The sequence below is a fragment of the Haloimpatiens lingqiaonensis genome (genome assembly GCF_901447495.1).
GTDB classification, from domain to species: domain Bacteria; phylum Bacillota; class Clostridia; order Clostridiales; family Clostridiaceae; genus Haloimpatiens; species Haloimpatiens lingqiaonensis.
Genome location: NZ_CABDWS010000012.1, coordinates 1 through 51,633, shown reverse-complemented (window position 1 = coordinate 51,633; position 51,633 = coordinate 1). Strand labels below are relative to the sequence as shown.

General features: G+C 30.7%; 45 protein-coding genes, 5 tRNA genes and 1 riboswitch. Of the genes, 46 read left to right on the top strand and 4 right to left on the bottom strand.

Annotated features, from left to right (window positions below):
• Positions 1-377: hypothetical protein (locus FGK85_RS04060; protein WP_207670516.1), on the top strand; the 377-nt coding region annotated here is incomplete at its 5' end.
• Between the two features lie 173 nt (positions 378-550).
• A complete protein-coding gene (rho, locus tag FGK85_RS04055; protein WP_138203959.1) occupies positions 551-1,987 on the top strand; it encodes a transcription termination factor Rho in 1,437 nt (478 codons plus the stop codon).
• Between the two features lie 21 nt (positions 1,988-2,008).
• Here the strand turns inward: rho and rpmE are convergent, their stop codons facing one another.
• On the bottom strand, positions 2,009-2,221 hold the full coding sequence (gene rpmE, locus FGK85_RS04050; protein WP_138203957.1) for a 50S ribosomal protein L31: 213 nt from the start codon (positions 2,219-2,221) through the stop codon (positions 2,009-2,011).
• Positions 2,222-2,558: 337 nt separating this feature from the next.
• On the opposite strand from rpmE, the gene FGK85_RS04045 reads away from it, so the two are divergent.
• The 28 genes from FGK85_RS04045 (at position 2,559) to mreB (ending at position 28,914) form a co-directional block, all read left to right on the top strand.
• A complete protein-coding gene (locus FGK85_RS04045; protein WP_138203955.1) occupies positions 2,559-3,176 on the top strand; it encodes a thymidine kinase in 618 nt (205 codons plus the stop codon).
• A gap of 23 nt (positions 3,177-3,199) precedes the next feature.
• Positions 3,200-4,108: a DUF1385 domain-containing protein gene (locus FGK85_RS04040; RefSeq protein ID WP_138203953.1), complete on the top strand. Its 909-nt coding sequence runs from the start codon at positions 3,200-3,202 to the stop codon at positions 4,106-4,108.
• A gap of 152 nt (positions 4,109-4,260) precedes the next feature.
• Positions 4,261-5,109: a peptide chain release factor N(5)-glutamine methyltransferase gene (prmC, locus tag FGK85_RS04035; RefSeq protein ID WP_138203965.1), complete on the top strand. Its 849-nt coding sequence runs from the start codon at positions 4,261-4,263 to the stop codon at positions 5,107-5,109.
• Between the two features lie 68 nt (positions 5,110-5,177).
• Complete coding sequence (prfA, locus tag FGK85_RS04030) at positions 5,178-6,248, top strand: peptide chain release factor 1 (protein ID WP_138203951.1); 1,071 nt, start codon at positions 5,178-5,180, stop codon at positions 6,246-6,248.
• 28 nt (positions 6,249-6,276) lie between these two features.
• A complete protein-coding gene (locus tag FGK85_RS04025; protein ID WP_138203949.1) occupies positions 6,277-6,861 on the top strand; it encodes a hypothetical protein in 585 nt (194 codons plus the stop codon).
• Between the two features lie 50 nt (positions 6,862-6,911).
• Positions 6,912-7,637: a ZIP family metal transporter gene (locus FGK85_RS04020; RefSeq protein ID WP_138203947.1), complete on the top strand. Its 726-nt coding sequence runs from the start codon at positions 6,912-6,914 to the stop codon at positions 7,635-7,637.
• Between the two features lie 79 nt (positions 7,638-7,716).
• Entirely contained in the window at positions 7,717-8,760 is a 1,044-nt protein-coding gene (locus FGK85_RS04015) for an L-threonylcarbamoyladenylate synthase (RefSeq protein ID WP_138203945.1), read from the top strand.
• Positions 8,761-8,784: 24 nt separating this feature from the next.
• The gene (locus FGK85_RS04010; RefSeq protein ID WP_138203943.1) at positions 8,785-9,240 is read left to right on the top strand and encodes a low molecular weight protein arginine phosphatase; all 456 of its coding nucleotides are present in this window, start codon (positions 8,785-8,787) and stop codon (positions 9,238-9,240) included.
• A gap of 59 nt (positions 9,241-9,299) precedes the next feature.
• The gene (gene rpiB, locus FGK85_RS04005; protein WP_138203941.1) at positions 9,300-9,749 is read left to right on the top strand and encodes a ribose 5-phosphate isomerase B; all 450 of its coding nucleotides are present in this window, start codon (positions 9,300-9,302) and stop codon (positions 9,747-9,749) included.
• 29 nt (positions 9,750-9,778) lie between these two features.
• Complete coding sequence (gene upp, locus FGK85_RS04000; RefSeq protein WP_138203939.1) at positions 9,779-10,408, top strand: uracil phosphoribosyltransferase; 630 nt, start codon at positions 9,779-9,781, stop codon at positions 10,406-10,408.
• Between the two features lie 362 nt (positions 10,409-10,770).
• Positions 10,771-11,259, top strand: coding sequence for a deoxycytidylate deaminase (locus FGK85_RS03995; protein WP_138203937.1), 489 nt, complete (start codon positions 10,771-10,773; stop codon positions 11,257-11,259).
• 28 nt (positions 11,260-11,287) lie between these two features.
• Positions 11,288-12,313: a glycosyltransferase family 4 protein gene (locus tag FGK85_RS03990; RefSeq protein WP_138203935.1), complete on the top strand. Its 1,026-nt coding sequence runs from the start codon at positions 11,288-11,290 to the stop codon at positions 12,311-12,313.
• Positions 12,314-12,343: 30 nt separating this feature from the next.
• On the top strand, positions 12,344-13,498 hold the full coding sequence (gene wecB / locus FGK85_RS03985) for a non-hydrolyzing UDP-N-acetylglucosamine 2-epimerase (protein WP_138203933.1): 1,155 nt from the start codon (positions 12,344-12,346) through the stop codon (positions 13,496-13,498).
• Positions 13,499-13,629: 131 nt separating this feature from the next.
• Positions 13,630-14,805: an acetyl-CoA C-acetyltransferase gene (locus FGK85_RS03980; RefSeq protein ID WP_138203932.1), complete on the top strand. Its 1,176-nt coding sequence runs from the start codon at positions 13,630-13,632 to the stop codon at positions 14,803-14,805.
• A 918-nt stretch (positions 14,806-15,723) separates the two neighbouring features.
• Entirely contained in the window at positions 15,724-16,371 is a 648-nt protein-coding gene (locus tag FGK85_RS03975; protein ID WP_138203930.1) for a F0F1 ATP synthase subunit A, read from the top strand.
• A gap of 73 nt (positions 16,372-16,444) precedes the next feature.
• A complete protein-coding gene (atpE, locus tag FGK85_RS03970) occupies positions 16,445-16,687 on the top strand; it encodes an ATP synthase F0 subunit C (RefSeq protein WP_035294001.1) in 243 nt (80 codons plus the stop codon).
• A gap of 46 nt (positions 16,688-16,733) precedes the next feature.
• Positions 16,734-17,219 carry a F0F1 ATP synthase subunit B gene (locus FGK85_RS03965; RefSeq protein WP_138203928.1) on the top strand — a complete coding sequence of 162 codons (486 nt, stop codon included), beginning with the start codon at positions 16,734-16,736 and terminating at the stop codon, positions 17,217-17,219.
• Positions 17,220-17,222: 3 nt separating this feature from the next.
• Positions 17,223-17,756, top strand: coding sequence for a F0F1 ATP synthase subunit delta (locus FGK85_RS03960; RefSeq protein WP_138203926.1), 534 nt, complete (start codon positions 17,223-17,225; stop codon positions 17,754-17,756).
• A gap of 17 nt (positions 17,757-17,773) precedes the next feature.
• Positions 17,774-19,288, top strand: a complete 1,515-nt coding sequence (atpA, locus tag FGK85_RS03955) for a F0F1 ATP synthase subunit alpha (RefSeq protein ID WP_138203924.1) — start codon at positions 17,774-17,776, stop codon at positions 19,286-19,288.
• A gap of 21 nt (positions 19,289-19,309) precedes the next feature.
• Positions 19,310-20,176, top strand: coding sequence for an ATP synthase F1 subunit gamma (atpG, locus tag FGK85_RS03950; RefSeq protein WP_138203922.1), 867 nt, complete (start codon positions 19,310-19,312; stop codon positions 20,174-20,176).
• Positions 20,177-20,197: 21 nt separating this feature from the next.
• On the top strand, positions 20,198-21,595 hold the full coding sequence (atpD, locus tag FGK85_RS03945; RefSeq protein ID WP_138203920.1) for a F0F1 ATP synthase subunit beta: 1,398 nt from the start codon (positions 20,198-20,200) through the stop codon (positions 21,593-21,595).
• Positions 21,596-21,610: 15 nt separating this feature from the next.
• Positions 21,611-22,015 (top strand): F0F1 ATP synthase subunit epsilon, encoded by a 405-nt coding sequence (locus tag FGK85_RS03940; protein WP_138203918.1) that lies wholly within the window; start codon positions 21,611-21,613, stop codon positions 22,013-22,015.
• A 219-nt stretch (positions 22,016-22,234) separates the two neighbouring features.
• The gene (locus tag FGK85_RS03935; protein WP_138203916.1) at positions 22,235-22,945 is read left to right on the top strand and encodes a YwmB family TATA-box binding protein; all 711 of its coding nucleotides are present in this window, start codon (positions 22,235-22,237) and stop codon (positions 22,943-22,945) included.
• Positions 22,946-22,965: 20 nt separating this feature from the next.
• The gene (gene murA, locus FGK85_RS03930) at positions 22,966-24,219 is read left to right on the top strand and encodes a UDP-N-acetylglucosamine 1-carboxyvinyltransferase (RefSeq protein WP_138203914.1); all 1,254 of its coding nucleotides are present in this window, start codon (positions 22,966-22,968) and stop codon (positions 24,217-24,219) included.
• Positions 24,220-24,679: 460 nt separating this feature from the next.
• Positions 24,680-25,786, top strand: a complete 1,107-nt coding sequence (gene spoIID / locus FGK85_RS03925; RefSeq protein ID WP_243122797.1) for a stage II sporulation protein D — start codon at positions 24,680-24,682, stop codon at positions 25,784-25,786.
• An 836-nt stretch (positions 25,787-26,622) separates the two neighbouring features.
• Entirely contained in the window at positions 26,623-27,372 is a 750-nt protein-coding gene (locus FGK85_RS03920; protein WP_138203912.1) for a M23 family metallopeptidase, read from the top strand.
• Positions 27,373-27,498: 126 nt separating this feature from the next.
• A complete protein-coding gene (spoIIID, locus tag FGK85_RS03915) occupies positions 27,499-27,753 on the top strand; it encodes a sporulation transcriptional regulator SpoIIID (protein WP_138203910.1) in 255 nt (84 codons plus the stop codon).
• Positions 27,754-27,882: 129 nt separating this feature from the next.
• Positions 27,883-28,914, top strand: coding sequence for a rod shape-determining protein (gene mreB / locus FGK85_RS03910; RefSeq protein ID WP_138203908.1), 1,032 nt, complete (start codon positions 27,883-27,885; stop codon positions 28,912-28,914).
• A gap of 195 nt (positions 28,915-29,109) precedes the next feature.
• On the opposite strand, the gene yyaC is transcribed toward mreB, so the two are convergent.
• On the bottom strand, positions 29,110-29,649 hold the full coding sequence (gene yyaC / locus FGK85_RS03905) for a spore protease YyaC (RefSeq protein WP_171011322.1): 540 nt from the start codon (positions 29,647-29,649) through the stop codon (positions 29,110-29,112).
• A 362-nt stretch (positions 29,650-30,011) separates the two neighbouring features.
• On the opposite strand from yyaC, the gene FGK85_RS03900 reads away from it, so the two are divergent.
• The 12 genes from FGK85_RS03900 (at position 30,012) to prfB (ending at position 41,224) form a co-directional block, all read left to right on the top strand.
• Positions 30,012-30,087 (top strand) — tRNA-Thr (locus FGK85_RS03900).
• Between the two features lie 5 nt (positions 30,088-30,092).
• Positions 30,093-30,177 (top strand) — tRNA-Tyr (locus FGK85_RS03895).
• A gap of 20 nt (positions 30,178-30,197) precedes the next feature.
• Positions 30,198-30,273, top strand: a tRNA-Val gene (locus tag FGK85_RS03890).
• Between the two features lie 6 nt (positions 30,274-30,279).
• Positions 30,280-30,355: transfer RNA gene (locus tag FGK85_RS03885), tRNA-Thr, on the top strand.
• A 5-nt stretch (positions 30,356-30,360) separates the two neighbouring features.
• A tRNA-Tyr gene (locus tag FGK85_RS03880) sits at positions 30,361-30,445 on the top strand.
• A gap of 277 nt (positions 30,446-30,722) precedes the next feature.
• A riboswitch (SAM riboswitch) is annotated at positions 30,723-30,836 on the top strand.
• Positions 30,837-30,915: 79 nt separating this feature from the next.
• On the top strand, positions 30,916-32,091 hold the full coding sequence (gene metK / locus FGK85_RS03875; protein ID WP_138203903.1) for a methionine adenosyltransferase: 1,176 nt from the start codon (positions 30,916-30,918) through the stop codon (positions 32,089-32,091).
• A 155-nt stretch (positions 32,092-32,246) separates the two neighbouring features.
• Positions 32,247-34,454 (top strand): SF1B family DNA helicase RecD2, encoded by a 2,208-nt coding sequence (recD2, locus tag FGK85_RS03870; RefSeq protein ID WP_138203901.1) that lies wholly within the window; start codon positions 32,247-32,249, stop codon positions 34,452-34,454.
• A gap of 28 nt (positions 34,455-34,482) precedes the next feature.
• Positions 34,483-35,505 carry a hypothetical protein gene (locus FGK85_RS03865; protein WP_138203899.1) on the top strand — a complete coding sequence of 341 codons (1,023 nt, stop codon included), beginning with the start codon at positions 34,483-34,485 and terminating at the stop codon, positions 35,503-35,505.
• Positions 35,478-36,158 (top strand): ComF family protein, encoded by a 681-nt coding sequence (locus FGK85_RS03860; RefSeq protein WP_138203897.1) that lies wholly within the window; start codon positions 35,478-35,480, stop codon positions 36,156-36,158. The genes FGK85_RS03865 and FGK85_RS03860 overlap by 28 nt, the downstream gene beginning before the upstream one ends.
• A gap of 482 nt (positions 36,159-36,640) precedes the next feature.
• A complete protein-coding gene (gene hpf, locus FGK85_RS03855; protein WP_138203896.1) occupies positions 36,641-37,177 on the top strand; it encodes a ribosome hibernation-promoting factor, HPF/YfiA family in 537 nt (178 codons plus the stop codon).
• A 191-nt stretch (positions 37,178-37,368) separates the two neighbouring features.
• Positions 37,369-39,903 carry a preprotein translocase subunit SecA gene (gene secA / locus FGK85_RS03850; RefSeq protein WP_138203894.1) on the top strand — a complete coding sequence of 845 codons (2,535 nt, stop codon included), beginning with the start codon at positions 37,369-37,371 and terminating at the stop codon, positions 39,901-39,903.
• Positions 39,904-40,122: 219 nt separating this feature from the next.
• Positions 40,123-41,224 (top strand): peptide chain release factor 2 gene (prfB, locus tag FGK85_RS03845; protein WP_138203891.1). Its coding sequence is split into 2 segments (ribosomal slippage): positions 40,123-40,200 and positions 40,202-41,224, totalling 1,101 coding nucleotides; the frame shifts between segments, so codons are not numbered across the junction.
• A 218-nt stretch (positions 41,225-41,442) separates the two neighbouring features.
• On the opposite strand, the gene FGK85_RS03840 is transcribed toward prfB, so the two are convergent.
• On the bottom strand, positions 41,443-42,807 hold the full coding sequence (locus tag FGK85_RS03840; protein ID WP_138203889.1) for a M28 family metallopeptidase: 1,365 nt from the start codon (positions 42,805-42,807) through the stop codon (positions 41,443-41,445).
• Positions 42,808-42,970: 163 nt separating this feature from the next.
• Between FGK85_RS03840 and FGK85_RS03835 the strand changes: the two genes are divergently transcribed.
• Complete coding sequence (locus FGK85_RS03835; RefSeq protein WP_138203887.1) at positions 42,971-45,127, top strand: Tex family protein; 2,157 nt, start codon at positions 42,971-42,973, stop codon at positions 45,125-45,127.
• A 194-nt stretch (positions 45,128-45,321) separates the two neighbouring features.
• Here FGK85_RS03835 and FGK85_RS03830 read toward each other — a convergent pair whose 3' ends face one another.
• Positions 45,322-46,167 carry a YitT family protein gene (locus FGK85_RS03830; protein ID WP_138203886.1) on the bottom strand — a complete coding sequence of 282 codons (846 nt, stop codon included), beginning with the start codon at positions 46,165-46,167 and terminating at the stop codon, positions 45,322-45,324.
• A 472-nt stretch (positions 46,168-46,639) separates the two neighbouring features.
• Here FGK85_RS03830 and pckA point away from each other — a divergent pair, with 472 nt between their 5' ends.
• The 3 genes from pckA (at position 46,640) to FGK85_RS03815 (ending at position 50,602) form a co-directional block, all read left to right on the top strand.
• Complete coding sequence (gene pckA, locus FGK85_RS03825; RefSeq protein WP_138203884.1) at positions 46,640-48,214, top strand: phosphoenolpyruvate carboxykinase (ATP); 1,575 nt, start codon at positions 46,640-46,642, stop codon at positions 48,212-48,214.
• Between the two features lie 88 nt (positions 48,215-48,302).
• On the top strand, positions 48,303-49,451 hold the full coding sequence (locus tag FGK85_RS03820) for a transglutaminase domain-containing protein (RefSeq protein WP_138203882.1): 1,149 nt from the start codon (positions 48,303-48,305) through the stop codon (positions 49,449-49,451).
• Positions 49,452-49,783: 332 nt separating this feature from the next.
• Positions 49,784-50,602, top strand: a complete 819-nt coding sequence (locus tag FGK85_RS03815; RefSeq protein WP_138203880.1) for an undecaprenyl-diphosphate phosphatase — start codon at positions 49,784-49,786, stop codon at positions 50,600-50,602.
• The last annotated feature ends 1,031 nt before the right edge of the window (positions 50,603-51,633 follow it).

Genomic DNA, 51,633 nt, shown 5'->3' with positions numbered 1-51,633 from the left:
GAATTCATATATTAAAGGGAGGTGGCTATATGTTATTAAGAACCAATATAGTTATAGCTTTAAAAGATGCATTCAATAAGTATACTATAGAAGAAACGAATGTTTTTAAAATAAAACAAATTAATAATAAAATCACCCCTTTGAAAGTTTCCATTAAAAACAAAGAATTTATTTTTAAAGTTAATTGTCCTTTGTGCAATAGAACCCATGTCTATAGATATAATATCAATTCATTTGTAAATAGAGAAATGTTAATAGGTGGTTGTGAGACATTAAATACTCCATTATTTTTTATAGGTGAAGAAAAATCTGTGATGAAAAGAATAGATAGGTATGAACAAATAAAAAATCAATTAGACATGATTACTATTAAATAGTAGTTATGTTTGGTTTGAATAAATTTTATAAAACAGTAAATAATAATAAATATGCTAATTTTTTTATGGATTTTATTTATTATATAAGTTATAATAGATAAGCGTCGCATTTCATGAATATTCTTCTATGATTCCCAAAACACTTTGTACAATTTATATAAGGAGATGGTTTTTTGTCAGGGATAGATTTTGAAAATATGACCTTAGCTCAGTTGAGAGAAACGGCTAAAGAGATGGGTGTTAAAAGTATTTCCAAGTACAAAAAGGCTGAGCTTATTGAGGAAATAAATAAGTTATCACCAGTGTGCATAAACAAAAACGGAAAAGTTTTAGTGGAAAAAATTACACCTAAAGAACCTGCAGTTTTAAATAAGGAAAGAGAAGAAAATATAGATAAAGTTAATAAGGAAGATTCCAGTGATAATAAAATAAAAGGTCAAGGGATAGAAGAAAATTCTGAGAATGAAAAAATTAAAATGATAAAGGAATCTGATACAGCTAAAGGGGTATTGGAAATAAATGAAAATAATAGTTACGGATTTTTAAGAGGAAAAAATTATTTAACCAGTTCGGAGGATGTTTATGTATCACCATCTCAAATAAGAAAGTTTAATTTGAAAACTGGGGATGAGGTAGAGGGAAAGGTAAGAACACCAAAGGATGGAGAAAAATTTAAAGCTTTGCTATATGTTCAGCAAATCAATGGCGAAAATCCTCAGAAAGCTATTAATAGAAAAAAATTCGAAACTTTAGTGCCTATTTACCCAAGAGAAAGAGTAAAATTAGAAATAAATCAAAATGACTTATCTTCTAGAATTATGGATATAATCTCTCCTATTGGAAAAGGACAAAGAGGTATAATTGTAGCTCCACCTAAAGCGGGAAAAACAACTCTTTTAAAGAAAATTGCCCATAGCATAGAAATAAATCACCCAGAAGTGAAGTTAATAGTGGTATTAATTGATGAAAGACCTGAGGAAGTTACAGATATGCAAAGGTCTATTAAAGGAGAAGTTATATATTCAACTTTTGATGAGGAACCAGATCACCACACTAAAGTAGCTTATATGGTTTTAGAAAGAGCAAAAAGAATGGTGGAACAAGGTCAAGATGTAGTGATACTTTTAGACAGTATAACTAGACTTGCAAGAGCATATAACCTTACTATAAACCCAACAGGAAGAACCCTATCAGGTGGACTAGATCCAGGTGCATTATTAATGCCTAAAAAATTCTTTGGAGCAGCTAGAAATATTGAAGAAGGCGGAAGTCTTACTATATTAGCTACAGCATTAGTTGAAACAGGAAGCAGAATGGATGATATGATTTATGAAGAATTTAAGGGAACTGGAAATATGGAAGTTCACTTAGATAGAAAGCTTCAAGAAAGAAGAATTTTCCCTGCTATAGATATATATAAATCAGGAACTAGGAGAGAGGATTTATTATTGTCCAAAGAGGAACAAGAGGTAGCATTTAATATAAGAAAGTTTATGTACAAAACTGGCAATGGAGATGCAGTTACCGAGGATTTAATAAATATAATGTCTAAAACTAAAAATAATAATGAATTTATAAATGTGTTTAATAAAGTAAAATGGGAAAGATAATTAATATCTTTCCCATTGATTTTACTCTTCTAGTTTCATGTTGAATTTCTTTAAGAATTTGTCAACTCTTCCACCAGTATCCACCATTTTTTGTTTACCGGTGAAGAAAGGATGACATTTTGAACAAATTTCAACCTTTAGCTCTTCTTTTACTGAACCAGTTGTAAAAGTATTACCACATGCGCATTTAACAACTGCGTCATGATTATAAGTTGGTTGTAAATCTTTTTTCATTCTTTTCACCTCTCTCAAACTACAACTGCATAACGGCATTTTCAACTACTAGATTATATCATTAATTTTTATAATAGTCAACTAACAATAAACTTTCAAATTGAAATATATTTTGCTTATAAAACATTTTTGAAATATAATAATAAAGTGTTCAATAAAGAATATGGGAGGAGGTGAACTGTTGCAATAATTCTATAAAATTACATTAAAATTTCATATGAATCAGCAGGTATATTTTATATTATTTTGTGTTATAATATCAATTAGCTATGTACGTTGAACAGGAAATTAAACAATACTTATAGATTTTTATAGATTATTAGCAACGGGATAAAATATGAGTAAACTATATTTCAGATATGGTGCCATGAACTGTGGTAAATCCACTAACTTGCTTCAAGTAGCTCATAATTATGAAGAAAGAGGAATGAAAATAATTATAGTTAAACCTAAGACTGATACAAAAGGTGGAGAAAAAATAGTGTCTAGACTTGGTATAACTAGAGAAGTCGATATGTTAGTAAGTAAAGAACAAGATGTGTATAAATTAGTGGAAAGCTGGAATGAACAAAAGGGTAAAGTGGATTGTATATTGGTAGATGAAGTTCAGTTTTTTAAAGAGGAACAAATAGACCAATTTTTTAATATAGCCGTAAAAATGGACATACCAACCATATGCTATGGACTTAGGACTGATTTTCTTATGAATGGTTTTGAAGGAAGTAGAAGACTTCTTCTTATTGCCCATAGCATTGAGGAACTTAAAACCATATGTGCTTGCGGCAAGAAGGCTTTAGTAAATGGAAGAAAAATAAATGGTAAATTTGTATTTGAAGGAGAGCAGGTGGCGATAGATAAAGAAGATAATGTGGAATATGAGTCACTTTGTCCAAAATGCTATATTAAATACAAAGAAATATATTTAAAAAATAAGGAAGCTGCATGTACTAAGTAGTAATTTTAAAAGGATGTGTAAATATGTCTAAGGGAAAAAATATGGTAGGTGGCCAAGCAGTAATAGAAGGGGTTATGATGCGGGGGAAGGATTGCATAGCTACTTCTGTAAGAAAAAGTGATGGTGAAATTGTAACAGATAAAAAATATGTAATTCCCTTTACAAAAAGAAATAAAATATTATCTATACCTATAATTAGAGGATTTGTAGTTCTTATAGAGTCAATGGTTATAGGAATTCAGACATTAAATTATTCAGCATCTTTTTTTGAGGAGGGGGAAAGCCAACCTTCTAAATTTGAGGGATTTATGCAGAAACTTTTTAAGGGAAAAGCTGAAGATGTGATTATGATTTTTTCTATTATAGTATCTTTCATATTTGCTATGGGACTATTTTTAGCATTGCCTACTATGGGAGCTAATTTTTTTAGAAAAAGTATTAATAGCAGTATAACTCTAAACATAATAGAGGGAGCTATAAGAGTTATTATTTTTATATTATATATTTATCTAATAGGGAAAATGGATGATATAAATAGAGTTTATCAATATCATGGAGCTGAACATAAGAGTATATTTTGTTATGAGAGTGGAATGGAATTGACTCCTGAAAATGCACAGAAGTTTAGCAGATTTCATCCAAGATGTGGAACGAATTTTTTATTTTTGGTTATGATAGTCAGTATCTTGATTTTTTCGCTGACAGGTTGGAATTCTATACTGGAAAGAATGTTATATAGAATTATATTATTGCCTGTTATATCGGGTATAACTTATGAAATCATAAGATGGTTAGGAAGAAGTTCTAACAAACTATCAAAAATATTAGCATACCCAGGATTGCAGCTTCAAAGACTTACCACAAGAGAGCCGGATTTAGAGCAGCTAGAGGTAGCTATAACGGCGCTTAAGGCAGCAGAAGGAGAAGAATAGAGTGCTAGAGTGCTAGAGGGCCGGAAAATAGTGGGCTAGTGTGCTAGTGGGCCGGAAAATAGTGTGCTAGAGGGCTAGAGGGCTAGTGGGCTAGAGAATAGAGTGCCAGAGTGCTAGGGGCTGGTTGGAGTTATAGAGGGGGTGGTGATTTGGTGAAGATAAGGGATATTTTGCCTAGGGCGTATGAGCTTTTAAAGGAGGAGCAAATAGATACTTATATGTTGGATGCTCAGCTTTTACTGTGCAAGGTGCTTAATAAGGATAAATTATTTTTAATAATGAATAGAGACTTAGAATTAAATTCTCATGAACAAGAGGAGTTTTTTAAATATATTAATATGAGAAAGAATAAGATGCCTGTAAAATATATATTAGGTCAATGCGAGTTTATGGGGATGAATTTTTTTATAAGAGAAGGGGTTTTGATACCAAGACCAGATACGGAAATTCTTGTGGAAAATGTTTTGGAAATAATAAATAAAAATAAATTCAAGAATGTATTAGATATTTGTTGCGGTAGCGGGGCCATAGGAGTATCTATAGGTAATATAATTAAAGATTCCAACGTTATATGTTCAGATATTTCAGATGTGGCAAAGATGGTTACAACTGAAAATATTAAAAGATTTTCTCTAGAAAAAAGAGTACAGTTTATACAAAGTGATCTCTTTAATTTTACAAAGCACGGAGAATATAAATTTGATATAATAGTATCAAATCCTCCTTATATTGAGGAGCATGTTATTCCCACATTAATGGAAGATGTTAAGGAGTATGAACCATACATAGCTTTGTGTGGAGGTAAGGACGGATTAGATTTTTATAGAAAAATAGTAGAAGAGGGTAAAAAACTTCTTGTAGAATCAGGAGTGATTGCCTTTGAAATTGGATACAATCAAAAGGATGCTGTAACAGAGATTTTTAAAAATAATGGTTTTAAAGAAGTTGTATGCTTTAAGGATTTAGCAGGACTTGATAGAGTGGTTATAGGAAAAATTTAATTGTTAAGCTTTAAAAAATATGTTATAATAATTAATTGTGAAAATATAAATACACGGAGTGATAATAGATGTTTAGTAAACTTGATTTTATAGAAAATAAATATGATGAACTATCCATAAAGATAAGTGATCCAACAATTATAGCAGATCAAAAGGAATGGCAAAAATTATGTAAGGAACATTCTGAACTTGAGGTTATAGTTAATAAGTACAAACAATATAAAGAGGTAATTTCTACAATCGAAGCGGATAAAGAAATGATTGGAGAAGAAAGTGATAGAGAATTAAAAGAAATGCTTCAAGAAGAAATAAAGGAATGTGAAGGTAAAAAAGAGGAAATGGAGCAGGAATTAAAAATAGCTTTACTTCCAAAGAATCCTAATGACGATAAGAACGTTTTTGTTGAAATAAGAGGTGGCGCAGGTGGAGAAGAGGCGGCACTGTTTGCAGCAAATCTTTTTAGAATGTACACAAGATATGCAGAACGTCAAGGCTGGAAGACAGAACTTATGAGTCTTAATGAAACAGATATAGGCGGGTTTAAAGAAGTTGTATTTATGATAAAAGGAAATGGCGCATATAGTAAATTAAAATATGAAAGTGGTGTACATAGAGTACAAAGGGTTCCTGATACAGAATCCAGCGGAAGAATACACACATCAACTGCCACTGTTGCTGTTTTACCGGAAGTAGATGATGTAGAAATAGAAATAAACGCTAATGATTTAAAAGTAGATGTATTTAGAGCATCAGGAAATGGTGGACAGTGTGTTAATACTACTGACTCTGCTGTAAGAATGACACACATACCAACAGGTATAGTTGTATCTTGCCAAGATGAGAAATCACAGCTAAAAAATAGGGAAAAAGCTCTTAAGGTATTGAAAGCGAGATTGTTTGAAAAAGCTGAAGCTGAAAGAAATGCTCAAATTTCTGAAGATAGAAAGAGTCAGGTAGGAACTGGGGATAGAAGTGAGAGAATAAGAACATATAACTATCCTCAAGGTAGAGTTACTGATCATAGAATAGGATTAACTTTATACAGATTAGAAGGTTTCCTTGATGGAGATATGGATGAAGTTATTGATGCATTAATTACAACAGAACAAGCTGAAAAAATGAAGGCAATGGGAGTATAATAAATAATAAGAAAAGAGTGGAGAGTATATGAATATAGATAAAGGAATTAGAAAACAAAATAAATCTATAAAAAGATTTTTGTTTTCTGGTTGCTTTATTTTTTTTGTTTCCCTAATTTTACTCATTTCTCTTCCAAAACTCTATACAGCGTTAAAGATAAGTTTAATATTTATTCAGATGATTACATTAATAATGGTAATAAGTAAAGTGGAAAATAACTATCTAAGATACATTGTGAATTATGATAAGATATTGGTTAAAACTGGAATCATAGACCTTACTACAGTTATGAGAAAAAATAAAGTTTTCATGATACATACCAGAGATGAGGGTAAGGATTTAAATATAATAGTTATCATATCATCTAAGGTTAAGAAAAGGAATTTTAAAGAGGTAGATAAAAGGTTTTTAGAAGAAAATCAGGATATATATAATAATATTGGAAGTATAAAGGGTAAAAAGGCTTCAGAAAAATATTACTATACAATTATAGTTGGTGGGGGTTTTTATAAATATAAACTTCTCAACGATATATATATTAATTGTGAAAATGCTTTTTTCTCAGATGAAGCAATAAAAAATGTGAAATTGTATAGAAACATAGAAATATAGAATAAACACCTTATCCTATAAATAAAAATATATGGGATGGAGGTGTTAATTTGAGTGAATATGGTTTTCTTATTTTATTAATAATATTTATTTCATTAACAGGAACTATGATTGGAGCAATGATAGGTATTATAGTTAGAAATCCTTCGGGTAAATTTTTAAGTGTAGTAATGGGTTTAGCTGGAGGAATTATGTTATCTATAGTAATACTGGATTTGATTCCAGAGGCTTTAAGTAAGTTGAATTTATTTTATTTTATATTATACTTTTCTATAGGTATAATATTGGTTGTAATAATAAATAATTTTATAATAGTAAAGAATAATTTCATTGATAATTATAAGAGGGTGGCCATCTTGGTTATATTGGCTTTAGGAATTCATAATTTTCCTGAAGGACTTATAATGGGATGTGGTATAGGTGTAGGAAGTGCTTTAGGATTTAGGATGAGCATAATAATAGCCTTACATGATATACCCGAGGGAATAGCAGCGGCAGCTCCTCTTATGGCAGCAGGAGAAAAGAAGTATAAAATAATTTTTTATTCCTTTTTATCAGCGGTACCTGCACTTGCTGGTGGATTAACAGGATTATACTTAGGTATTGTTTCCAAGGAGGTATTAGGTATACTTTTCGCATTTGTATCTGGCATAATGAGTTATATAGTTTGTGGAGAAATGATACCAGAGGCCTGTAAACTAAAAGATGTGAGAAGCTGCTTTAAGGGAGTCTTATTAGGAAGTGTTTTAGGATTTATTATAACAAAAGTACTTTGAAATCAGTAGGTAAGAAGTTAATAATTGAAAATTAAAAATTAAGGTATTTGCAATGTACTAAGGAGAAAGGGGTGCTAAGTTGAAAACTAAAATTATTGAATTGAAAGAAAATTATCAAATAGGAATAGAAGAGGCTGGACAAATAATAAGAGATGGGGGAGTAGTGGCTTTTCCTACGGAAACAGTATATGGACTTGGGGCAGATGCTTTGAATGTCAGTGCGGTAGAAAAAATCTTCAAGGCTAAGGGAAGACCCCAAGATAATCCTCTTATAGTGCATATAGCAGATCTTCATGATATAAAGCCATTGGTTAAGTGTATACCTGATATAGCTAATAAATTTATGGAAAAATTTTGGCCAGGGCCTTTGACTTTAATATTAGAAAAGAGTGATCTTATACCTGATATAACTAGTGCAGGTTTAAAAACCATAGGTATAAGAATGCCATCAAACAATGTAGCTGAGGATTTTATAAGAGCATCTAAAAGACCCATAGCAGCCCCATCGGCAAATATATCAGGAAGACCAAGTCCTACCACTATGGAAAGTTGTGTGGAAGATTTAAATGAAAAAGTAGAATGTATAATTGGAGGAGAAAATAGTGAGGTTGGAGTTGAATCAACTATTGTAGATTGCACAGTGTATCCCCCATGTGTGTTAAGACCAGGTGGTATTACTTTAGAGATGCTAAAACAAGTGGAGGAGAAAACTTATATAGATTCCGCTATAATGGAAAAACCTAAAAAGAATTTTACGCCTAAGGCTCCAGGAATGAAATATAGACATTATGCTCCAAAAGCACCAGTAAAAATAATAGATGGAGATTTGCAAAAAACTATTGAAAAAATCAATGAAATAGTGCAAAATTATATAGATGATAAAAAGGTAGGTATAATGGCCACAGAAGAAACTAAAAACCTTTATCAAGGAGGAGTGGTTGTTTCCCTAGGGAGTAGGAAAAATCCAGAGGAAATAGCTAAGAATTTATTTAGTGTTTTAAGAAGTTTTGATAATACAGATGTAGAAGTTATATATGCTGAAGCCTTTGAAGAAAAGGAAATAGGCGTTGCTATAATGAATAGATTAAAAAAGGCAGCAGGATTTAATATAGAACGAATATAGAATAATAAGTGAGGAGGTATTGCTATGAAGGTGCTATTTGTTTGTACAGGAAATACTTGTAGAAGTGTTATGGCGGAAGCTATTTTTAATAATTGCTGTAAAGAAAAAGATATATGTGCTTTTTCAGCAGGATTATCAGTTATCCCTAATAGCATAGCCTCTGAAAATGCAATATATGTGGTAAAAGAAAATTTAAAAATTAATTTAAACCATAGGAAAGCCATTCAAATTGATGAAAAAATAATAGAGAATTCAGATTTGATATTGACAATGACGTCAGCCATTAGGGATGTATTAAAAAATAATTTCCCTAAATATTCAGATAATATATTTACTTTAAATGATTACATTGGTTTTTCTGGGAATATAAGTGACCCTTTTGGTGGAAATATAGAAGTTTATAAAGATACTTTTTTTGAATTACAGGGTAAAATATTTTTATTAATAGGCAAAATAAGAGAAGATAAGGGTATTTATTAGAAAACCCTAGTATCTTCTTTTTTTTGAAATATATAATACATTTAAAGGAGTGTTAGCTTATGAGGATAGCAATAGGAAGTGACCATGGTGGTTTTAATTTAAAAAATGATATAATTAAGCATCTAGAAGCTAAAGGCATAGAAGTAAAGGATTTTGGAACAGATTCTACAGAATCTTGTGATTATCCAGAGTTTGCTGAAAAGGTAGCTAAAGAAGTGGTGGCTAAAAATTTTGAGCTTGGAATATTAATTTGTGGAACAGGTATAGGCATAGGCATAGCTGCTAATAAAGTTCCAGGAGTAAGAGCTGCATTATGTTCAGATACATTTAGTGCACATGCTTGTAGAGAACACAATAATGCAAACATACTAACTATGGGAGAAAGAGTTGTAGGAAAAGGCTTAGCCCTAGATATAGTAGATACATTTATAAGCACTAATTTTGAAGGTGGAAGACATGAAAGAAGAGTTAATCAAATTAGTGAATTAGAAAATAAATACTGTAAGTAGATAAATAAATTATATTAGGAGGAATTAAAATGAGTAAAGTAACACAAATATCACATCCATTAATACTACATAAATTAGCGTTAATAAGAGATAAAAATACAGGTTCTAAAGACTTTAGAGAGTTAGTAGGGGAAGTTGCTATGTTGATGGCTTATGAAGTTACTCGTGACATGCAACTAAAAACTGTAGAAATAGATACACCAATATGTAAAACAAAATGCAAAATGTTAGCAGGAAAAAAAGTAGCTATAGTTCCTATTTTAAGAGCAGGACTTGGAATGGTAGATGGAATGCTTAAACTTATACCAGCAGCTAAGGTGGGTCATATAGGAATGTATAGAGATGAAGAAACGCTTCAACCAGTAGAATATTTCTGTAAATTGCCTCAAGATATTCATGAAAGAGATATAATAGTAACAGATCCAATGCTTGCTACAGGCGGTTCAGCTGTAGATGCTATCAATGCACTTAAAAAAAGAGGTGCAAAATACATAAGATTGATGTGCTTAATAGGTTCTCCAGAAGGAGTTAGAGCAGTTCAAGAAGCTCATCCAGATGTAGATATATATTTAGCACAAGTAGATGAAAAACTAAATGAAAAAGGATATATAGTTCCTGGTCTTGGAGATGCTGGAGATAGATTGTTTGGAACAAAATAAGTAGTGGATTTAAGGGGTTGTCTCAAAGGCAATCCTTTATTTTTTTAAACTAAAGTATATTAATAATGTAGAATTTAAAATGTAAAATTGAAATCTGTAGAGTAAGTAAGAGGTAATTTTAATTTATGTGCGAAAGTTGAGATGAATAATGCATCCATTATTTAAATGATATACTATAATTAACAGTGTTTAGAGAAATTTAATTTTAAATAATGCAAATATCATATATAATAATATTATATGCTATTTAAAGTTTACATATTATATAATTATTTTAAATTTGAAAGGTAGAATACAAAATAATCTATGTAATGGGAGACGCTCAATTATTAATGAATACTTTACAACAAGGAGGAAAATTTGTGGAAAGAATAGATAAAAATAATTATTATCTAGATATATGCGAAACAATATTGGAAAGGGGAACTTGCCTTAGGAGAAATTTTGCAGCTATAATTGTAAAGAATGATGAAATTATATCCACAGGATATACGGGAGCGCCTAGGGGAAGAAAAAATTGTTCCGATTTAGGGTATTGCAGGAGAGAGCAATTAAATGTTCCTAGGGGAACCAGATATGAGCTTTGCAGGTCAGTTCATGCGGAGCAAAACGCTATTATATCCTCTAGAAGACAAGATATGATAGGGGCAACTATGTATTTGGTTGGAAAGGAAATGTCTACAGGAGAACTAGTTAAGGACGCTTCTCCTTGTTCATTATGTAAGAGATTTATAATAAATTCTGGAATATCAAAAGTAGTCATAAGAGATACAAAGATAAAGTTTAGAGTTATAGATGTAAACGAATGGATAGAGGATGATGATTCTCTTTATGGAGATGGAGCATACTAAAATATAAGACACAATAAGGAAGGTTAATATGGAAAAGCTAATTTTATTTACTATTTCTGCAGCTATTTCTTTTGCAATAACACCTTTTATCAAAAGATTAGCAAAAAAGGTTGGAGCTATTGATATACCAAAGGATGAAAGAAAAATTCATAAAAAACCAATTCCTCTTTTAGGAGGGCTTTCCATTTATATTGCATTTGCATTAGCATTAATTATAAAAAGAGAAGCTTTGACTACAGAGGAAATTGGAATATTAATAAGTGCTTCTGTAATTGTATTAGGAGGATTTATTGACGATTTAAAAGAATTAAAACCTTATGAAAAACTTTTATTTCAAGTGGTGGCAGCTTTAATATTGATAGGCTTTGGTACATCCATAAAGCTTATAACCAATCCCTTCAGCGCTACAAAGCTGTATTTGAATTTAAAGTGGCTATCAATACCACTTACCATAATGTGGGTGGTGGGCATTACCAATGCATTTAATTTGATTGATGGATTAGATGGATTAGCTGCAGGGGTAGCGTTTATATCCTCTATTACTATTTTTATCATAGCTATACTAAACAATAGAGCAGATGCAGCAATACTTACTATTATACTTTGTGGGGCAATACTGGGGTTTTTACCCTACAATTTTAATCCAGCATCTATATTTATGGGTGATACTGGTTCGCAATTATTAGGATTTTTATTAGCGGCTATTTCTATAACTGGGGCTATAAAATCAGCAGCGGCATTTGCTATATCAGTTCCTATACTAGCTTTAGGACTTCCTATATATGATACATTATTTGCAATGGTAAGGCGCAAAATAAATGGGAAACCTATAATGAAAGCAGATAGGGGACATTTGCATCATAGGCTTTTAGATATGGGATTAAGCCAAAAAAAAGCAGTTATAATTATGTATATTATTAGTGCTGTATTAGGGGGTATTTCTATAATAGCTATGCAAATAAGCAATCAGAGGGCGTATTTTTTAGTTACAGCTGTAATAATTGTAATAGTGCTTGTAGCTTGGAAATTTGGATTTTTTGAGCATAGAGAATAAAATACATTTTAATAATTGGAGGAGTTTATTGTGGATAAAGTAAAGGTAATAAGTATTTTTGGAACAAGACCAGAGGGAATAAAGATGGCACCATTAGTGAAAAAACTTCAAGAACATCCTAATATTATATCTAAGGTGTGTGTCACAGCGCAACATAGACAGATGTTAGATCAAGTATTGGAGCTTTTCCACATTGTTCCTGATTATGATTTAAACATAATGAAAAATAAACAAAGTTTAACTACTATAACTACTAGTGTATTAGAAGGATTAGAAGAGGTCTTTGAAAAAGAGAAGCCAGATATAATATTAGTGCATGGGGATACTACTACTACTTTTGCAGGGGGACTTGCAGCCTTTTATAAACAAATAAAAGTAGGCCATGTAGAAGCTGGACTTAGAACTTTCGATAAGTATTTCCCATATCCAGAGGAAATGAATAGAAAACTTACTGGAGCTATAGCTGATTTGCATTTTGCTCCTACAGATGCTTCAAGAAGAAATCTTTTAAGGGAAGGAATAAACCCAGAGGATATATTTGTAACGGGAAATACAGTGGTAGATGCTATGGAATATACTGTAGAAGAAAATTATGTTTTTGAAAATGAAGAATTAAACAGTATAGATTATAAAAATAAAAAAGTTATAATGGTTACTGCTCATAGAAGAGAAAATTGGGACGGCGGTATAGAAAATATCTGCAAGGCTTTAAAGAAAATAGTGGAAGAAAATAAAGATGTAGAGCTTGTGTATTTAGTTCACTTAAATCCTATAGTTAAAGATGTGGTTTATAGAGAACTTGATGGAATAGATAGAATTCACTTATTATCACCATTAGATACAAAAGAAACACATAATTTAATGAATAAATCCTTTATGATAATGACAGATTCAGGTGGATTGCAGGAGGAAGCACCTCATCTTGGGAAACCTGTATTGGTGCTTAGAGATGTAACAGAAAGACCAGAGGCAGTAGACGCTGGTACTGTAAAATTAGTTGGAACAGATGTGGATAAGATATTTAATAGTGCTAATGAACTAATTAATGATGAGGCTGTATATAATACTATGAGCAGAGCGATAAATCCATATGGAGATGGAAAGGCAGCAGAGAGAATATGTCATTCTATATTATATTATTTTGGTTTAAAAGAGGAAAAATGTAGAGAGTTTGAAATTAAGTAATTTAGGGGATTGTTTAATTTTTAACACAAAATGTAAATGTTGAAAATAAATATAAGGACTTGTATAATGGTAATATGAGGAGGATTAATTCTCATTTTATAGATGATTATGTTATTGGGGGGTTATTAATTATGAAGGAAATAGTCATTGCAAGTGCTGTCAGAACAGCTATAGGTAAATATGGCGGAGCTTTAAAGGATGTTTCAGCTGTTGATTTGGGAGCAATTGTAATAAAGGAAGCTTTAAATAGGTCTGGGATTAAACCTGAGGCAGTTAATGAAGTAATAATGGGAAATGTAATAGGCGCTGGTCTTGGGCAAAGTACAGCAAGGCAGGCAGCAGTAAAAGCTGGAATTCCTGTAGAAACACCATCATTTACTATTAATAAAGTTTGTGGTTCTGGTTTAAGAGCTGTAAGTTTAGCTGCTCAAATAATAAAAGCAGGAGATGCAGATATTATAGTAGCAGGTGGTATGGAAAACATGTCTGCAGCACCATACATATTGCCAAACAATAGGTGGGGTCAAAGAATGGGCAATGGAACAGTGGTAGATACAATGATAAAAGACGGTTTATGGGATGCGTTTAATGATTATCATATGGGTATAACTGCTGAAAATATAGCTGAAAAATGGAATATTACTAGGGATGAGCAGGATGCTTTTGCTGCAGCTTCACAGCAAAAAGCTGAAAAAGCTATTGAAGAAGGCAAGTTTAAGGATGAAATAGTTCCTATAGTAATAAAAAATAGAAAAGGCGATATAATATTTGATAAGGATGAATTCCCAAGGTATGGTACAACTATTGAAACTTTAGCAAGGTTAAAACCAGCATTTAAAAAAGATGGTACTGTTACTGCTGGTAATGCATCAGGTATAAATGATGGAGCTGCAGCAGTGATAGTTATGAGTGCTGAAAAGGCTAAAGAATTAGGTATAGAACCACTTGCTAGGATAATATCTTATGGTTCAAGAGGAGTAGATCCATCTATTATGGGATATGGTCCAGTAGAAGCTACTAGAGCTGCTCTTAAGGTAGCAGGAATGAGTGTAGAAGATTTAGATCTTATAGAGGCTAATGAAGCTTTTGCTGCTCAGAGTTTAGCTGTGGCTAGAGATTTAAATTTCCCTATGGAAAAGGTAAATGTAAATGGGGGGGCTATAGCTCTTGGTCATCCAGTAGGGTGTTCTGGCGCTAGAATACTTGTATCTTTATTATATGAAATGAAAAAGAGAAATGCTAAAAAGGGTTTAGCAACCCTTTGCATAGGTGGAGGAATGGGAACCGCTATTGTGGTTGAACGATAATTTTAATTAAATTTTCAAATTGTTTTATTAGAGAGTGTATTTATACGCTCTCTTTTTTATGTTAAAAAGCATATATAGAAAAAGAAATATATAAATATTTACACTACATATTGCTAATAATATAGAAAAAGAATAAAAAGAATTTAAGAAATCTTGAATAAGTATGCATGTACCCGGTCAATTGTAAAAAGAAAGCTGATTTTTTGTATAACAAGTTAATAATTAAATATTCAAATAGAAAAATAAATATTTATTAAAAAAATTAAAACTGTTTATAAATTATTTTAAACAATAATGTAAACAAAAAAAATTATTACATAAGTATGAAAATTCTATATAGTCTTAAAAATGAAGAATTAAAAATGGCAAAATTTAAAACTTAGTATTTTAGAGCATTAAATCGCCACAGAAAGAAAAAGGCAATATTTATAAATAAATCAAGCATTAAACAAGAAAAATCATTCAAAATCAAATAAAATTAGGTTTTGTTTATAAAAAATACAGTAATATAATTGACTTTATACTAAATGTGGAGGCAAGGAATATGCAAGAAACTGTCAAGGCATTTAAAAGGATTGTTAATATTAATTTCATTTTAGGATTATTTATAGGAACTTTTGTGTTTATTTTTTTTAGAGAATATACTAAAACGTTTTTCATGGGACTATTTATTAGTATATTAAGTTTTTCTATAAATGCTCTTTTGATTAATTATTCTTTTAATTTAAAGAGAAAATCGCAAAAGAGAATTTGTACAATCAGTTTAGTGCTAAGGGCAGTATTAGTTTGTATTGTTGCATTATTTATAATAAAAGAAAATACAAATTACATATTTTCTTTTATGTTAGGTTATACTTGCAATTTTATATCACTGATAGTATATGCATGTTTAATTAGATAAATGAAGGGAGTGACTATATGACATTAGAGAATATCATAACTACAGGACTTGTTGCTCAATGGGTAATAATGATAATACTTATTATTCTTTCAATTGTGCTGACTAGAAGTTTTAAAGAAGTTCCAGAAGGAAAACAAAATGTTGCAGAAGCTTTTGTGGAACTTATTGCAGGTCTAGTAGAGGATAATATGGGAAAAGAGTATATAGGATTTGTGCCTTTTATAGGAACATTATTTTTATTTTTACTTTGCTTGAACTTAGTAGGTTTAGTAGGAATAAAGCCGCCTACTTCTGATTACAGTGTGGCTTTAGGGTTGGGATTAGTTAGCTTTTTAGTTGTTCAAGGTTACACTATAAAGAAAGTTGGAATTATACATTACTTTTTAGGATTCGCTCAACCTTATGCGTTTTTACTTCCGCTAAATATACTGGAAAGAATATCCTTTCCAATATCACTTAGTTTAAGACTTTTTGGAAATATGTTTGCAGCTACAATAATAATGGATTTGCTTTATGAGGCTTTAAGACATGTGGGAGCTGTAGTACAGTTTGGAATACCAATACCACTGCATGCTTATTTTGATGTTTTTGATGGCTCGCTTCAAATGGTTATATTTATTATGTTAACTATGATAAATATTAAGCTTATAGCAGAGCATGATTAATTAGTTTAATAAATTTATTTTACATATAGAATTTATAAAATTTATAATTAAAAAATTTAAGGAGGAATTTATAATGAATAATTCATTTGCATTAGGTATGACTGCTTTAGCAGCAGGACTTGCTGCTTTATCTTGTATAGGAGGAGCTTTAGGAACAGGAAATGCTACAGGAAAAGCTGTAGAAAGTATAGCTAGACAACCAGAGGCTAGTGATAAAATAACAAAAGCGTTAATTGTTGGTGGAGCATTATCAGAAGCTACTGCTATATATGGATTACTTGTAGCTTTATTATTAATATTTGTAGGAATAAAATAAGGAATGTCTCCAAATTATACCTTTGTAGATTGAGAGGAGGCTTTTCATGGAAATGAAAATAGTACCTAGCCAAATCATATTTGCTATGATTAACTTCCTTGTTTTGTTTCTTATTTTAAAGCATTTTTTATTTGAAAAAGTTATGGAATTTATGAATAATAGAAGAAGTAAAATAGAAGATGACATAAAGACAGCAAAGCAAGATAGAGAAGAGGCTTTTAGGTTAAAAGGAGAAAATGAAAAATTAGCAATAGAATCTGCTAAAGAAGGTAAAAGAATAGTTGAACAATATAAAGAAAAAGCAGAAAAAGTTTATGAGGATATAGTGAATAATGCTAATGCAGAAGCAAAAATGATAATGAAGCGTGCAGAAGTAGATATTCAAAGGGAAAAAGAAAAGGCTCAGCAAGAAGTTAAAGAACAGGTTGTAGACCTATCTATAATTTTATCAGAAAAAGTTTTAGAAAAAGCTATTGATGAAAATGAGCATAGAAGATTAATAGATGATTTCATTGCTAAGGTAGGTATATAGACTATGTATGAATATTTAGATAGGAGATATGCACTAGCTCTTTATGAAGTGGCAGAGTCCAAGGGTAAGCTAGATGAATACATGAATGATCTGCAAGAAATAGTAGATTTAATTAAAAATAATACAGAATTTTTGCAGGTCATAAAGCACCCAGAGATAACTACATCCAAAAAAAAGAAAATCTTCATAAATGTATTTAAAGGTAAAATTGATGAGGACTTACTATCATTTCTTCTTATATTAATAGAAAAGGATAGAATATTATATTTAGAAGAAAAACTTAAAGAGATGGAAAAGATACATCTTGAGAGAAATAATATTCTTCTAGCAGAAGTAACAACAGTAATACCTTTAAATGAACAGGAAAAGAATAATTTAAAAGAAAAATTAAACAAGATTTATAATAAAGAGATTATTTTTCAGGAGAATTTAGATAAGAGAATAATCGGTGGTGTTCACGTGAAAATCGGTGATGATGTAATTGATGGAACAATAAAAACAAAAATCAACGAGATAAGACGACGTGTAATTAAGTAACGAAGAGAGGTGATACCATGAACGTTAAACCAGAAGAAATAACATCAATAATTAAAAGAGAAATAGAAAGATATGAAAAGAAGATACACACTGAGGATTCTGGAACTATAGTTCAGATAGGCGATGGAGTTTCTAGAGTATATGGACTAGACGATTGTATGGAAGGTGAATTACTAGAGTTCCCAAATGATATATATGGAATGGCATTAAATCTAGAGCAAGATAATGTAGGATGTGTATTATTAGGCTCAGAAAAGGGCATAAAAGAGGGAGATATTGTTAAGAGAACTGGAAGAGTTGTACAGGTACCTGTAGGCGAGGCAATGGTTGGTAGAGTTGTAAATCCTCTAGGTATGCCAATAGATGGAAAAGGACCTATTAAGGAGTCAGAATATAGACCAGTAGAACATCAAGCACCAGGAGTTATTGAAAGACAATCAGTTAAAAAACCTCTTCAAACAGGAATAAAGGCTATAGATTCCATGGTACCAATAGGAAAAGGTCAAAGGGAACTTATAATAGGAGATAGACAAACAGGTAAAACTGCTATTGCTATAGATGCTATATTAAATCAAAAGGGAAAAGATGTTATCTGTATATATGTAGCTATTGGACAGAAACAATCTACAGTAGCACATATAGTAAACACTTTAACTGAGATGGGAGCTATGGATTATACTATAGTTGTATCCTCTACAGCTTCAGATTCAGCACCACTTCAATATTTAGCACCTTTTTCTGGTTGTAGTATGGGAGAATATTTTATGGATAAGGGCAAAGATGTTTTGATAGTTTATGACGATTTATCAAAGCATGCGGTTGCTTACAGAACTATGGCTTTATTACTTCGTAGAGCACCAGGTAGAGAAGCTTATCCAGGAGACGTTTTCTATTTACACTCAAGACTTTTAGAAAGAGCTGCAAAACTTTCTGATAAACTTGGTGGAGGATCTATAACAGCTCTACCAATAATAGAAACATTGGCAGGAGACGTTACAGCATATATACCAACTAACGTAATATCTATAACTGATGGACAAATATTCCTAGAGTCAGAATTATTCCACTCAGGACAAAAGCCAGCTATAAATGCAGGTATATCAGTTTCAAGAGTTGGTGGAAATGCACAAATAAAAGCCATGAAACAAGTATCAGGAACTTTAAGATTAGAGTTAGCTCAATATAGAGAATTAGCAGCTTTTGCTCAATTTGGTTCTGATCTTGATAAAGAAACTAAAAAGAGATTGGAAAAAGGAAAGAGATTAATAGAAATATTAAAGCAAGAACAATACAAGCCTATGGCAGTAGATAAACAAATTATGATTATTTTTGCAGCAGTAAATGATCATTTAATGGATGTACCTGTAATGGATATAAGAAAGTTTGAAAGTGAATTCTTTGATTATGTAGATACTCATTATAGACATTTAGGCAAGGATATATTAGAAAAGAAAGAGTTAACAGAAGATATTAAGAGCGAATTGTCAAAGGCCATTGAAGAGTTTAAAAAAGTATTTTTAGCAGGGAGATAGCTTCCCTGCAGGAGGTGAACTATGGCTGGAGCAGGACTTATTGCGATAAAAAGAAGAATAAAATCCATAACAAATACTAGAAAAATAACTAGAGCTATGAACGTGGTAGCTACTTCAAAATTAAAAAAGTCCAGAGATAGACTGGGGTCTAATGATAAATACTATGAATACTTAGAAGAAATAATGAGTAAAGTTGTATTTGCAGATGAAAAAAGCAATATATATAAAAATGGAAATAGTAGTGAGAAAAAATTATATATAATGCTTACCTCTGACTCAGGTCTTTGCGGAGGATTTAATGGAGAAGTGGTAAATCATACCATTGGGCTTATTAAAGGTCGTAGAGATAAATCTTTAGTTATTGTGGTGGGGCAAAAGGGAAGAAATTATTTAAAAAGATTTAATATCGAAACTGTAGCAGAATATGTGGAAATACCAGATATACCAACTTCTCAAGAGGCTAATATATTAGTGAAACAAGCTTTAGATATGTATGAAAAAGGGGAAGTAGGAGAAGTTAATATAGTTTACCATGAGTTTATTAGTACTGTAAAGCGTTCTATAAAGGTTAAAAAACTTCTTCCTTTAGAAAATAAATCTCAAAAGGAAGAAGAAAAAAGTGATGTACAGAGTTACTTTGAATTTGAGCCTTCAGCAGGTGAGATTTTGCAGGAAAGATTGGGTGGCTATATTACAGGAACGGTATTAAATTGCATGATAAGCTCTAAGTGCAGTGAACAGGCTTCTAGAGTTGAGGCCATGAGCAATGCAACTAGAAATGCAAATGATCTTTTAGAGAAATTAAATATTAAATATAATAGAATAAGACAAAGCGCCATAACACAGGAGATTTCAGAAATTGTTGGTGGTGCTGAGGCTCAAAAATAAAAACCCATTGGAGGTGAGTGTATGCCAGGAACGATAGGAAAAGTTGTTCAAATAATAGGACCAGTTATAGATATAAAATTTGATTCGGATTATCTTCCAAATCTATATAATGCCATTGAAATTAATGCTGGTGAAAGAATAGTAGTTGCAGAAGTTGAACAACACGTAGGTGACGACATAGTAAGAGCCATTGCTATGGAAGGCACAGAAGGATTAAAAAGAGGCATGGAGGCATTAGATACAGGAAATCCAATATCGGTTCCAGTGGGAGAGCAGTCATTGGGAAGACTGTTTAATGTACTGGGAAAACCAATAGATAATGGAGAAGAACTTAAAGTTGAAGAGTATTATCCAATACATAGACCAGCGCCAAGTTTCGAAGAGCAATCTGTGGAGCCTGAAATGTTTGAAACTGGTATAAAGGTAATAGATTTATTAGCACCATATCAAAAGGGTGGTAAAATAGGACTATTTGGTGGTGCAGGTGTTGGTAAAACAGTTTTAATTCAAGAACTTATAAATAACATAGCAAGACAACATGGAGGACTTTCAGTATTTACAGGAGTAGGTGAGAGAACTAGAGAAGGTAATGACCTATACCATGAGATGAAAGACTCTGGAGTTATAGAAAAAACTGCTTTAGTATTTGGACAAATGAATGAACCACCTGGAGCAAGAATGAGAGTTGCTCTTACAGGACTTACTATGGCTGAGTATTTTAGAGATAAGGGTCAAAACGTACTTTTATTTATAGATAATATATTTAGATTTACACAAGCTGGTTCAGAGGTTTCAGCTTTACTTGGAAGAATACCAAGTGCTGTTGGATACCAGCCAACGCTAGCAACAGAAATGGGAGCTTTACAAGAGAGAATAACTTCTACAAAGCATGGTTCCATAACATCTGTTCAAGCGGTTTACGTTCCAGCGGATGACTTAACAGATCCAGCTCCAGCTACAACATTCAGCCATCTAGATGCTACAACAGTTTTATCAAGATCCATTGCGGAGCTTGGAATATATCCTGCAGTAGATCCATTAGACTCTACTTCAAGAATACTAGAGCCTAGAATAGTTGGAGAAGAACATTATGATGTAGCTCAAAGGGTTAAACACTTATTAGAAAGATATAAAGAGTTACAAGATATAATAGCTATACTTGGTATAGATGAACTTTCAGAAGAGGATAAGTTAGTAGTTGCAAGAGCTAGAAAAGTTCAAAGATTTTTATCACAACCATTTAGTGTAGCAGAACAGTTTACTGGAATGCAAGGTAAATATGTTCCAATAAAAGAAACTATAAGAGGATTCAAAGAAATATTAGAAGGTAAACACGATGATCTTCCAGAAACAGCATTTTTATTTGTAGGAACCATTGAGGAAGCAAAAGAAAAAGCTCGTAAGATGATGGAAGACTAGATGGGAGCGATTTAAATGGACGGTGTTTTAAATCTACTTATAATTACTCCAGAAAAGGAGTTTTATAATGGAGATATAAAAGAAATAAATACAGAAACTTTAAACGGACATATAGGAATACTTCCAGGGCGTTTACCTATAATAGCTCTTTTAAAGCCTACAATTACTGTTTTCAAAGATAAAAATGGTAAAGAGTTTAAGGCATTTACATCCAGTGGCATAATACAAGTGGAAAATAATAAAGTTAAAATATTATGCGATGCTTGTGAATGGCCTGAAGAAATAGATTTTAATAGAGCTGAAGCAGCTAAAAAAAGAGCTGAGGAAAGACTTGCTAATAAACAAGAGAGTTTGGATGTGCAAAGAGCTCAAATGGCTTTAGCAAGGGCAATGATTAGATTAAAATTTAAGAACATATAAAAGAACTTCTGTGTATTATACACAGAAGTTTTTTTTATATTGTATATGTAAATAAGCACACTTTAAGTGATTAATATATATATTATTAATATATTCCTAAAGCCAGTGGGGCTTCTTAACCTAATTACTTAGAAAATATTTAATTTATAATTTTTTTTAGTAAGTGAATAAATTTTTTTGTTTTTGGCAATAATTTCTAAGGAAAGGTAGGGGGTTAAGATGAAATTTAAAAAGAATATTATAAGAATTAATATAATGTTTTTTATAACAATTATTTTAGCTTTAGGTATTGTTAATAATTATTTTTGTGAGAGTAAAAATAATTCAGGCTTATTTAGTGAAATCATATCTAAAATTAACGCTCATGTTGAAGAGTATGGAATAATAACTTCTTTTAGTACTGAAAAGGATCCTAAGAAGGTTTGTAAAGCTATATTAGAAAATATGGCTCCTAAAGTAAATTATAAAGAAATAGCTTCTAATGAGTTATACTGTTTGGAAATACATGATGAAAATATTAAAGGATATGTTCAAGGTAAAAAATACAATGGACAGCAAGTGATAAGTGTAAATATTTTATGTAAGAGCAATGAAAATAATTGTGAAGGTTTAAAGGCAAAGATAAAAAATTCAATAAAAATAATTGAAAGCAATCCTAAGAACAAGTACTTCTGCTATTTAAAAGCCAAAATAGATGATGGCAACTTAGCGACAGTTAATGAGGAAATAAGTAAAATACTTCAAAAGGACAATGTTAAAAATGTAGAATCTACAAAAATAAATAATGGTTATAGTACATGTTGCTACACTGGAAAATACGATCCTATTTTAGTAAATGGAAAATTAGTAGATTTTAATTATTCAGTTTGTAAATATGGTCTTAGAAATTATTTAATTATAGGAACTCCACAAATAATATTAGATTATTAGGAAAAGAAATGGGGGATATTATGGAAAAGATAATAGTTTATGGTGGTAGAAAATTAAGCGGTGAAGTTAATATAAGCTCAGCTAAAAATGCTATTCTTCCTATAATAGCAGGAAGTATATTATGTAGTGAAAAGTGTATTATTAAAAATGCACCCATGCTTGAAGATGTATTTGTTATTTGTGAAGTATTAAAATCTTTAAATTCATCCATAGAAGTAGATGAATTAGAAAATACCATAAATATTGATAATTGTAATTTAAAATTATCACAACCATCTTCTGAATTAGTTAGAAAAATGAGGGCATCCTTTTTGGTTATGGGTCCAATGGTTGCAAGATTTGGTGAATTTAAAATAGCGCTGCCAGGAGGATGTAACATAGGAACTAGACCTATTGATTTGCATTTAAAAGGGTTAAGTGCATTAGGGGCCCAGGTAAGTGTAGGACATGGATATGTAGAAGCAAAGGCTAATAAGCTTAAAGGAAGTAACATATATTTAGATTTTCCTTCTGTAGGAGCCACAGAAAACTTAATTATGGCAGCTACACTAGCGGAGGGGGAAACTATTATAGAAAATGCCGCAGAAGAACCAGAAATAGTGGATTTAGCTAATTTTTTAAATAGCATGGGCGCTAACATAATAGGTGCTGGTACAGATAAACTTAGAATAATAGGAGTAAAGGAACTTAAGAGTACCGAGTATAAGCCTATTTATGACAGGATAGAAGCTGGAACCTTTATGGTAGCTGCAGCTATAACTAGAAGTAAATTAAAGATAAATAATGTAAATGAGGAACATGTAAAACCTATAATTGCAAAATTAACAGAGATGAATGTAGAGATAGATTTATTAGGAGACAGTATAGTTGTAGATGGAAATAAGATCTTAAATCCTGTAGATATAAAAACTATGCCATACCCAGGATTCCCAACGGATATGCAAGCGCAGATGATGGCTTTGTTATCTACAGTTAAGGGTACTAGCATTATAACAGAAACTATATTCGAAAATAGATTTATGCACGCCTCTGAATTAAAAAGGATGGGTGCAAATATAAAATTAGATGGGAGGTCTGCAGTAATAGATGGAGTAGAAAAATTAACAGGAGCAGAGGTTAAAGCTACGGATTTAAGAGCAGGTGCTTCATTAATATTAGCAGGCTTAGCAGCAGAAGGGTGTACTTTAATAGGCGATATTTATCATATAGATAGAGGATATATGAATATAGAAAATAAATTTAAAAAAATAGGCGGAAATATAATAAGAATATAGTAAAAAAATATAATATTATAAAGGATATAAAAAATTTTAAGCTGATTTTAAAATTTAATCGGCTTAAAATTTTTTTCTTATCTATGACTTTGTAATAAAGTATATTTCTTTTTAATATATTGTTAGTGATGAGTGGAAAATGATTTAAAATTTGCAGATAAGTAATGGGATTAGGTAAGAAGTAAAAGATTAGCTAAGAAGTAAAAAGTAAGAAGTAAGAGATTAGGTAAGAGGTAAGAAGTAAAAGTTAAGCAAAGTAAGAAGTAAGAGTTTAGGATAAAACTCAAGGAGTTTTTTATAGTTAATTTGTAAGTAACAGGTAATAAGTAATAGTTGTAGTGAAAATTCAGCTTGTGGAATTTTTTCAAGAACTTTTACCTCTTACTCTTTACTACGTGTGAAAGTTTAATAAACAATAAACAAAAGCTAATGTGATGAGTTCAACGAAGGGGTGGTTAGTATGAAAATTGGCGAAAGTATAAAAAGTAATGTTTTTAAGGAAGTTTACAGGGGAATAGGAGCTTATTTTAAAACTATGGCTTCAATAATAGTTATTGCAATGCTTTCAACGGTTTTATTATCTATAATTTTTGTGGGGATTAATCATGAAAAAAGTGTGGATCATACTGAAGATGGTGTAAGAAATTTCAAAAATGATTCCACATCGGTAGTTAAATATCAATACAATGGTAAGGAAGAAAAGGTTAAGGTGTATATAACAAGTGAAGATAAAATAAAAGAAATTAGCTTAGAAGACTATGTAGTAGGGGTAGTATCTGGAGAAATGCCTGCAAATTTTCATATAGAGGCTTTAAAGGCACAAGCAGTAGCAGCTAGGACATATACCATATCTCGTATGAAAAAATTTGGTGGTGGTGGTTGTGAAAATGGTAAAGGGGCTGATTTGTGTGACACAGTGCATTGCCAAGTTTATAAATCAAAGGAAAGCAGGCTTAGTGCTTGGCCTGCAAAAGATAGGGACGTTCTATGGAAGAAAGTAGTACAAGCAGTTAATGAAACTTCGGGAGAAGTAATTACTTATAATGGGAAATTAATTACCTCACCACTGTATTTTTCTACTAGCAGCGGAAAAACGGAAAACTCTCAAGAAGTTTTTTCAAGTAGTTTACCTTACTTAAAAAGTGTTTCTAGTCCGGGAGAAGAAGTATCCAATAGATATAAGGCTTCTAATAATATTAATTATAATGATTTTTTAAAGGCTATTAATAGTAATTTCCCAAAAGCAAAATTATCATCTTCTAATGTGAAAAATCAAGTTAAAGTAATATCTAGAACAGAAGGGGGTAGCGTTAAAACAATAAAAGTTGGCAATGTAAATGTAACTGGTCCTCAATTTAGAAAGGCTTTAAATTTAAATTCTGCAAATTTTAATATAAGTTTTTTACCTGAGTATGTGAAGATAGATTGTAAGGGATATGGTCATGGTGTAGGTATGAGTCAATGGGGTGCTAATGTTATGGCAAAAGATAACAAAAAATATCAGCATATATTAAGCCATTATTATCAAAATACTGAAGTAAAAAAATTAGAAGAAATTATGCGATAATTAACTGAGCACTGAGCACTTAGCGCTTAGCACTTAAATAAACTCCTCTGCAAATTGAAATTTGTGAAGAAGGTAAGAATTAAGTAATAGGTAAAAAGTAATAAGTAAAAGGTAAGAAGTAGGTAAGAGTTAAAAAGTAATAAGTAATAGTTAAGGATAATTTTTATTCATTGCATTACGAAAAATTTTAGAATTTAAAAAAGATAAATAACATAATTTCACGTTGTGAAATTATGTTATTTATCTTTTTTTTGGGTTAATTTAAATTTTTTGTTGGCCACAGCCAGACTTAATATATAAATAATAAATATCAAATATCAATTAATGTGGATTTTCTTCATTTTATTCACAAAATCTTTAATTTATAAAAAAGGAAGGGCTAATAATATTTTTATACGAAGTCGTTCTTTTAGCCTCCAGTCTCTAAATGATTTAGTGTAATTCTTAATTTTTAGGTGATAGGAGTATATAGGTACTAGGTGCTAGGTTCTAGGTACTAGGGAAGGATAAAACTCCTGAAGGAGTTTTAAGAAAATATAAATTTAAGAAATTCCATAGGAATTTCAACATTAATTGATATTTGATATTTAATATTTGATATTTGATATTTCTATATTTTTGCTGGCTACCGCCAATAAAAGATTTTTTAATCCCTAAAAAAAGATATAACTACTCCATTTAGTGAAATAATTATATATATTTTTTGTAGATTAAAAAGTTAAATAATTAAAATAATTGTACTTTATTTATTTTTTTTTGAAATTAAATCAAAAAAATATAAAAATACATGTATTTTTTTCTATATACTGGACAAACTAGAAAATGGAGGTGGGAATATGTTAAATGATAAAAATAATGGAAATTCACCAAGAAAATTAAGAAAGGAGGCATTATACGTAATATTGTTTGTTTGCTTATGTGTTGTGGCAACTGTAGCAGCCGTAACTTCTAGAAATAACAAATTAGCAAAAAAACAACAAGTAGAAAATGCGAAAATGCAGTCACAGAAACCTACAGACAATGAAAAAAATCCACAAATTACATTAGTAGATGATTCACTAAGAGAACAACAACAATATGAAAATTCTTTGGAAGTGAAAAATAACAAGAATAAAAATACTAATGCTAAAGAAGAAAAGAAAGAAGTAAAAGTTTCTGGCAATGTATCAAATTGTAAAATGATAAAGCCAGTAGATGGTTCAATGGGAAGAGAATACTCAGAAGCTCCTGTTTATTGGGAATCATCAGGAACATACAAACCTAATTTTGGAATGGACATAAAAGCTGAATTGGGTAAAAAAGTAGTAGCTGTTAGTGATGGTATTGTAGTAGAAGTTGGAGACAATAGAGAAGGATACGGAAAACAAGTAGTTATAGATCACCAAAATGGCTTGAAATCTGTTTATGCAAATTTATCAAAAGATATTTCTGTAAAAAAAGGTCAAAAGGTTAAACAAGGTGAGACTGTAGGAGAAGTTGGAAATACAAGTTTAAATTCTTATGGTGAAAAATATGGAAGCAATCTTCACTTTGAGATTTTAAAAGGAAATGAAAAAATTAATCCAGCTAAGTATGTAAAATATTAATTTTGTAATATTCAGCGGGAATTTATTTCCTGCTGAATGTTAGATAAATGAAGGCTAACGGGTAATTAATCTAGGAAATAATGCATATTTATTAATATATAAGGAATAAGGAGGTTGCAGTTGGGTTTGAAAGATTACATTGAGGAAAGAGTAATGGAAGTGGCGGAATATATCATTAGTTCAAAATCTACTATACGAAAAACAGCTAAAGCTTTCGGAGTTAGTAAAAGTACTATACACAAAGATATGACAGAAAGATTACCAAAACTAAATCCTCAAATTGCAAAAGAAGCAAAAAGCATATTAGATTTAAATAAAGCTGAAAGGCATATTAGAGGTGGAAAAGCTACTAAAATGAAATACAAGGCAATAGGAAGTTAAATATTAAATGTTAATATTTAATATTTAAACATTCCTTATATTATTGAAGGATTTTAACACATAATGTAGAATATAGATATGTTAATGTTAAATATTATACAAATGTGTAGAAGTGGAGTGAAATAAGGAATGTTTTTTAGTATGGGTACGGATTTAGGTATAGATTTAGGTACTGCAACAGTACTTGTTTATATTAAGGGTAAAGGAGTAATATTAAAAGAGCCATCAGTAGTGGCTATAGATAGAGTTAAGAATAGAGTTTTAGCTGTAGGTGAAGAAGCTAGACAAATGATTGGAAGGACTCCTGGGAATATTGTAGCTATACGTCCGTTAAAAGATGGAGTTATATCAGATTATGATATAACAGAAAAAATGTTAAAACATTTTATTAAAAAAGCTTGTGGTCGTAAGAAAATGGCTGCACCTAGAGTAGTAGTATGTGTACCATGTCAAGCTACAGAAGTAGAAAAAAGAGCCGTTAGAGATGCGGCCATGAATGCACGTGCCAAAAAAGTATTTTTGATAGAAGAGCCGTTAGCAGCTGCTATAGGAGCAGGCTTGGATATTACTAAAGCTAGTGGAAATATGGTAATAGATATAGGTGGAGGAACTACTGATATAGCTGTTATTTCTTTAGGAGGTATGGTAGTTAGATCATCTATAAAGGTAGCTGGTGATACTTTTGATGAAGCAATAATTAAGTATATAAGAAAAAAACACAAGCTTATGATTGGCGAAAGAACTGCAGAAGATTTGAAAATAAATATAGGTAGTGCTTATAAAAGAGAAGAAGAATGCTCTATGGAAATAAGAGGTAGAGACTTGATTACAGGTCTTCCTAAAAATATAACTGTATCTTCAAATGAAATGAGAGAAGCTTTAACAGAAGCTGTAAGTGCTATAGCAGAATGTGCTCATTCGGTTTTAGAAAAGACTCCACCAGAATTAGCAGCAGATATAGCGGACAAAGGTATAGTTATGACAGGTGGGGGAGCCTTACTTAATGGATTAGACAAGCTAATTGAAAGTATGACTAAGGTTCCGGTTTATATAGCTGATGAGGCTGTATCATGTGTAGCTATAGGCACTGGTAAAATGTTAGACTATCTTGATAAGTTGGATTCAGCTTATCATAGCGCAGATATAACGTTAGTAGATTAGGTTAAATAAATGCATGAGTTATAATAAATCTCATGCATTTATTTTTATATAATATAAACAGAGCTCTTAGCTTCAGATGGAGTTTTAACTCCAACTGAAGGTTAGAGAACGTTATCCAGGGACGTAGCTGCCGTTAACCCGCACTTTGTTAGAAGTGGGAGTGTTACGGCAGGTAGTCATGGGATGAAAGTTCAATTAATTATTATTACAATCTTCAAGATAAAGATAATAACCGTGTATTAGTGCGTTTTTAATTATTTTAGCCATATTCATAATAAGATTAAGTCTAATGTTTCTGTTGGTAAAAATTTCGCTAGAAGAGTTAGTGTCTACTATGCCTATTATGGAGATATCCCCAACCTCAGGAAGGGTTTTGCCAACTCCTTTACCAGGATGTATTGGATAATCACGAATTTGTAATTCTCCAATACAATTATCTTCTCCTAGGCAAGCATCTATACCTATAATATTTGCATTTGGGTGCAAATGTTTTATCCCATCTAATTTATCATGTAAATTTAAAGCGTGTATGGGATCTGAGATAGTGCCGTATATAGGAAGAGGAAAATTAGTTGCTGTAAGGTAAGTACCCACTAAAGGACCTAAGCAATCACCGATACATCTATCTGTTCCTATACAAATAATTAATGAATCATCATTCATGTAGTCTTTTAAAAAATAGGCAATTTTATGATATGCCAATTTATCACTATAATGTACTTTTACTTTTTTCAATGAATGCACCCCCTTTTATATTTAATTTATATGTGTATTAAACCAGAAATATTAAACTAAAGTATTGGAGGGTATTACAAATTTTTTTACATAATTATCAGAAAGCATACTTTTTTAGCATAAGAAAGATAACAAAGTCAGTATGGGTAAGTTGAAAATAGTTTACCTTCATAATGAGTTAAATAAGTTAAATAGAAAAATGTTTCGGTGATTAAAACAGAGAATCCTAGAGTATATTGTAGAATGCGCATATTCATTTAGCATAATCGGTGAATATTAGGATTGAAATGTTAGTAGTCACCGTATATAATAAAACATGTCAACGGCGCGGGAACAAAGCGCTGAAGACAAAAATTGAAAATGCTGGCATGGCTCAATTGGCAGAGCAGCTGACTTGTAATCAGCAGGTTGTAGGTTCGATTCCTATTGCCAGCTCCAAATGTGGAGGAATTCCCGAGTGGCCAAAGGGGGCAGACTGTAAATCTGTTGCGATTCGCTTCGATGGTTCGAATCCATCTTCCTCCACCACATTTTAAAATACATTTTATGGGCGCATAGCTCAGCTGGGAGAGCATCTGCCTTACAAGCAGAGGGTCACAGGTTCGAGCCCTGTTGTGCCCACCATAAAATGCTGGCATGGCTCAATTGGCAGAGCAGCTGACTTGTAATCAGCAGGTTGTAGGTTCGATTCCTATTGCCAGCTCCAAATATGGAGGAATTCCCGAGTGGCCAAAGGGGGCAGACTGTAAATCTGTTGCGATTCGCTTCGATGGTTCGAATCCATCTTCCTCCACCAAAATAAGACGCGCACGCGTCTTATTTTAATTTACAATGTATATAAACAGAGCTCTTAGCTTCAGATGGAGTTTTGCTCCAACTGAAGGTTAGAGATCGTTATCCAGGGACGTAGCTGCCGTTATCTCCCACTTTGTTAAAAGTGGGAGTGTTACGGCAGGTAGTCATCGGATAAATGATTAACTTAATATTAAATAAATGTAAACTACATATAATATATTGACAGTAAGTTTTTGTTGTGATATTATGAGTTTGTTGAAAATTACATATGATTTTTAATCTTATCCAGAGAGGTGGAGGGAATAGGCCCTATGAAGCCCGGCAACCGGCAATTAAATTTGCAATGGTGCCAATTCCTGCAGGTTAACATATTTAACGCTGCAAGATAAGAAATGGTGAATATTACCTCTTCTTATCGAAGAGGTTTTTTTATTTTATATAATTGGAATTTTGAAAGGAGTATGAATTATTATGAGAACTTTGTTTACTTCAGAATCAGTAACAGAAGGACATCCAGATAAAATTTGTGATCAGATTTCTGATTCAATATTAGATGCCATATTAGAAAGAGACCCTTATGCAAGAGTAGCTTGTGAAACCGCTACAACTACTGGAATGGTTTTAGTTATGGGTGAAATATCAACTAGTTGCTATGTTGATATTCCTAAGGTAGTTAGAGAAACTATAAGAGAAATAGGATATACTAGAGCTAAATATGGTTTTGATGCGGATACTTGTTCTGTTTTAACATCTATAGATGAGCAGTCTGGTGATATTGCTATGGGAGTTAACGAAGCTTTAGAATCTAAATCTGGACAAATGCAAAAGGATGACGCTATCGGAGCAGGAGACCAAGGTATGATGTTTGGTTTTGCAACAAATGAAACAGAAGAATACATGCCTCTTCCTATATCTATGGCTCACAAACTTTCTAGAAGACTTTCAGAAGTTAGAAAGAATGGTACCTTAAAATATTTAAGACCAGATGGAAAGACTCAAGTTACTGTTGAATATGAAGATGGAAAACCAGTTAGAATAGATACTATAGTTATATCTACTCAACATGGACCAAAAGTAACACGTGAAGAAATAGAGAGAGATCTAAGGGAACATGTAATAAAACCAATAGTTCCAGCTGAACTTTTAGATGAAAATACTAAGTATTACATAAATCCAACTGGAAGATTTGTTGTGGGCGGACCACAAGGAGACTCAGGATTAACTGGAAGAAAGATTATAGTAGATACTTATGGCGGAGCAGGTAGACATGGCGGTGGAGCTTTCTCAGGAAAAGATCCAACAAAGGTTGATAGATCTGCAGCTTATGCAGCTAGATGGGTAGCTAAGAACTTAGTAGCTGCTGGTGTTGCTGATAAAATAGAAATTCAATTAGCTTATGCTATAGGAGTTGCTAGGCCAGTATCAATTGTAGTGGATACTTTTGGCACAGGAAAAATGTCAGATGATAAAATAATAGATATAATAAACAAAGTGTTTGATTTAAGACCAGCTGTTATAATAAGAGACTTAGAATTAAGAAGACCAATATACAAACAAGTAGCAGCTTATGGACATTTTGGAAGAACTGATTTAGACTTACCTTGGGAAAGATTAAATGCTGTAGAAGAAATAAAGAGATATATATAATGTAGATTAACTATATTTATGTATAGGGCTGATTTAAAATCAGCCCTATTGTTTTTTCTTTAAATTTGTTTTTGAAAAGGGAGATTTAGGATAAAATAATATATGATATAATGATTATATGCATTATTAATATAAATTTTATTAGGAGTGGCTTTATGTTAGAAATAAAGGGAGTAGTTGAAGATATAGTATTTAAAAATGAAGAAAATGGCTATGTAGTAGCTAGAATTGAAAATGAAAAGGAAGATATAACTATTGTAGGATGCATCCCATATATAATAGAAGGTCAGACCTTATGTGTACAAGGACAGTGGGTTAAACATCCTAAGTTTGGTACACAATTTAAAGTAGAAAGCTGCCAAGAAATAATACCTAACTCCTTAGATGGAATAGAGAAATATTTATCTTCGGGTATAATTTCAGGTGTTGGTTCGGTTACTGCAAAAAAGATAGTGGAGAAATTCGGGGAAGAGACACTTGATGTACTTGATAATAACATGGAAAGATTGAAAGAAATTGAGGGCATAGGTGAAAAAAAGATAAAGTTGATTGCAGAGTCCTATAGTAAGCAAAGAGAAGTAAAAAATATAATGGTGTTTTTACAAACCTATGGAGTTACAGCTAATCAATGCGTTAAAATATATAAAAGATATGGGAAAGACTCTATAAATATAGTTAAAAACAATCCTTATGTTCTTACGGAAGATATATCTGGAATAGGCTTTAAAACTGCGGATAAAATTGCTAGAAGCATAGGAATAGATAAGGATTCACCATTTAGAATTCAAAGTGGTATAAATTATGTAATAAATGAATTTTGTGCTATTGGAAATACTTACATGCCACTGGAAAAATTAATTTCAGAGGCTAAAAAAATACTTCAGGTTGAAAAAAACACAATAGAAAAAAATATATATGATTCGGCTTTAGAAGGAAAAATTAAGATTGAAGATATAGAAGGGTGTTCGAGTGTTTTTACAATTCCATTTTTCTATTCGGAATTAAGTGTTACTAAAAAAATAATAACTTTATCTCTTGTAAATCATGAAGATGTAAAGATAGATGTAAAAGAGGAGATTAAAAAATTTGAAGGGGAAAAGGATATTAAGTTTTCTCCTTCGCAAAATGAAGCTATAGAAGGAGCGTTGACTTCAGGTATAGAGGTGATTACAGGGGGACCAGGTACTGGAAAAACCACTATAATAAATTGTATAACTGAAATATTCCAAAACCAAGGAATGACAGTTTTTATGGCTGCTCCTACGGGAAGAGCTGCTAAAAGAATGGAAGAGGCTACAGGACATGAAGCTAAAACTATACACAGATTATTAGAATTAGGATATGGAGATTCTCAAGAGGCTTTTTTTTCAAAGGATGAGGAGAGTCAATTAGAATGTGATGTATTGATTGTAGATGAGGCATCCATGATTGATATAGTACTTATGAATAATTTGATGAAGGCTATAAGCTTAGGCACAAGAGTTATTATAGTGGGTGATGTGGATCAATTACCTTCTGTAGGCCCTGGAAATGTACTAAGAGATATAATAAATAGCAAATGTGTTAAGGTAGTAAGGTTAAGGGAGATATTTAGACAGGGAAAAGAAAGTATGATTGTAGTAAATGCCCATAAAATAAATGAAGGGCAAATGCCATTATTAAATAAGAAGAATAAGGACTTTTATTTTATAAAAGAAGAAGATAATAATAAAATAATGGATACTATAATGGAACTTATATATGAAAGATTACCTAAATTTAATAATACTTGGAATAAGATGGAGCATATACAAATACTATCTCCTAGCAGAAGAGGTGTGCTTGGAGTAGAAAATTTAAATACTCAACTTCAAGGTATATTAAATCCACCAGCTAAGTATAAAAAGGAAAAAGAATTTAGGAATATGGTTTTTAGAGTAGGGGATAAAGTAATGCAAATTAAAAATAACTACTCTTTAAAATGGAATAAAATAAATAGTGAGGAAGAAGGAGTAGGTGTATTTAATGGTGATGTAGGTTTTATAGAAGACATAAGCAGTGAGGATAATACTATTACAATTATATTTGATGATGAAAGAAGAGTAGTTTATGATCCCGTATATTTAGATGAAATTACTTTAGCTTATGCAATGACCATACATAAAAGCCAGGGTAGTGAATTCCCAGTAGTTATAATGCCTATGTTTATGGGACCACCTATGCTTATGAATAAAAATTTACTGTACACGGGTATAACTAGGGCTAAAAAATTAGTGGTTCTAGTGGGAACGGTAAAAGCTCTTCATTTTATGATAAATAATGATAGAAGTTTTGAGAGGTATTCTTCTTTATCTTGGAGAATAAGCAATTTAATAGACGAATAAATATATTTCCATATTGGGGGAGATTATTTTGATCATTAGAGACGCGGTTAAAATTAAATATGAAATGGAGAAAATAAAAAAGCAAGTTATAAATTGGTATGATGGAAAGGAAAGATATTTGAATGTAATTTCTCCTCCATATAATTCTTGTGAAATTTTTTTAGATATTATTGAATATGTTGCTGCTAATAAGGGAAAGATTTTATATATATCAAATGATTTAGGGTGTTTACAAATTATTAGCAGTATAAAAAATAAAACCAATTTTAGAGATTATACCTTAATTAAAAATAAGGATTCACAGCATAATTCCAGCTTGGTGATTTGGGATTTATCATCAATTGGAGGTGTAGATGAAGAATTTGATTTAATCATATATGACAATATAAGTGGTATATGTAGTACTGATTATAAGGTTATAAAAGATGTTTGTCATAAGCATTGTGCTTACAGAGGTAAAATAATATTTTTTGCTATAGAGCCAATAATTGAAGGTTATAGTGAAATAAACATACCTTTACGAAAAAATGGTAAGCCTGTAGTAGAACCCACTATATTTTTTACTAGATTAAATATTAATAAGAACATTCCTTATGTGGTATATGAATATTTGAATTGGTCAATAAATATAAATAAAAAAATAATAATATATGTTCCAGATAAGGAGAAGGTAAATAACCTATATAGTTATCTAACAAAGCTTAAGAATAAATTAAATTCCAATGTTGACTATTTTATAGAAAACATAAGTGATATAAAGGTTTTAACCAATTTTTCAAAGAAAAAGAAAGCCATATTAGTCACGAATTATTTTGGGGAAAAATATCTAGAATTTAATAATATAAATATAATGATTTGTTTCGCAGATGATGAAAATTTTGATTACAAAAGGTTGGTTTATTTAACTGGCAGATCAGGTTTTGTAGAACAATTTGAGAAAGGAGAGGTTATATTTTTAGCTAAAAGAGAAACAAATGATATGGCAAAGGCTAAAAGCATAACTCGTAATTTTAATAAAGAAGCATGGGAAATGGGATTATTAAGTATATAAGAAAACTTATTAAATATGTTTTAAAAATAATATATTATAGTGAAGAAGAATGTGTCATATGTGGTAAAAGATTATTTGAAGGTTTATATTTATGTGATAGTTGCAGAAATAAAATTAAAAGTTGTGAAGAAAGTAAGAAAATTGAAGTTTTTAATAAAGAAGTTAGAATTTATAGTGCGTTATATTATTCATCTGCTGTTAAAAAATTAGTCTTAGCCTTAAAGTATAAAAGCGATTTTATATGTGGAGATGTATTGGCAAGTTACATGATAAAAATTATACATGATAAAAAAATAAAATTCGATATAATAACATATGTCCCTTTAAGCTTTGAAAACAAAAAGAAGCGGGGATATAATCAGAGTAAATATTTAGCCAAGTGTATAGGAGAGAAATTTGATAAGAAGGTTGTGGATTTAATAAAGAAATCTAGGAAAACTAGGGATCAAATAGGACTTAATGAAGAGGAAAGATGGATAAACTTAAAAGATAGTTTTAGTTTTAGAAAAGGTAAAAAAGTAGAGAATAAAAAAATTTTGTTAGTGGATGATGTGGTAACCACTGGGGCTACGGCGCATTATTGTATTTTAGAATTGTTAAAAAATAATGCTGGGGAAATTATTTTCTTGACTGCTGCAAAAAGTAAGATATAATATTATTGTTGGGTTAGGTTTGTGGTTGAAAGTCGATGCCAGTCGCAGGCGAAACGATCCACGTAAGTTAAACAAAGTTTAATGAGCATGGTGCGGCTTAGAAGTAAGTCCTGCCGCTTTAAGGCGAGAGGGTTAGTAGTGAGGGGATAATACCTAGTAGCAAAAGCTCCAGCAGGCGAGTGTGGGGTCAAAGACCAGGTCAACTAATTCAGTGTAGAAGAAAGATGGATTAATCTATCTTTCTTTTATTTTTGCCCAACAATTTAATTTTAACATAAAAACTATTTTTATGCACCTGTACTTTATATGTGAAATATTTAGTAATAATAAGCATGAATAACTTAGTGTGGTTTTAAAAAGCTGAAAATTCAATTAATTCAGAAAGAATTATTTGAGTTATTATTGAATAAGAGTTAATATAATAACATAAACATAAATAAAAAAATATTAACTTTTAGCTATTTAAGAGAGGGGCTGGTTTCATGGTAGTAAAAATTATCGGAAAAAATATAGAAATAACCGAGGCACTAAAAAATATTGTGGAGAAAAAAATATCTAGATTAGACAGATATTTTGATCCTAGCGTACCAGCTAATGTGACTTTAAGTGTACAAAAAAATGATCAAATCATAGAAGTTACAATACCTTTTAATGGTGTTATATTAAGAGGTGAAGAAACTAATCCAGATATGTATGTAGCTCTAGATTTAGTATTAGATAAAATAGAAAGGCAAATACGAAAACAAAAAACAAAATTAGCAAGAAGAAAAGGTAGTTTAGATTCTATTAGATTTAGTTCTATACCAGATTATGAATGGGAGAAAGACGAAAAAAAGGATCCTACTATAGTTAAAACAAAAAGATTCGCAATAAAACCAATGGCAGCAGAAGAGGCTATTTTACAAATGGAGCTTTTAGGACATAGCTTCTTTGTATACCAAGATGCAGAAACTTCTGATGTAAATGTAGTTTATAAGAGAAATGATGGTAACTATGGATTAATTGAGCCAGAATTCTAATATAGATTTAAAATGCGGCAGAAATTGCCGCATTTTTTTCTTTTTGTATAAAAAATAATATAAAGAATAAACTAAAATTTATTTTGTAATAAAATGGTTAACAATTCATTTGTAAAGTTGAATATATTTGAAGTAGATGATATAATTTATAGATATTAGAATAAAAAAATATAAGAATGGTGAGGTTTAAAATGGGACTATTAGATAAAGTATTTGGAACTTATAGTGAAAGACAATTAAAAAAAGTAAAACCAATAGTTGATAAGATTGATAGTTATGATGTAGAAATGCAAAAATTAAGTGACGAAGAATTAAGAGCTAAAACTGGGGAATTTAAGGAAAGGTTAAAAAAAGGCGAGACTTTAGATGATATATTGCCAGAGGCTTTTGCAGTAGTAAGAGAGGCTTCTGTGAGAACATTGGGACTTAAACACTTTAGAGAGCAGTTAATGGGAGGAATTATTCTTCATCAAGGAAGAATATCAGAAATGAAAACTGGTGAGGGAAAAACTTTAGTTGCAACTTTACCATCTTATTTAAATGCATTAACAGGTAATGGGGTTCATATAGTAACAGTAAATGATTATCTTGCCAAAAGAGACGCTGAAACTATGGGAAAAATACATGAGTTCTTAGGATTATCTGTAGGGGTAATTGTTCATGACTTGGACAATGAAGAGAGAAGAGCAGCTTATAATTCAGATATAACTTATGGTACTAACAATGAGTTAGGATTTGATTATTTAAGAGATAATATGGTTGTATATAAAGAAGAAAAAGTACAAAGGGAATTGAATTTTTGTATAGTTGACGAAGTGGACTCTATACTTATTGATGAAGCTAGAACTCCTCTTATAATTTCAGGTGAAGGTGAAAAATCTACAGACCTTTATAAGATAGCACAATTTTTTGTAGCCACTTTGGTAAAAGGCGAAAAAAGTGAAGAGGGAGAAGAAACTGGAGATTTTACTGTTGATGAAAAAGCTAATGCAGTTATACTAACCCAAGAAGGTGTTAAAAAGGCAGAGGCATTCTTTAAACTTGAAAACTATGCGGATCCAAGTAATATGGAAATTCAACACCATGTAATACAAGGTTTAAAAGCTAACTATATGATGAAAAAAGATAAAGACTATATGGTTAAAGATGGAGAAGTTATTATAGTTGATGAGTTTACAGGAAGACTTATGGAAGGTAGAAGATATAGTGATGGACTTCATCAAGCTATTGAGGCTAAGGAAAAAGTTAAAATTCAAAAGGAATCAAAGACATTAGCGACTATAACATTCCAAAATTATTTTAGAATGTATAATAAATTGTCTGGTATGACTGGTACTGCAGCAACTGAAGAAAATGAATTTAGAGAAATATATGGTTTGGACGTAGTGGTAATTCCTACACATGAACCAGTTATAAGAGTGGATCAAGCAGATAAAGTATATAAATCAGTTAAAGCTAAATATAAAGCTATAGTAGATGAAATAGTAGAAACTTATAAAAAAGGTCAGCCAATGCTTGTAGGTACAGTGAGTATAGAAAAATCTGAACTTTTATCTAGCATGCTTAAGAAAAAGGGTGTTCCACATCAAGTACTAAATGCTAAGTACCATGAAAAGGAAGCGGAAATAGTATCCCATGCAGGAGAAAAAGGTATGGTTACAATTGCTACTAACATGGCTGGACGTGGTACTGATATAAAATTAGGAGAAGGTGTTTCAGAACTTGGTGGATTAAAGGTAATAGGAACTGAAAGACATGAATCTAGACGTATAGATAATCAGCTAAGAGGTCGTTCAGGACGTCAGGGAGACCCAGGGGAATCAGTATTCTATGTGTGTTTTGAAGATGATCTTATGAGAATATTTGCTTCCGAGAGATTTAGGACTATAATGGATAGATTTGGATTAGAGGATGAGGATGCCATAGAAAGTAAAATGGTAACTAATGCCATAGAAAGTGCTCAAAAGAAGGTTGAAGGAAATAACTTTGATGTAAGAAAAAATGTACTTCAATATGATGATGTTATGAATAAACAAAGGGAAGTTATATACAAACAAAGGGCAGAAGTTTTAGAGGGAGAGGATTTAAAAGAACAAATTCAATCCATGATAAAGGAAGTTATATATAATGCAGTAGATTCCCATATATCTGGAATTGAAGATAGTTTCCAGGAAGAATTATCTAAACTTGTAAAATATTTAGAGGATATATATTTACCAATAGGTTTTGTAAAAGTAGATGAATTAAAGAATCTTAGCAATGAAGAGATAAAGGAAAAGCTATTAAATTTAGCTAATGCAATGTATAAACAAAGGGAAGAAGACTTTACTTCAGAAGCTATGAGAGAAGTGGAAAGAGTTCTACTTTTAAGAGTTGTAGATACTAAGTGGATGGATCATATAGATAATATGGAACATTTAAAACAGGGAATAGGACTTAGAGCTTATAAACAACAGGATCCAGCACAAGCATATCAAATGGAAGGAAGCGATATGTTTGATGAAATGATAGAAAGTATTAAAGTTGATACTGTAAAATACTTATATCATGTAAGAATGGAAAATGTTCCTGAAAGAGAGAAGGTTGCAAAAATAACTTCGACAAATCAAGATTCTTCAGGTAAAAAGGAGCCAGTGAGAAAAGAAGAGAAGATAGGACGAAATGATCCTTGTCCATGTGGTTCAGGTAAAAAATATAAAAATTGTTGTGGAAGAGGCGTGGTTTAAATAAAATTGAGTTAGGAATGGCTTCATTTCTAACTCAATTTCCATTAGTAAAAGTTTATTTTAGATTAATATAAATAACTAATTCAACTTTCTCAATTATAAAATGAAAATGTAAAAATAGAATATTTATTCATTTAATATAGAGCTTGGAATTAATGTGATAAAGTTTGAGTAACTAAATACTAATTTTAAAATATATATAAAGAAAGAGGTTGGAATATGTTAATACAATATGAAGAATTTATAGAAGAAGTGAGAGAGATGAAAAAGACAATAGATGAAGTGAGTGTTTCCCTTTGACTTAGTTAAGTTGAAAAATCAGTTATCAGAATATGAAAATAAAATGCAACAAAGTGATTTCTGGAATGATATGCAACATGCACAGGAAGTTACTAAAGAGTGTAAAGAAATAAAGGATAAAATAGAAAATTATAATTCTATAATGAATAGGATTGAAGACTTAAATACATTAATACAATTGTCTTTAGAAGAGGAAGATTACTCTACTTATGAAGAAATAAAAATGGAAATTAAAGATTTAAAAATAAATATAGAGAATATGAAAATACAAAATCTTTTATCAGGAGAATATGATAAAAACAATGCTATTCTAACTCTGCATGTGGGAGTGGGCGGAAATGATGCTCAAGATTGGACAGAGATGTTATACAGAATGTATAAGAGATGGTGTGAGAGAAAAGGCTTTAAAATAGAGGTTTTGGATTTTATACCTGCAGATGAAGCTGGTATAAAGGGAGTTACTATAAAGGTTATTGGAGAATTTGCCTATGGATATTTAAATGCGGAAAAGGGAATTCACAGATTAGTTAGGATATCTCCTTATAACGCTAATGGAAAGAGACAAACTTCCTTTGCCTCTGTAGAAGTACTTCCAGAACTTAGTGAGAATCAAGATATAGACATTAGAAGTGAAGATTTAAAAATAGACACCTATCGTTCTGGGGGAGCTGGAGGACAGCATGTTAATAAAACTGAAAGTGCTATAAGAATAACTCATTTACCTACAGGTATAGTAGTTCAGTGTCAAAACGAAAGAAGTCAATATTTTAATAAAGAAACAGCTATGAAGATATTAAAGTCTAAATTGGTTGCATTAAAAGAGAGAGAGCATAAGGAAAGAATAGAAGATTTAACAGGAGAATTAAAGGATAATGGATGGGGAAGTCAAATAAGGTCTTATGTATTTCATCCATATAACTTGGTAAAGGATCATAGAACTGGTGTTGAAACAGGAAATATAAGTGCCGTGATGGATGGAGAAATTGATGAATTTATAATTAGGTACTTAACATCTAAATAAGTTAATTAAATTAAAATTTGAGGTTATTGAATTTAGAATAAAAATTAAATTATATTTTGAAATTACTGATGGCCTGTAAAAGAAATTTCCCTTGTGGTTAGGAAGGATCAAAGGAAGCTACCACTTCAACGAAGTAAGTGGTAGCTTCCTTTTTATTTTCATGTGTTCTATTGGAAAAAGATTTTTCATAATTTTACTGACTTTTATAGATTATATTTTTACTGTTTTTTATAAGAATGTTTTCTTACACCGTATATAAAATAGCAAGCTAATACAATTATTCCAGTGGAGGATAGTATCATACATATTTTATAATGAATTACGAAAGGATTATTATTAAAGGAATATTTCATAATTTCTTTAGAGGTAACATTAAAACATCTTGTAATAGAAGCATTATTTATAAATTCAACCTTATCATTGGGGGTATGAATTTTAGATGTATCATTATCACAGAAAGTCACTGCATCAATATTACGATCTCTAAAAGGTTTATGGTCGCTAGCATCTTCAAACATACTGCTAAAATTAATTTTTTCATTAGAACATGTGGTAGCGATGGATTTTAAAAATTCATTGTCTTTAGAGTCTTTTTTACTTCCCATTAGGCAAAGAGGAACCGTGGTATTACCACCTATCATATCAAAATTAAATACTTTCCCTCCCTGAAGCTTTGATGAATACTTTTCGGCAAAAGCTGTGGAGCCTACAAACCCAAATTCTTCACCATTAAACCCCACGATAATTATATCTCTTTTAGGCTTTCCTAAAGATTGTATAATTTTGCTCATTTCCATAATAAATGCTACTCCAGAGGCATTGTCTAAAGCACCATTATAAATATTGCCGCCTAAATCTGTTCCTACATGATCAAAGTGAGCAGATAAAACCATTGGAGGTAGATTTTTATTTGTTCCTTCTATTTTAGCAGTAACATTGTTTGAGTAAGTTTCCTTAGTTTCATATGGAATATAGCAATTTACTGTATAATCTTTTTTAATGTAATCATATATATCTGATAGTGTATCTTTGGTTATCATTATATACATACTATTAGGAGCATCCACCATAAAGGAACTTCTGAAATCTAATTTTTTTGACGTACAATAGAAAATAACTGATGAATCTTTTGAATCTGCTTTTATGCCACCACTGGTAAAATAGGAATTAGATTTAGTGAAACTTATGCAATTGTGTTTAAAATTAAGCATATCTTCTTTAAAGTCCTTGCCATAGGTGAATTTTTTAATTATATTATTATTTTTATCAACTACATTTAAATATGGAGTCTTATTGCTGATTCTTGAAGGATACTTAATTTTAAATGACTGTAAATAATTTTTATCTAAAGGCTTTAAATTATAATTTTTAAATTGAGATTTTATATACTGTTCTGCCATGCGATTTTCCATTGTGCCTGGCAGCCTTCCTTGAAATTTATCAGAAGATAGATATTCTATATGCTTTATTACTTTGCTAGTGTCAAATTTATTAAGGCATATATAAGTTCTAAAACTAAACGAAAAAGAAATAATAAATATAAACAATAACAATATACCTATAAGATTTTTTGATTTTTTCATAGTAACCCCTTTAAAATAATGTTTGTATATGAATATGTGTGTAGTAAATTAAATATGATATAGTTATGGCCTAAACACCAGTTTTTTCTATTGTAATGTTGTAAAATTAATCAAATTACTTTAAACTTAAGTAGTATATTAAATAAATAGACGGAGGATGTATATGGAAAGTATAAATAATAAATTATCGAAAGAATTTAATATAAATCTCAATATAGTTGGGAATATAATAGAGATGCTTGATGAAGGTAACACTGTGCCTTTTATAGCTAGATATAGAAAAGAAAGAACTGGTGCCTTAGATGACCAGGTTCTTAGGGAATTTAGTGAAAGACTTTCTTATTTAAGAAATTTAGAAGAGAGAAAAGAAGCGGTAATAAAAAGTATAAGTGAGCAAGAGAAATTAACGGATGAAATAGAAAAAGCTATTTTGAAATGTGATACTCTTACAGAGGTAGAGGATTTATATAGACCTTACAAGCCTAAGAAGAGAACAAGAGCTATAATTGCTACAGAAAAGGGACTAAAACCTCTTGCAGAAGTAATTTTAAGTGGAGAGTTTAAAGGAGATATATTAAAAACTGCTGGTGAATTCATAAATGAAGAAAAGCAGGTTAATAGTGAAGAAGAAGCTCTTCAAGGGGCTATGGACATAATAAGTGAAATAATATCTGATGAAGCAGAGTATAGAAAATGGATAAGAAACTTTGTAAATAAATATGGATTAATAGTTACTAAGGGAGAAAGTGAAGAAAGTACCCCTTATGAAATGTATTATGATTATAAAGAATCTGTATATAAAATACCTGCTCATAGAATATTGGCTATAAATAGAGGAGAAAATGAAAAAGTATTATCTGTAAAAATACAATGTGATGAAGAAAAAATAGTGGATTTTTTAAAGAGTAAATGCTTAAAGGGAAATGAAATTACAGATACGTACATTGAAAATAGCATAAGAGATTCCTTAAAAAGACTTATATATCCATCTATTGAAAGAGAAATAAGAAATGAATTAAAAGATATAGGTGAGATATCTGCAATTAATATATTTAAAGCTAATTTAAAAGCTCTTTTGATGCAAGCGCCTATTAAGGGGAAAGTGGTTTTAGGGTATGACCCTGGATTTAGAACAGGATGCAAAATTGCACTTTTAGATGATACAGGCAAGATGATAGATACTGCTACAGTGTATCCTACTGCACCAAAGAATGATATTGAAGGAACAATTAAAAGGCTTAAGGAATTAGTATATAAATACCACGTAGATGTAATATCTTTAGGAAATGGAACTGCTAGCAGAGAATCAGAAGAAATTATAGTCAAATTAATTAAAGAAGTTAAAGAAGAAAAGGGAAAGGAATTATACTATGTTATAGTTTCTGAGGCAGGGGCTTCAGTGTATTCAGCATCTAAGCTTGCGGCTAAGGAATATCCAGATATAGATGTATCCTTGAGAGGGGCTATTTCTATAGGAAGAAGGCTCCAAGACCCACTGGCAGAATTGGTTAAAATAGATCCTAAATCTATAGGCATAGGACAGTATCAGCATGATGTAACACCTAAAAAATTAGATGAATCCCTAAAAGGAGTAGTAGAGGACTGTGTTAATAATGTGGGAGTAGACTTAAATATAGCAACACCATCATTATTATCATATATATCTGGTATAAGCGTAGCAGTGGCAGAAAATATAGTTAAATATAGAGAAGAAAACGGAAAATTTAACAGCAGAAAAGAACTATTAAAAGTAAAAAGATTAGGACCTAAGGTTTTTGAACAATGTGCAGGTTTTTTAAGGGTTATGGAAAGTGATGAGCCACTTGATAATACAGCAGTTCACCCAGAGTCCTACAAGGCTGCTAAAAATTTATTAAAAATATTAGAGCTTAATTCACTGGAGTTAAAAAAAGGCGGAGTTAAGGAAATTGATGAAAAGTTAAAAGATAAAAGTATAAAAGAGCTAGCGCAAGAGTTAGAAATAGGGATGCCAACATTACAAGATATAATAAAAGAACTTAAAAAGCCTGGAAGAGATCCAAGAGATGAGATGCCAAAGCCAATTTTAAAATCTGGAGTAATAGATATGAGTCAACTAAAACCAGGCATGGCCCTTACAGGAACTGTGCGAAATGTTTCAGACTTTGGAGCTTTTGTAGATATAGGTGTTCATCAAGATGGATTAGTGCATATAAGTCAAATGTCTGATAAATTTGTAAAGCATCCATTAGATGTGGTTAAAGTTGGGGATATAGTGGAAGTTAAAGTTTTAGATGTGGATGAAAAGAGAAAAAGAATTTCTTTAACCATGAAAAAATAAAGAACAAAGCTCTTTTATAAATTAACTATAATTTAAAATTTCTAGATAAGTCATAGGTAATAGATAATAAGTAAAAAGTAAGAAGTAAGAGTTCTTACTTCTTACTTTTTACTTATTTTATAAATGCCATGACATTTTAATGGACCTTTAATGTTTATCTTGGCAGTATTTAAAATTAATCTAAATCAAAAGCTTTAAATATTTTTTTCATTTCTATATTTGCCCAAAATATCTGTTACTGGAGATACTGTAGTGAATGCAGCAGGATCGACAGATTTTACAATTTCTTTCAGTTGAGATAATTCATTTTTTTGAATTACTACATAAATAAATTTCTTATTTGTATTAGAATAACTTCCTTTAGCTTCAAGTACAGTGACACCTCTTAATAATTTTATTTGAATTTGTTTTACCAATTCATCTGCGCTATCGCATATTATTATGCATTGTTTAGTTGAAGATATACCTTCCTGTATAATATCCATGGTTTTAGTTCTAGCAAAACTTAAAATAAATGCATATAATACAGAATTTATTCCAAATACATAAGCAACTAGCAAATAAACTAATATATCCTCAACTAATAATATTGTGGATAATTGGAAATTTGGAAATTTAGAATTTATTATTTTAGCAGATATATCAAGACCACCAGTAGATCCCCCAGCCATAAATATAAGTGCGATACCAATACCTATCAATACTCCACAAAATAAAGAACCTAATAATACGTCATCAAAAGGTTTAAACTTATAGTGTAAACTAAAAAAATCTATAAGCATTGAGGATAGAAAAACTATAAATCCACTTCGTATAGCAAATTTTTTCCCTAATAATTTAAATCCAAATAAAAACAAAGGAATATTTATTAATAATGAAGTAAGTCCTACTCTAAATCCAAATAATTGGTTTAGAGAAGTGGCTATACCTGTAACTCCTCCAGCTCCTATTTTACTAGGGATTAATATAGCTGATATGGCTATTGAAAATAAGAAACATCCAGCTATTAAAAAGATATAATCTTTAATTTTTTTCTTCATATAATCATCTCCAGTTCATATTTTAATTAAAAGATACATTATATACATTTGGAAATGTAGAATTTTAACCTTAAATTTTGTACAAGTCTATTAGCGAATACTATACTAGCACAAAATTTATAACATAACAATAAGATTCTGGTTTTTTCTTAAAATTGAATGAGATATTGCAAAAAAATTAACAATCTAATTTAAAAATATGCTAGAAGAAGTGGGTGAAATATAAAGAGGTGTACAATATAAATTTAAAACATGAAATTAACATTTCAAACAATAAAAAGTATAGCATAAAAGAAGAAAATGTATCATAAAAGAAGAAAATAGTATATTCTAATGGTAAAAAGAGATTTTTTATGGAAAAAGAGATTTTTTCAATATTGCACTTTTTCTTGCAAAATGATAAAGTAAGGGGGTGGAAATGTTTTAATATATAAATTTTGCATTAAGATTCATTTAATAAGGAGGCTATGAAATGAATTTCGTAGAGGAGTTAAAAGAGTTAAAAATACAAACAACAAAAAATATATTTAGAAATCTATCAGCACCAGAATTAGTGGAAAAGGCTCTAGAAAGAGGAGAAGGAAAATTATCAAATAAGGGTTCATTAGTTATAGAAACAGGAAAATACACAGGAAGATCTCCTAAAGATAGATTTATAGTTAGACAAAAGAGCACAGAAGATAGAATTAATTGGGGAGACGTTAATTTACCAACTACTGAAGAGGTTTTCAATAATTTATATAATAAAGTTATGGAATATTTAAAAGATAGAGATTTATTTGTGTTTGATGGATATGTAGGTGCTATGAAAGAATATAGCCTTCCTATAAGAGTTGTAAACGAATTGGCTTCTCAAGCATTATTTTCAACTCAATTATTTAGAAGATTAAATAAGGACGAGCTTCAAAATCATAAACCAGAATTTACAATTATAGCTGCACCAGAATTTAAAGCTAATGCAGAAGAAGATGGAATAAATTCAGAAGCATTTATATTGGTAAACTTTGATAAGAAGATAGTATTAATAGGTGGTACTAAATACTGTGGAGAAATAAAGAAATCAGTATTCTCAGTAATGAACTTCTTAATGCCAGATAAGGGAGTATTCCCAATGCATTGTTCAGCTAATATATCAGAAGAAGGCAACACTGCAATATTCTTTGGATTATCAGGTACTGGAAAAACTACTTTATCAGCAGATCCAGAAAGATTATTAATAGGTGATGATGAACACGGATGGTGTGACAAGGGAACCTTTAATTTTGAAGGTGGATGCTATGCTAAAACTATAAGATTAGATAAAGAAAAAGAATGGGAAATATATGAAGCACTAAAATTTGGTTCTGTTTTAGAAAATGTTATATTGGATGAAGATAGAAGTCCAAACTATGATGATGGATCTCTTACTGAAAATACAAGAGGAGCATATCCTATAGATTATATAGAAAATGTAAAATTAGATGGCGTTGGTGGACAACCTAATACAGTTATATTCCTAACAGCTGATGCTTTTGGAGTTATACCTCCTATATCAAAGTTATCTAAAGAAGCTGCTATGTACCACTTTATGTCAGGTTACACAAGTAAAGTTGCTGGTACTGAAAGGGGAATAACAGAGCCAAAAGCTACATTCTCAGCATGCTTTGGAGAACCATTTATGCTTATGAACCCATCAGTATATGCAGAACTTTTAGGAGAAAAAATTGAGAAGTATAATACTGATGTATATTTAGTTAATACAGGATGGATTGCAGGAGGATATGGTGTAGGACCAAGAATGAATTTAAAATACACTAGAGCTATGGTTAAGGCTGCAATTAATGGAGAATTGAAAAATGTAGAATATGAAGAACATCCAGTATTAAAGGTACTTATGCCAAAGGAGTGCCCAAATGTTCCAACAGAACTATTAAATCCTAAAAATACTTGGGAAGACAAAGAGGCATATGATAAGAAAGCTAAGGAATTAGCAGAAAAATTCCAAAATAATTTCAAAAAATTCAAAGATGTACCAGAAGAAATAAAAAAAGCTGCTCCAAGAGTATAGAATTTTTAAAGTAAAAGAGACCTTACACCGAAAATATAGTATGAATATATTTTCGGTGTTTATTTTTGTATAAAAAAGGGGTGTAAAGATGAAAAATAAATTTTTAAAATTTCTATTTGCGGGGTTATTAGTGGTAATGGTTGCATTGGCTTTTAATAAATATGGGTTTATGGAGTCTAAAAAAGATAAAATAGTTGTAGAGAAATGGGAAAATTTATATTCTGGAGAGAATATTCAATTTTATTATCAAGATAAACAGGATATGAACATTCAAAAATTAGATGAAACATTTAAACTCAAAGAATTAACTAAAGAAGAAGGAGAAGATTTGAAAAAGGCACTAACTGTTTTAAAATGGTTAGGTGAAAAAATAAAATACAATCCAAACAGTATGAGTAGTGAAGACTATGCAATTGAAATAATAAAAAAATCTAAAGATAATGAAATAAGTATAAATGATAAAGATTACTGCTCGCTATATGCAGAAGTAGCAACGGCTGCTGGGTTAAATGTTAGAAAAGGTGAATTAAGGGCTAAAGAAGTTAATAAACAAAAGAAAAAGTATAATCATTTTGTATGTGAAGTGTGGAGTGATAAGTATAATAAATGGATAATGTTAGATCCAGCTAATGGCCATTATATAAACAATGATGGTAAGCCTTTAAGTGCAATGGAGGTTATAAGTAAAAGTGGTGATAATATAGAGGTAATGGGAGGCAATGAATCTAAAAAGTATATAAAAGATATAAAAAAATACTTATATTCGTACACTATACCTATAGATAATAGTATATATGGAATAAAGAAAAGTAATTCCTTTATAACCTATATAGGTAAAGGGGATTTACCAGAAATCTATATAAATAACTCTGTAATACAACCTACTATTTTTACGGATAAGGACCTACTATTCAATATTTCACCTAAAGTAAAATATGAAGCTGAAAAAGTAAAAAAAGATACTACGGCAACTTTAATATTTTCAGAACAAAAAAATGATAATGGCAAGTCTAATGATAAAGTTAATAATAAAAATAAAATACAGTTATATGGGGGAGTATTTAAGGATAGTGCTATGGAGGAAAAATATTATGTAAGCATAAATAATGTTTGGAGAGAGGTAAAGAACAGTTATTTTCAATTAACTTTAGATGAAGGAAAAAATATAATAAAGCTTTCAATGGATAAGGAAAAAATTCAAAGGGAAATAATAATAAATTGTACTATGGAGAAATAGGGCACTTGAATTTTATAATTCAGTTCGTAAAACCTCGTACCCTTGTTTTAGAGTAGTTCCCTAATTAATTTAACTTTAATACATAAATTTCAAGTTTTACATTAGATAAATAAATGTTCTTAATTTGAAATTAAATATTTAAAATTTAAAATGAAAGTTGAAATTACTAAAGAATTTCTTCGAGTTATATTTTAAAAACTCCTTTAAAGGAGTTTTTTCATTGTATTGAGTATAGGTTAATTTTTTAATTAGTTGAACTAAAGTGTATGTATAATGTATAATTAATAAAGTGTTGAAGAGAAAAGAGATTTTAAATATTGGAGGAAAAAATTATGGATTTAATACTTATATTGAAGGCTATTGTCACTGGAATAGTTGAGGGTATAACAGAGTTTTTACCAGTATCATCTACTGGGCATATGATAATAGCACAAAATTTCATGAACTTTAATAATGATTTTTCTAAGATGTTTGCTGAGGTAATTCAGTTGGGAGCAATACTAGCTATAGTGGTTTTATATTGGAATAAAATATGGAAATCACTTAAGAATCTTGTTCCAGGAAAATGGGGATTTAAGCTTTGGTTTAATATTGTTGTTGCTTGTATTCCATCAGGAGTCCTTGGAGTTTTATTTCACAAAAAAATAGAAGAGCATTTATTTAGTATTCCAACAGTAGCAGCGGCATTAGTAGTAGGTGGAATATGGATGATATATGCAGAAAATAAACATAGAACAAATTATTATACAAGGGATATAGATGATGTAACACTAGTACAAGCTATTAAAATAGGATGCTTTCAGTGTTTAGCTCTTTGGCCAGGAATGTCTAGATCTGCTTCTACTATAATAGGGGCTTGGATTAGTGGACTTTCTACAGTGGCAGCAGCGGAATTTTCATTTTTCCTTGCAATTCCTACTATGGTAGGTATGTCTGGAATAAGTTTATTAAAGTATAAAGCTGCGTTAAGTTTATCAGAAATAGTAGCTTTGTCTGTAGGATTTTTGGTATCATTTATAGTTGCGTTAATTGTAGTTGATAAATTTATAGGATATTTAAAGAAAAAGCCTATGAAAGTTTTTGCTATATATAGAATAATAATAGGAGTATTATTATTAGGTCTATCATTTGCACATATTATTACAGTTTAGAGATTATATTTAAATTAATAACTTGCCACATAAATCTTAAAATCTATTTTAGATAAATAAACATTTCAAATTTAAAATTTAGAATGTAAAATAGGAATTTGTGGAGGAAGTATGAAGTGACAAGTGACAATTGACAATTGTCAATGGACAATTAAGTAAGAAGTAAGAGTGAATGGGGATTTTCCTCCACTGCGTTACGGAAAATCTTCAATTAAATAAATGTAATAGTAAAACAAGCTATAATTATTTCGCTAAATGGAGTAGTTATAGCTTTTCTTTTTAGGTCTTTAAAAATCTTTTATTGGCGATAGCTAGCAAAAATATAGAAATATTAAATATTAAATATCAAATATCAATTAATGTTGAAATTCCTATGGAATTTCTTAAATTAGAATTGGTGGAGGAAGTAAGAAGTTGAGCATTTAAAAAGTTCTTTTGGCGTAGCACGTTGATTTATAATGAAAAATTTATCCGATGACTACCTGCCGTAACACTCCCACTTCTAACAAAGTGGGAGATAACGGCAGCTACGTCCCTGGATAAGGATCTCTAACCTTCAGTTGGAGTAAAAACTCCATCTGAAGCTAAGAGCTCTGTTTATATTAATGGTTACCATATAACTTTTCGAACGGCTTCGCCTAAAAAGATTATTATCCCTTTCTTTTTATAACTTAAAGATTTTCTGAATAAAATGAAGAAAATCCACATTATTTGATATTTGATATTTAATATTTAATATTTAATATTTATATATTTAGGTTGCTCTCTCCACCGTGACGATATATGCATGAACTGAAAAATTTGATTTTAATGGAGTGATAAATGTGAAATTTAGGACTATTGAACTAGCCTTAGAACTTCTTTATTTGTCCATTTAAAGCACCGTTAAGAAGTTTTCATTGCTTGAGCGAGGCACGAGTGAGTTTGAAAACTTTAGGGGCTTTAAATGGACAAATATTAGAAGTTCTTGGCGTATTGTTCAAGTCCAAAATTTCACATTTATCACGGAATTAAAATCAGATTTTTCCTAT

Bases quoted from the DNA above. Each gene is read 5' to 3' on its own strand.
- rpmE (WP_138203957.1), bottom strand. From the start codon at position 2,221: ATGAAAAAAGATTTACAACCAACTTATAATCATGACGCAGTTGTTAAA.
- FGK85_RS04045 (WP_138203955.1), top strand. From the start codon at position 2,559: ATGAGTAAACTATATTTCAGATATGGTGCCATGAACTGTGGTAAATCC.
- FGK85_RS04040 (WP_138203953.1), top strand. From the start codon at position 3,200: ATGTCTAAGGGAAAAAATATGGTAGGTGGCCAAGCAGTAATAGAAGGG.
- prfA (WP_138203951.1), top strand. From the start codon at position 5,178: ATGTTTAGTAAACTTGATTTTATAGAAAATAAATATGATGAACTATCC.
- FGK85_RS04025 (WP_138203949.1), top strand. From the start codon at position 6,277: ATGAATATAGATAAAGGAATTAGAAAACAAAATAAATCTATAAAAAGA.
- FGK85_RS04010 (WP_138203943.1), top strand. From the start codon at position 8,785: ATGAAGGTGCTATTTGTTTGTACAGGAAATACTTGTAGAAGTGTTATG.
- rpiB (WP_138203941.1), top strand. From the start codon at position 9,300: ATGAGGATAGCAATAGGAAGTGACCATGGTGGTTTTAATTTAAAAAAT.
- upp (WP_138203939.1), top strand. From the start codon at position 9,779: ATGAGTAAAGTAACACAAATATCACATCCATTAATACTACATAAATTA.
- FGK85_RS03990 (WP_138203935.1), top strand. From the start codon at position 11,288: ATGGAAAAGCTAATTTTATTTACTATTTCTGCAGCTATTTCTTTTGCA.
- FGK85_RS03980 (WP_138203932.1), top strand. From the start codon at position 13,630: ATGAAGGAAATAGTCATTGCAAGTGCTGTCAGAACAGCTATAGGTAAA.
- FGK85_RS03975 (WP_138203930.1), top strand. From the start codon at position 15,724: ATGACATTAGAGAATATCATAACTACAGGACTTGTTGCTCAATGGGTA.
- atpE (WP_035294001.1), top strand. From the start codon at position 16,445: ATGAATAATTCATTTGCATTAGGTATGACTGCTTTAGCAGCAGGACTT.
- FGK85_RS03965 (WP_138203928.1), top strand. From the start codon at position 16,734: ATGGAAATGAAAATAGTACCTAGCCAAATCATATTTGCTATGATTAAC.
- FGK85_RS03960 (WP_138203926.1), top strand. From the start codon at position 17,223: ATGTATGAATATTTAGATAGGAGATATGCACTAGCTCTTTATGAAGTG.
- atpA (WP_138203924.1), top strand. From the start codon at position 17,774: ATGAACGTTAAACCAGAAGAAATAACATCAATAATTAAAAGAGAAATA.
- atpG (WP_138203922.1), top strand. From the start codon at position 19,310: ATGGCTGGAGCAGGACTTATTGCGATAAAAAGAAGAATAAAATCCATA.
- atpD (WP_138203920.1), top strand. From the start codon at position 20,198: ATGCCAGGAACGATAGGAAAAGTTGTTCAAATAATAGGACCAGTTATA.
- FGK85_RS03940 (WP_138203918.1), top strand. From the start codon at position 21,611: ATGGACGGTGTTTTAAATCTACTTATAATTACTCCAGAAAAGGAGTTT.
- FGK85_RS03935 (WP_138203916.1), top strand. From the start codon at position 22,235: ATGAAATTTAAAAAGAATATTATAAGAATTAATATAATGTTTTTTATA.
- murA (WP_138203914.1), top strand. From the start codon at position 22,966: ATGGAAAAGATAATAGTTTATGGTGGTAGAAAATTAAGCGGTGAAGTT.
- spoIID (WP_243122797.1), top strand. From the start codon at position 24,680: ATGAAAATTGGCGAAAGTATAAAAAGTAATGTTTTTAAGGAAGTTTAC.
- FGK85_RS03920 (WP_138203912.1), top strand. From the start codon at position 26,623: ATGTTAAATGATAAAAATAATGGAAATTCACCAAGAAAATTAAGAAAG.
- mreB (WP_138203908.1), top strand. From the start codon at position 27,883: ATGTTTTTTAGTATGGGTACGGATTTAGGTATAGATTTAGGTACTGCA.
- metK (WP_138203903.1), top strand. From the start codon at position 30,916: ATGAGAACTTTGTTTACTTCAGAATCAGTAACAGAAGGACATCCAGAT.
- recD2 (WP_138203901.1), top strand. From the start codon at position 32,247: ATGTTAGAAATAAAGGGAGTAGTTGAAGATATAGTATTTAAAAATGAA.
- FGK85_RS03860 (WP_138203897.1), top strand. From the start codon at position 35,478: ATGGGAAATGGGATTATTAAGTATATAAGAAAACTTATTAAATATGTT.
- hpf (WP_138203896.1), top strand. From the start codon at position 36,641: ATGGTAGTAAAAATTATCGGAAAAAATATAGAAATAACCGAGGCACTA.
- secA (WP_138203894.1), top strand. From the start codon at position 37,369: ATGGGACTATTAGATAAAGTATTTGGAACTTATAGTGAAAGACAATTA.
- FGK85_RS03840 (WP_138203889.1), bottom strand. From the start codon at position 42,807: ATGAAAAAATCAAAAAATCTTATAGGTATATTGTTATTGTTTATATTT.
- FGK85_RS03835 (WP_138203887.1), top strand. From the start codon at position 42,971: ATGGAAAGTATAAATAATAAATTATCGAAAGAATTTAATATAAATCTC.
- FGK85_RS03830 (WP_138203886.1), bottom strand. From the start codon at position 46,167: ATGAAGAAAAAAATTAAAGATTATATCTTTTTAATAGCTGGATGTTTC.
- pckA (WP_138203884.1), top strand. From the start codon at position 46,640: ATGAATTTCGTAGAGGAGTTAAAAGAGTTAAAAATACAAACAACAAAA.
- FGK85_RS03820 (WP_138203882.1), top strand. From the start codon at position 48,303: ATGAAAAATAAATTTTTAAAATTTCTATTTGCGGGGTTATTAGTGGTA.
- FGK85_RS03815 (WP_138203880.1), top strand. From the start codon at position 49,784: ATGGATTTAATACTTATATTGAAGGCTATTGTCACTGGAATAGTTGAG.